The organism is Cytobacillus firmus (genome assembly GCF_023657595.1).
Classification (GTDB): Bacteria; Bacillota; Bacilli; order Bacillales; family Cytobacillaceae; genus Cytobacillus; species Cytobacillus firmus_B.
This window is the reverse complement of record NZ_CP098323.1, coordinates 1,491,617-1,549,287: the sequence shown is the minus strand read 5'-3', so window position 1 is coordinate 1,549,287 and position 57,671 is coordinate 1,491,617. Positions and strand designations below refer to the sequence as shown.

General features: G+C 39.0%; 60 protein-coding genes, 1 tRNA gene and 1 riboswitch (2 of these 62 running past the window's edge). Of the genes, 19 read left to right on the top strand and 42 right to left on the bottom strand.

Annotated elements, in window-relative coordinates; all coding sequences use genetic code 11:
* Window positions 1–138 carry the 5' portion of a hypothetical protein gene (locus NAF01_RS08065; protein WP_048008078.1) on the bottom strand. The gene continues 57 nt to the left of window position 1, outside the view, so the window shows 138 of its 195 coding nt (coding positions 1–138); the start codon lies at window positions 136–138; its stop codon lies off the left edge, out of view.
* A gap of 273 nt (window positions 139–411) precedes the next feature.
* Here NAF01_RS08065 and NAF01_RS08060 point away from each other — a divergent pair, with 273 nt between their 5' ends.
* Window positions 412–600, top strand: a complete 189-nt coding sequence (locus NAF01_RS08060) for a YkvS family protein (protein WP_009331029.1) — start codon at window positions 412–414, stop codon at window positions 598–600.
* Between the two features lie 158 nt (window positions 601–758).
* On the opposite strand, the gene NAF01_RS08055 is transcribed toward NAF01_RS08060, so the two are convergent.
* Window positions 759–869 carry a DUF6254 family protein gene (locus tag NAF01_RS08055; RefSeq protein WP_019381647.1) on the bottom strand — a complete coding sequence of 37 codons (111 nt, stop codon included), beginning with the start codon at window positions 867–869 and terminating at the stop codon, window positions 759–761.
* Between the two features lie 151 nt (window positions 870–1,020).
* Here NAF01_RS08055 and NAF01_RS08050 point away from each other — a divergent pair, with 151 nt between their 5' ends.
* The gene (locus tag NAF01_RS08050; protein WP_250802102.1) at window positions 1,021–1,632 is read left to right on the top strand and encodes a CPBP family intramembrane glutamic endopeptidase; all 612 of its coding nucleotides are present in this window, start codon (window positions 1,021–1,023) and stop codon (window positions 1,630–1,632) included.
* A 294-nt stretch (window positions 1,633–1,926) separates the two neighbouring features.
* The gene (locus NAF01_RS08045; protein WP_250802101.1) at window positions 1,927–2,610 is read left to right on the top strand and encodes a hypothetical protein; all 684 of its coding nucleotides are present in this window, start codon (window positions 1,927–1,929) and stop codon (window positions 2,608–2,610) included.
* 44 nt (window positions 2,611–2,654) lie between these two features.
* Here NAF01_RS08045 and NAF01_RS08040 read toward each other — a convergent pair whose 3' ends face one another.
* Complete coding sequence (locus NAF01_RS08040; RefSeq protein ID WP_250802100.1) at window positions 2,655–3,713, bottom strand: YkvI family membrane protein; 1,059 nt, start codon at window positions 3,711–3,713, stop codon at window positions 2,655–2,657.
* Window positions 3,714–3,911: 198 nt separating this feature from the next.
* On the opposite strand from NAF01_RS08040, the gene NAF01_RS08035 reads away from it, so the two are divergent.
* Complete coding sequence (locus NAF01_RS08035; protein ID WP_250802099.1) at window positions 3,912–6,065, top strand: ATP-dependent Clp protease ATP-binding subunit; 2,154 nt, start codon at window positions 3,912–3,914, stop codon at window positions 6,063–6,065.
* 46 nt (window positions 6,066–6,111) lie between these two features.
* Here NAF01_RS08035 and NAF01_RS08030 read toward each other — a convergent pair whose 3' ends face one another.
* From NAF01_RS08030 to NAF01_RS08020, 3 genes are all read right to left on the bottom strand, one after another.
* Window positions 6,112–7,806: a M3 family oligoendopeptidase gene (locus tag NAF01_RS08030; RefSeq protein ID WP_250802098.1), complete on the bottom strand. Its 1,695-nt coding sequence runs from the start codon at window positions 7,804–7,806 to the stop codon at window positions 6,112–6,114.
* A 137-nt stretch (window positions 7,807–7,943) separates the two neighbouring features.
* Window positions 7,944–8,399, bottom strand: a complete 456-nt coding sequence (locus tag NAF01_RS08025) for a MarR family winged helix-turn-helix transcriptional regulator (protein WP_048008072.1) — start codon at window positions 8,397–8,399, stop codon at window positions 7,944–7,946.
* Window positions 8,400–8,499: 100 nt separating this feature from the next.
* Complete coding sequence (locus NAF01_RS08020) at window positions 8,500–10,083, bottom strand: bifunctional metallophosphatase/5'-nucleotidase (protein WP_250802097.1); 1,584 nt, start codon at window positions 10,081–10,083, stop codon at window positions 8,500–8,502.
* 131 nt (window positions 10,084–10,214) lie between these two features.
* Here NAF01_RS08020 and NAF01_RS08015 point away from each other — a divergent pair, with 131 nt between their 5' ends.
* Window positions 10,215–11,714, top strand: coding sequence for a PAS domain-containing sensor histidine kinase (locus NAF01_RS08015; RefSeq protein ID WP_250802096.1), 1,500 nt, complete (start codon window positions 10,215–10,217; stop codon window positions 11,712–11,714).
* A gap of 35 nt (window positions 11,715–11,749) precedes the next feature.
* On the opposite strand, the gene NAF01_RS08010 is transcribed toward NAF01_RS08015, so the two are convergent.
* Window positions 11,750–12,742 (bottom strand): phosphotransferase enzyme family protein, encoded by a 993-nt coding sequence (locus NAF01_RS08010; protein WP_250802095.1) that lies wholly within the window; start codon window positions 12,740–12,742, stop codon window positions 11,750–11,752.
* Between the two features lie 146 nt (window positions 12,743–12,888).
* Here NAF01_RS08010 and NAF01_RS08005 point away from each other — a divergent pair, with 146 nt between their 5' ends.
* Window positions 12,889–14,124: an MFS transporter gene (locus NAF01_RS08005; protein ID WP_250802094.1), complete on the top strand. Its 1,236-nt coding sequence runs from the start codon at window positions 12,889–12,891 to the stop codon at window positions 14,122–14,124.
* Between the two features lie 431 nt (window positions 14,125–14,555).
* Here the strand turns inward: NAF01_RS08005 and NAF01_RS08000 are convergent, their stop codons facing one another.
* Window positions 14,556–15,077, bottom strand: a complete 522-nt coding sequence (locus NAF01_RS08000; RefSeq protein WP_250802093.1) for a hemerythrin domain-containing protein — start codon at window positions 15,075–15,077, stop codon at window positions 14,556–14,558.
* Between the two features lie 207 nt (window positions 15,078–15,284).
* On the opposite strand from NAF01_RS08000, the gene NAF01_RS07995 reads away from it, so the two are divergent.
* Window positions 15,285–15,605 (top strand): hypothetical protein, encoded by a 321-nt coding sequence (locus NAF01_RS07995; protein ID WP_048008067.1) that lies wholly within the window; start codon window positions 15,285–15,287, stop codon window positions 15,603–15,605.
* A gap of 427 nt (window positions 15,606–16,032) precedes the next feature.
* On the opposite strand, the gene NAF01_RS07990 is transcribed toward NAF01_RS07995, so the two are convergent.
* The 10 genes from NAF01_RS07990 to NAF01_RS07945 all read right to left on the bottom strand — a co-directional run bounded on the left by NAF01_RS07990 (window position 16,033) and on the right by NAF01_RS07945 (window position 24,778).
* On the bottom strand, window positions 16,033–16,317 hold the full coding sequence (locus NAF01_RS07990) for a ferredoxin family protein (protein ID WP_019381639.1): 285 nt from the start codon (window positions 16,315–16,317) through the stop codon (window positions 16,033–16,035).
* A complete protein-coding gene (locus NAF01_RS07985; protein WP_048008066.1) occupies window positions 16,317–17,612 on the bottom strand; it encodes an FAD-dependent oxidoreductase in 1,296 nt (431 codons plus the stop codon). Before NAF01_RS07985 ends, NAF01_RS07990 begins: the two co-directional genes overlap by 1 nt.
* Window positions 17,605–18,630, bottom strand: coding sequence for an electron transfer flavoprotein subunit alpha/FixB family protein (locus tag NAF01_RS07980; protein ID WP_250802092.1), 1,026 nt, complete (start codon window positions 18,628–18,630; stop codon window positions 17,605–17,607). The genes NAF01_RS07985 and NAF01_RS07980 overlap by 8 nt, the downstream gene beginning before the upstream one ends.
* A gap of 12 nt (window positions 18,631–18,642) precedes the next feature.
* The gene (locus NAF01_RS07975) at window positions 18,643–19,470 is read right to left on the bottom strand and encodes an electron transfer flavoprotein subunit beta/FixA family protein (RefSeq protein WP_197214735.1); all 828 of its coding nucleotides are present in this window, start codon (window positions 19,468–19,470) and stop codon (window positions 18,643–18,645) included.
* A gap of 230 nt (window positions 19,471–19,700) precedes the next feature.
* Window positions 19,701–19,934, bottom strand: coding sequence for an aspartyl-phosphate phosphatase Spo0E family protein (locus NAF01_RS07970; RefSeq protein WP_250802091.1), 234 nt, complete (start codon window positions 19,932–19,934; stop codon window positions 19,701–19,703).
* Between the two features lie 287 nt (window positions 19,935–20,221).
* Window positions 20,222–20,755, bottom strand: coding sequence for a 1,2-dihydroxy-3-keto-5-methylthiopentene dioxygenase (locus NAF01_RS07965; RefSeq protein ID WP_250802090.1), 534 nt, complete (start codon window positions 20,753–20,755; stop codon window positions 20,222–20,224).
* Between the two features lie 54 nt (window positions 20,756–20,809).
* Window positions 20,810–21,445 (bottom strand): methylthioribulose 1-phosphate dehydratase, encoded by a 636-nt coding sequence (locus NAF01_RS07960; protein WP_250802089.1) that lies wholly within the window; start codon window positions 21,443–21,445, stop codon window positions 20,810–20,812.
* Window positions 21,442–22,104 carry a 2-hydroxy-3-keto-5-methylthiopentenyl-1-phosphate phosphatase gene (locus tag NAF01_RS07955; RefSeq protein ID WP_250802088.1) on the bottom strand — a complete coding sequence of 221 codons (663 nt, stop codon included), beginning with the start codon at window positions 22,102–22,104 and terminating at the stop codon, window positions 21,442–21,444. The genes NAF01_RS07960 and NAF01_RS07955 overlap by 4 nt, the downstream gene beginning before the upstream one ends.
* A complete protein-coding gene (locus NAF01_RS07950) occupies window positions 22,097–23,329 on the bottom strand; it encodes a 2,3-diketo-5-methylthiopentyl-1-phosphate enolase (RefSeq protein WP_250802087.1) in 1,233 nt (410 codons plus the stop codon). The genes NAF01_RS07955 and NAF01_RS07950 overlap by 8 nt, the downstream gene beginning before the upstream one ends.
* Before the next feature lie 85 nt (window positions 23,330–23,414).
* Window positions 23,415–23,518, bottom strand: a riboswitch (SAM riboswitch).
* An 87-nt stretch (window positions 23,519–23,605) separates the two neighbouring features.
* Entirely contained in the window at window positions 23,606–24,778 is a 1,173-nt protein-coding gene (locus tag NAF01_RS07945) for a pyridoxal phosphate-dependent aminotransferase (RefSeq protein WP_284709500.1), read from the bottom strand.
* A gap of 144 nt (window positions 24,779–24,922) precedes the next feature.
* Here NAF01_RS07945 and NAF01_RS07940 point away from each other — a divergent pair, with 144 nt between their 5' ends.
* Window positions 24,923–25,711 (top strand): carbon-nitrogen family hydrolase, encoded by a 789-nt coding sequence (locus NAF01_RS07940; protein ID WP_250802086.1) that lies wholly within the window; start codon window positions 24,923–24,925, stop codon window positions 25,709–25,711.
* Window positions 25,712–25,741: 30 nt separating this feature from the next.
* On the opposite strand, the gene NAF01_RS07935 is transcribed toward NAF01_RS07940, so the two are convergent.
* The 4 genes from NAF01_RS07935 to NAF01_RS07920 all read right to left on the bottom strand — a co-directional run bounded on the left by NAF01_RS07935 (window position 25,742) and on the right by NAF01_RS07920 (window position 30,735).
* Window positions 25,742–26,323: a DUF2087 domain-containing protein gene (locus NAF01_RS07935; RefSeq protein ID WP_048008056.1), complete on the bottom strand. Its 582-nt coding sequence runs from the start codon at window positions 26,321–26,323 to the stop codon at window positions 25,742–25,744.
* A 111-nt stretch (window positions 26,324–26,434) separates the two neighbouring features.
* Entirely contained in the window at window positions 26,435–26,935 is a 501-nt protein-coding gene (locus NAF01_RS07930; protein WP_250802085.1) for a methylated-DNA--[protein]-cysteine S-methyltransferase, read from the bottom strand.
* Between the two features lie 16 nt (window positions 26,936–26,951).
* A complete protein-coding gene (locus tag NAF01_RS07925; protein WP_250802434.1) occupies window positions 26,952–28,766 on the bottom strand; it encodes a PAS domain-containing sensor histidine kinase in 1,815 nt (604 codons plus the stop codon).
* Window positions 28,767–28,932: 166 nt separating this feature from the next.
* Window positions 28,933–30,735 carry a methyl-accepting chemotaxis protein gene (locus NAF01_RS07920; protein ID WP_250802084.1) on the bottom strand — a complete coding sequence of 601 codons (1,803 nt, stop codon included), beginning with the start codon at window positions 30,733–30,735 and terminating at the stop codon, window positions 28,933–28,935.
* A 497-nt stretch (window positions 30,736–31,232) separates the two neighbouring features.
* Here NAF01_RS07920 and NAF01_RS07915 point away from each other — a divergent pair, with 497 nt between their 5' ends.
* Both NAF01_RS07915 and NAF01_RS07910 read left to right on the top strand, forming a co-directional pair.
* Window positions 31,233–32,273: an acyltransferase family protein gene (locus tag NAF01_RS07915; protein ID WP_250802083.1), complete on the top strand. Its 1,041-nt coding sequence runs from the start codon at window positions 31,233–31,235 to the stop codon at window positions 32,271–32,273.
* A gap of 264 nt (window positions 32,274–32,537) precedes the next feature.
* Window positions 32,538–32,611 (top strand) — tRNA-Arg (locus NAF01_RS07910).
* A 129-nt stretch (window positions 32,612–32,740) separates the two neighbouring features.
* On the opposite strand, the gene NAF01_RS07905 is transcribed toward NAF01_RS07910, so the two are convergent.
* The 11 genes from NAF01_RS07905 to NAF01_RS07855 all read right to left on the bottom strand — a co-directional run bounded on the left by NAF01_RS07905 (window position 32,741) and on the right by NAF01_RS07855 (window position 41,369).
* Window positions 32,741–33,871 carry a Ger(x)C family spore germination protein gene (locus NAF01_RS07905; protein ID WP_019381566.1) on the bottom strand — a complete coding sequence of 377 codons (1,131 nt, stop codon included), beginning with the start codon at window positions 33,869–33,871 and terminating at the stop codon, window positions 32,741–32,743.
* 14 nt (window positions 33,872–33,885) lie between these two features.
* Window positions 33,886–34,968: a GerAB/ArcD/ProY family transporter gene (locus NAF01_RS07900; RefSeq protein ID WP_048008052.1), complete on the bottom strand. Its 1,083-nt coding sequence runs from the start codon at window positions 34,966–34,968 to the stop codon at window positions 33,886–33,888.
* 37 nt (window positions 34,969–35,005) lie between these two features.
* The gene (locus NAF01_RS07895; RefSeq protein WP_248346786.1) at window positions 35,006–36,448 is read right to left on the bottom strand and encodes a spore germination protein; all 1,443 of its coding nucleotides are present in this window, start codon (window positions 36,446–36,448) and stop codon (window positions 35,006–35,008) included.
* 461 nt (window positions 36,449–36,909) lie between these two features.
* On the bottom strand, window positions 36,910–37,599 hold the full coding sequence (locus tag NAF01_RS07890; RefSeq protein WP_248346784.1) for an N-acetylmuramoyl-L-alanine amidase: 690 nt from the start codon (window positions 37,597–37,599) through the stop codon (window positions 36,910–36,912).
* A gap of 122 nt (window positions 37,600–37,721) precedes the next feature.
* Entirely contained in the window at window positions 37,722–37,973 is a 252-nt protein-coding gene (locus NAF01_RS07885; protein WP_248346782.1) for a phage holin, read from the bottom strand.
* A 2-nt stretch (window positions 37,974–37,975) separates the two neighbouring features.
* The gene (locus NAF01_RS07880) at window positions 37,976–38,242 is read right to left on the bottom strand and encodes a hemolysin XhlA family protein (RefSeq protein ID WP_248346781.1); all 267 of its coding nucleotides are present in this window, start codon (window positions 38,240–38,242) and stop codon (window positions 37,976–37,978) included.
* Between the two features lie 55 nt (window positions 38,243–38,297).
* Window positions 38,298–38,603: a hypothetical protein gene (locus NAF01_RS07875; protein ID WP_248346779.1), complete on the bottom strand. Its 306-nt coding sequence runs from the start codon at window positions 38,601–38,603 to the stop codon at window positions 38,298–38,300.
* 101 nt (window positions 38,604–38,704) lie between these two features.
* On the bottom strand, window positions 38,705–40,291 hold the full coding sequence (locus tag NAF01_RS07870) for a phage tail spike protein (RefSeq protein WP_250802082.1): 1,587 nt from the start codon (window positions 40,289–40,291) through the stop codon (window positions 38,705–38,707).
* A 139-nt stretch (window positions 40,292–40,430) separates the two neighbouring features.
* Window positions 40,431–40,691: a hypothetical protein gene (locus tag NAF01_RS07865; protein WP_248346775.1), complete on the bottom strand. Its 261-nt coding sequence runs from the start codon at window positions 40,689–40,691 to the stop codon at window positions 40,431–40,433.
* Between the two features lie 94 nt (window positions 40,692–40,785).
* Window positions 40,786–41,160: a hypothetical protein gene (locus NAF01_RS07860; RefSeq protein ID WP_250802081.1), complete on the bottom strand. Its 375-nt coding sequence runs from the start codon at window positions 41,158–41,160 to the stop codon at window positions 40,786–40,788.
* Window positions 41,157–41,369 carry an XtrA/YqaO family protein gene (locus NAF01_RS07855; RefSeq protein ID WP_248346773.1) on the bottom strand — a complete coding sequence of 71 codons (213 nt, stop codon included), beginning with the start codon at window positions 41,367–41,369 and terminating at the stop codon, window positions 41,157–41,159. Before NAF01_RS07855 ends, NAF01_RS07860 begins: the two co-directional genes overlap by 4 nt.
* Window positions 41,370–41,707: 338 nt before the next feature.
* Between NAF01_RS07855 and NAF01_RS24960 the strand changes: the two genes are divergently transcribed.
* A complete protein-coding gene (locus NAF01_RS24960; protein ID WP_083390605.1) occupies window positions 41,708–41,866 on the top strand; it encodes an aspartyl-phosphate phosphatase Spo0E family protein in 159 nt (52 codons plus the stop codon).
* A 124-nt stretch (window positions 41,867–41,990) separates the two neighbouring features.
* Here NAF01_RS24960 and NAF01_RS07850 read toward each other — a convergent pair whose 3' ends face one another.
* From NAF01_RS07850 to NAF01_RS07840, 3 genes are all read right to left on the bottom strand, one after another.
* Window positions 41,991–42,674: a DUF421 domain-containing protein gene (locus NAF01_RS07850; RefSeq protein ID WP_250802080.1), complete on the bottom strand. Its 684-nt coding sequence runs from the start codon at window positions 42,672–42,674 to the stop codon at window positions 41,991–41,993.
* Between the two features lie 121 nt (window positions 42,675–42,795).
* The gene (locus NAF01_RS07845) at window positions 42,796–44,283 is read right to left on the bottom strand and encodes a phospholipase D-like domain-containing protein (RefSeq protein ID WP_250802079.1); all 1,488 of its coding nucleotides are present in this window, start codon (window positions 44,281–44,283) and stop codon (window positions 42,796–42,798) included.
* Window positions 44,284–44,386: 103 nt separating this feature from the next.
* On the bottom strand, window positions 44,387–44,524 hold the full coding sequence (locus NAF01_RS07840) for a hypothetical protein (protein WP_248346767.1): 138 nt from the start codon (window positions 44,522–44,524) through the stop codon (window positions 44,387–44,389).
* Window positions 44,525–44,690: 166 nt separating this feature from the next.
* On the opposite strand from NAF01_RS07840, the gene NAF01_RS07835 reads away from it, so the two are divergent.
* From NAF01_RS07835 to NAF01_RS07825, 3 genes are all read left to right on the top strand, one after another.
* A complete protein-coding gene (locus tag NAF01_RS07835) occupies window positions 44,691–45,539 on the top strand; it encodes a tyrosine-type recombinase/integrase (protein ID WP_350457437.1) in 849 nt (282 codons plus the stop codon).
* A 466-nt stretch (window positions 45,540–46,005) separates the two neighbouring features.
* Window positions 46,006–46,764: a hypothetical protein gene (locus tag NAF01_RS07830; protein WP_095244011.1), complete on the top strand. Its 759-nt coding sequence runs from the start codon at window positions 46,006–46,008 to the stop codon at window positions 46,762–46,764.
* A 19-nt stretch (window positions 46,765–46,783) separates the two neighbouring features.
* Window positions 46,784–46,972 carry a hypothetical protein gene (locus NAF01_RS07825; protein WP_095244010.1) on the top strand — a complete coding sequence of 63 codons (189 nt, stop codon included), beginning with the start codon at window positions 46,784–46,786 and terminating at the stop codon, window positions 46,970–46,972.
* Between the two features lie 599 nt (window positions 46,973–47,571).
* Here the strand turns inward: NAF01_RS07825 and NAF01_RS07820 are convergent.
* Genes NAF01_RS07820 through NAF01_RS07810 form a run of 3 tightly spaced genes read right to left on the bottom strand, consistent with a single transcriptional unit; the run spans window position 47,572 to window position 50,473 of the window.
* Window positions 47,572–48,291 carry a LutC/YkgG family protein gene (locus tag NAF01_RS07820; RefSeq protein ID WP_250802077.1) on the bottom strand — a complete coding sequence of 240 codons (720 nt, stop codon included), beginning with the start codon at window positions 48,289–48,291 and terminating at the stop codon, window positions 47,572–47,574.
* The gene (locus NAF01_RS07815; protein WP_250802076.1) at window positions 48,288–49,718 is read right to left on the bottom strand and encodes a LutB/LldF family L-lactate oxidation iron-sulfur protein; all 1,431 of its coding nucleotides are present in this window, start codon (window positions 49,716–49,718) and stop codon (window positions 48,288–48,290) included. Before NAF01_RS07815 ends, NAF01_RS07820 begins: the two co-directional genes overlap by 4 nt.
* A gap of 38 nt (window positions 49,719–49,756) precedes the next feature.
* Complete coding sequence (locus tag NAF01_RS07810; protein WP_250802075.1) at window positions 49,757–50,473, bottom strand: (Fe-S)-binding protein; 717 nt, start codon at window positions 50,471–50,473, stop codon at window positions 49,757–49,759.
* A 206-nt stretch (window positions 50,474–50,679) separates the two neighbouring features.
* On the opposite strand from NAF01_RS07810, the gene NAF01_RS07805 reads away from it, so the two are divergent.
* Window positions 50,680–52,425: a B12-binding domain-containing radical SAM protein gene (locus NAF01_RS07805; protein WP_250802074.1), complete on the top strand. Its 1,746-nt coding sequence runs from the start codon at window positions 50,680–50,682 to the stop codon at window positions 52,423–52,425.
* Window positions 52,426–52,459: 34 nt separating this feature from the next.
* Here NAF01_RS07805 and NAF01_RS07800 read toward each other — a convergent pair whose 3' ends face one another.
* Together NAF01_RS07800 and NAF01_RS07795 are read right to left on the bottom strand one after the other, a co-directional pair.
* Window positions 52,460–52,615, bottom strand: coding sequence for a hypothetical protein (locus NAF01_RS07800; RefSeq protein WP_197087781.1), 156 nt, complete (start codon window positions 52,613–52,615; stop codon window positions 52,460–52,462).
* Window positions 52,615–52,776, bottom strand: a complete 162-nt coding sequence (locus tag NAF01_RS07795) for a hypothetical protein (RefSeq protein WP_166672519.1) — start codon at window positions 52,774–52,776, stop codon at window positions 52,615–52,617. The genes NAF01_RS07800 and NAF01_RS07795 overlap by 1 nt, the downstream gene beginning before the upstream one ends.
* 168 nt (window positions 52,777–52,944) lie before the next feature.
* Between NAF01_RS07795 and NAF01_RS07790 the strand changes: the two genes are divergently transcribed.
* Window positions 52,945–53,292, top strand: a complete 348-nt coding sequence (locus NAF01_RS07790; RefSeq protein ID WP_048011663.1) for a DUF3905 domain-containing protein — start codon at window positions 52,945–52,947, stop codon at window positions 53,290–53,292.
* A gap of 99 nt (window positions 53,293–53,391) precedes the next feature.
* Here the strand turns inward: NAF01_RS07790 and NAF01_RS07785 are convergent, their stop codons facing one another.
* On the bottom strand, window positions 53,392–54,756 hold the full coding sequence (locus NAF01_RS07785; RefSeq protein ID WP_250802073.1) for a TrkH family potassium uptake protein: 1,365 nt from the start codon (window positions 54,754–54,756) through the stop codon (window positions 53,392–53,394).
* Window positions 54,757–54,893: 137 nt separating this feature from the next.
* Here NAF01_RS07785 and NAF01_RS07780 point away from each other — a divergent pair, with 137 nt between their 5' ends.
* The 3 genes from NAF01_RS07780 to NAF01_RS07770 all read left to right on the top strand — a co-directional run.
* Window positions 54,894–56,012, top strand: coding sequence for a CdaR family transcriptional regulator (locus NAF01_RS07780; protein ID WP_197245568.1), 1,119 nt, complete (start codon window positions 54,894–54,896; stop codon window positions 56,010–56,012).
* Window positions 56,013–56,117: 105 nt separating this feature from the next.
* Window positions 56,118–57,530, top strand: coding sequence for a glycolate oxidase subunit GlcD (gene glcD / locus NAF01_RS07775; protein WP_197214710.1), 1,413 nt, complete (start codon window positions 56,118–56,120; stop codon window positions 57,528–57,530).
* A protein-coding gene (locus NAF01_RS07770) for a (Fe-S)-binding protein (RefSeq protein WP_250802072.1) crosses the window boundary here: on the top strand, window positions 57,527–57,671 show its beginning. The gene runs 1,181 nt beyond the window's last position; 145 of the gene's 1,326 nt are visible here — the first part of the coding sequence; the start codon lies at window positions 57,527–57,529; its stop codon lies off the right edge, out of view. The genes glcD and NAF01_RS07770 overlap by 4 nt, the downstream gene beginning before the upstream one ends.

The following is a 57,671-nucleotide window of genomic DNA, read 5'->3' as shown; positions in this document are numbered from 1 at the left end:
TCCGCGAAAATGCTTAAAGTCCTCCCTTTTTACGATGACACTGCGAAAAGGAAGAAAATCTTCTTTAGACACATGAAATTCAGAGATGATTCCATTTTTTAATTGTTCGAGCACTTCCTGAATTTGTTCATGATTCATTATCCAGAACTCCTTTTATTTCATTCTTTCTTAATCATAAATAAAGTGCTGCTAATTTTGAAGTATCAAATAGTATATTTGCATATTGATGTTTTTTCTGAATATTAAATATTTTAATGTAAAAAAAGAATTTTATCTGGTATAATATTACCAACCTAAAGAATGTAACATTTTACCTTCGCCACAGCGAATTGCAAAATTCTTTACGCATTTCAAAATATAGTGCAAACTGTTACTACCAGCGAAAGAAATGGACAAAAGGAGAGATGCTTTTTGAAGAAAGCAGAGGTTGGAAATATAATTGAATTCCGTGATGGGCTACAGGGAATTGTAGAAAAAGTAAATGAGAATTCTGTTATTGTAGATTTAACGTACATGGATAACTACCGGGATCTTGAATTAGATCAGAGAACAGTTGTTAATCATAAAAATTATAAGGTTGTCAGAGAATCAGCAGTATAAAAAAGAAAAATGAAAGCGTATTCTTACGTCACTTTTAAAAGCAGCTTTTTTAGCTGCTTTTTGTTTTTGCCTTTTGTCTGATCCGAACCATCGGCCACTTACGGCTCCACTCTATTTATCTCCATAGTTATGGCCTCCTGTTTAGGAGGCCGTAATTTTTATTCTTTCTCCCCAGACAGCTCTTTTAAGGACTTCACTTTTCCATGTGGATGCTGATCCTGCTTTCTAACTGTCCAGGCACGCTCTTTTTCTCTTTTTGATTTCGTCATTATACATACCTCCCTTCATATGGGCTTATGATTAGCATTTCTGCATTATTTTATCTTAACGTTACCAAAGAAATCTTTTCCTTACTTTTTATGTTTGTTTTTTGTTAAAATAGTGTTTGGTTATTTTTTTGCTTGAAAGGAGTTAAATCAATTGAAAAATATTGCTGCAGATGTCCGTTTTATTGGCGGGCTGGTACTCGCACATCTGCTTATGTATTTTACATTTCAGGATAAATCAATTTTTTGGTATATCTTTTCTGCCTCTTTACTGCTCCTAATCAGTTACTCCATCATAATGGAGGAAGTGGAAGACAAGGCTTCTTTTGGAACATACATTACCTATGGAACTCTTTCAGGTTTTCTTTTATACGGACTATTTTGGACGGGATACAGTTTATTTGATTTGCTCAACCTCCCTTTAGTGAATCAGGTTGAACAATTATACGGCCGATTTTCACCTTCGTTTATTTGGCACTATATTGTGCTTATATTAATCATAGTTCCAGGAGAAGAGGTGTTTTGGAGAGGGTTCGTTCAAAAAAGATTAATGAAACATACAACTGTTAAAGTAAGCATCATTATATCTTCTCTCCTATATACTTCTGTCCATTTTTATTCAGGATACTGGATGCTCGCTTTTGCAGCATTAATCGCAGGTATCTTCTGGGGATGGCTATATGCCTGGAAAAGAAGCATCCCCTTAGTAATCGTCTCCCATCTTATTTTTGACTTGTTATTATTCGTTCTGCTCCCATTTAATTAGAATTCCACGGAAGCAGAAATGATCAGACAATTCTTCATGAATTGTCTTTTTTTATGCTCTTTTCTTATAGATTGATGTTATTGACCTATAATGTTGTCCGTTGATTTCCCCTCTAATCAACTAAGCAAATAATACACAAAAAGCAAACAGTCTTTTTTCAATTCTTGTTGAGTGTTGTCGATGTTTTACATAAATGGTAATGTACAAGTAAATAGGAATTTATATGTAACTCTTTTATTTTAAGTACGTCTAATAATGCAAAGACGCTGACAGACAACGGGAGGATGGAACAAGATGAAAATTTTGGCGAAATTTATGCTAATGCTGGGAGTTGCAGCTGCTATCCTGGCAGGTTGCGGAACAGCTCAGGATGATTCTGGCAATGGAGCAGGATCTGGGCAAAATGAAGAAGAAACAGGTTCGGAAGGACAGGATGGACAAGAACAAAGTGAAGAAGAAGAATCTTCAGAAGATGGCACAGATGGAGAAGGAAATAGTGTAATAAGGATCCTTGAGCAGAATATGACTTATACAGTTAAGGGTGAAACGAAGGAAGACACAGCCTTCCTGAAACATAGTGATAATCAGAATTATTCGATTTATGTTCTCCCGGAATATGAGTTAACTGCCGAGGAACCAAATAAGGATGTATTGTACCTCTCGGAAAATGATCAGATATTCATGCGGATTGAACTCCTTCCGAGTGATGCAGATTGGGATATGATTGAAGAAAACACAAAAGCACAGCTTGAAGCTGTCAGCGAAAACGTACAAACATCCAAAGCTCCTTCAGATGATTTTTACAAAAATGCTTCTGTAATGAAGGCAGAAGGAAACGGTGAGAAGGTTTCTGCCTATCTTATGAAAAATGATAACCTTTCACTTAAGCTCACCATATTCAATAAAGAAGACGCTGACCATGAAGATGCTTTCCTTCAGATGGCGAAAACCATTATGAAAGAGAAGCCGCAAGAATAATATAAATCGAAAGAGATCCATTGAAAAGGATCTCTTTTCTTTTTTCAGGCTTTTTTCCCCTTGCTGTCATCATCAAACGGCTTCATCCAAAGAAGAATAATAAAGGTCAGACTTACATATCCAAATAGCGGATATAAGTAGGATAGCAATGTCCCGTAATTGATTAAACTGATAAAGTAACAAACGACAAAGATAAAGCCCACAATAATAATACTTGGTACGGAAAAGTGTTTTTTCACCTGTCTCTCAATGCCAAACACATTCCCAATAACAGATGTGAAAATCTCCCCATAGATGACAAACACAAAAATCCAATAGAACGATGATGCCAATGTCTTTACAATAGCGGCCATCGGGATATCATATGCTTCCAGATTCGGCAGCATCATCAGTGTTAAATGGCTGGAAAGCAGGATGAGTGTCAGCGCAGCTCCCCCAAGATACCCTCCCCATTTAATTGTCCGGTCATCATTTATTTCAGAAGCCACAGGCACCAGGACTGCCTGCGCCAATGTTAAATTCAGGGCAGTATAAGAAAACGGAGCCACAACCGCCTTCCATCCATCTTCGGCATAGGGTATATACAGAACCTGTTCTGCAAAATCAGGAAGCTTCATGCTTATAAACAATAAAATAAAGCTAAATGCAATCATCATCGGAACAACAAATGTATTAACAGCAAATAATCCGCGGATACCCACTATCATTGTAATGATTGTTAACCCTATCGTTACGAACAATCCTGCAGTCTTGCTGATGCCAATCTGTTCCTCAAACACGGCTCCTGCACCTGACAGCATAACTGCGCATACGCCAAGGAGCATAAACAGCATCAATATATTAATGGCAGACCCGAAAAATCTTCCAAATAAATATTCATTTAATTCCTGATAGGATGCTGCCTTTATACGTGCAGAGATTCTCATTAATTTGGAGCCGAGAAAAATAAAGATATAACCGCTCATCAGTATCCCAATTAAACCGATAAAACCAAATCGGGAAAAAAACTCTACAATCTCCCTGCCAGTGGCAAAGCCCGCTCCCACCACGGTTCCCACATAAACGGCAGCGATCTGGAAAGCTGCCCCCCAATTCGTCTTCACTTAATCTCCTCCTTCCTTTCCAATATATGTAGGGTGGTACAAACAAAGACGAGCTTTTTTTGCATTAAAGATAAACTGCATATTGGATATAAATCCCAAAACAAACCACTTGAAAGTCAAAGAAGGTCAAATTATAATGTTGTTATAAGGTCAAATATAGTCAAAGTCAGACCAAATTTATTAATGGAGGTATGCAGAATGCTTTGTCAAAAATGTCAATTAAAAGAAGCAAACGTACAATTAAGATTGAAAGTGAATGGAAATGAACGAAACCTTAACCTTTGCCAAAGCTGTTATCAAACTGAAAAGCAAAAAAGCCTTACTTCCTTTGGGCCTGCTTTGAGCGGCTTTTCAGGTTTTGGCCAAACGCCTTTAGAGGATTTCTTTAAAAAGATGGCATCCTCTCAAGGAAATGAAAACTACCAGCCTCTAAAAGAAGCGCCGGGACACAATCAGGGCAACGGCGGATTTATTGATCAATTCGGACGAAATCTTACACAGTTTGCAAAAGCTGGTTTAATTGACCCGGTCATCGGACGGGACAAAGAAATAAATCGTGTGACAGAAATATTAAATAGAAGAAGCAAAAATAATCCTGTCTTAATAGGTGAGCCAGGAGTGGGTAAAACAGCTATTGCCGAAGGGCTGGCGATTAATATTGCCGAGGGGCGTGCCCCAAAGAAACTTCAAAATAAAGAAGTCTATTTGCTTGATGTGGCATCCCTGGTTGCAAATACAGGCATTCGCGGCCAATTTGAGGAACGCATGAAGCAGTTGATCTCAGAGCTTCAAACCCGGAAGAACATTATTCTCTTTATAGATGAAATTCATTTGCTTGTCGGTGCAGGATCAGCTGAAGGGTCGATGGATGCCGGCAATATACTAAAGCCTGCACTTGCACGGGGTGAGCTGCAAGTAGTCGGAGCCACCACATTGAAAGAATACCGCCAGATTGAAAAGGATCCGGCGCTTGAGCGCAGATTCCAGCCTGTACAAGTAAATGAGCCGGCTGCTGATGAGGCAGTTGACATCTTAATGGGGCTGAAACAAAAATATGAAGACTATCACGAAGTTTCTTTTACAGAAGATGCTATAAGAGCGTGTGTGCAGCTGTCAAGCCGCTATATTCAGGACAGGTTCCTTCCTGACAAAGCTATTGATCTAATGGATGAAGCAGGTTCAAAAATGAATCTTCAGTCAGGATATATACCGGCAGAAGATATTGAAAAACAGCTGAAAGAGATCAGCAGGCAGAAAGAAATTGTCTTAAAAGAAGAAAAATATGAAGAGGCTGCAAAACTCCGTGAAGAGGAAATAAAACTCCAGCAGGCATTAAATGGAGAAAACAAGAGTAAAAGGCCAGTTATCGAAACAAGCCTTATTCAGGAGATTATTGAGAAAAAAACAGGGATTCCCGTCGGCAAATTAGCTGAAAATGAACAGGAGAAGATGCAAAACCTAGAGGAAAATCTTGCACAAAAAGTAATTGGACAGCGAGAAGCCGTACAAAAAGTTGCAAAAGCCATCCGCAGAAGCCGTGCGGGACTTAAATCCAAGCACCGCCCAATTGGATCTTTCCTATTTGTCGGGCCAACAGGTGTCGGGAAGACTGAATTAACCAAAACACTTGCGGAGGAGCTGTTCGGCTCAAAAGACAGCATGATCAGGCTTGATATGAGTGAATATATGGAAAAGCACAGCGTGTCTAAAATTATCGGCTCTCCTCCGGGATATGTAGGTCATGAAGAAGCAGGACAGCTTACTGAAAAGGTGCGCAGAAATCCTTACAGCATTATTCTGCTTGATGAGATTGAAAAAGCACATCCAGATGTACAGCACATGTTCCTTCAAATACTGGAAGATGGACGCCTGACAGATAGCCAGGGCCGCACTGTCAGTTTTAAGGATACAGTCATTATCATGACAAGCAACGCAGGAGTTGGACAAAAAGAAGTCCATGTTGGATTTGGTGCAGCAGATGCCGTCAAAGAATCCAATATTCTGGACTCGCTCGGCAGCTTTTTTAAGCCGGAATTTCTGAACCGATTTGATAGCATTATTGAATTTAAAGCTCTGGAAAAAGAGCATTTACTAAAAATTGTTGACTTAATGCTCAATGAGTTGCAGGAAACATTAAATGATCAGGAGCTTGAATTGACTATTAGCCAGGAAGTTAAGGAAAAATTAGCAGAAGACGGATACCACCCTGCTTTTGGCGCAAGGCCATTAAGAAGAATCATCCAGGATGAGCTGGAAGACAAAATTGCAGATTTCATCATCAACAATGGAGGGAATAGCCATTTACAGGCTGAGCTGGAAAACGGCTTAATTGTCATTAAACCACTGCGCTAATAGGATGGAAAAGAGCCGGAGTTCATAACCGGCTCTCTTTTTTATTTTATAAACCTTTATCATTCACTGAATTCAGCCAATTCTCAATTTCCCCGATAACTGACTCGACACAACCCTCTTCAAAAGGAGAAATCAATCCAGCTTCTTTAACAAGTCCAGTGAAAGGCTTGCTGCCGCCAAGCTGGCATAGTTTTAAATAATCCTTCCAAGCCTCTTCCTGATTCTCCCTGGATCTTTTCCAGAATTGGAATGCACAGATTTGGGCCAATGTATAATCAATATAATAGAAGGGTGAATTGTAAATATGACCTTGGCGCTGCCAGAATCCTCCATTCTCTAAATACTCGTTGCCATCATAATCTTTATGAGGCAAGTATTTCTTCTCAATCTCTCTCCAAGCCTTTTTTCTTTCCTGAGGTGCTGCTTCCGGATTTTCATACACCCAATGCTGGAATTCATCAACTGATACGCCATAAGGCAGGAAAAGAAGTCCCCCGCTCAAGTGTGAAAACTTGTATTTTTCCGTATCCTCTTTAAAGAAGCCTTCCATCCAGGGCCAAGTGAAAAATTCCATGCTCATGGAATGAATTTCAGCTGCTTCATAGGTTGGCCAGTTATATTCAGGTATTTCAAAGTGACTGCTTGAATAGACCTGGAATGCATGTCCTGCTTCATGGGTAAGAACATCAATATCTCCTGAAGTCCCATTAAAATTAGAGAAAATGAATGGGGATTTATAGTTTTCAATGTAAGTGCAATAGCCGCCCCCTGCTTTTCCCTTTTTGGCCACCAGATCCATAAGATTATTTTCTCTCATGTACGAGAAAAATTCACTTGTTTCACCGGATAACTCATCATACATTTTTTGGCCATTTTCAATAATCCAGTCAGGATCTCCTTTTGGTACGGCATTACCCGTTTTAAATTCAAATCCTTCATCGTAAAATTTGAGCTTATCAACGCCAATGCGCTCTCTTTGCCTTTCCTTAAGCCTTGTGGCGATTGGAACGATGAAATCCTTCACCTGCTTACGGAAATTTGCAACCATTTCCGCGTTATAATCTGTCCGGTACATGCGGAAGTACGCCAGTTCAACGAAATTCTTGTATCCTAGTTTATGGGCGATCTCTGTTCTAACACTGACAAGCTCATCATATATACGGTCAAGTTCATCTTCATTTTCAGCTAGAAAACCAAAGCGGGCCTCACTTGCTTTTTTACGCATTTCACGATCTGTAGATTGTGTGAATGGCTCCAATTGGGCAAGTGTGCGTTCTTCACCTTCAAAATCAATCTTGGCTGAAGCAATCAATTTCGTATATTCAGAAGAAAGCTTATTTTCTTTTTGCAAAAGCGGAACAATCTCTGGCGAGAACACCTTCAATTGGGCTTCTGCAAGTGCAAACAGCTGATTCCCCCAGCGCTCTTCAAGCTCTGCCCTGAACCTGGAATCAACCAAAGCCTGATAATACTTTGTAACAAACCCTTCTACTTCAGGCTGAATCTCATCCATATAATCCTGTTCTGCCTTGTAAAATTCATCATTTGTATCTACTGAATGCCGGATATAGCATAGGTTGAACATGGTACCGACATCATTGCGAATATCATTAATTTCTTTCATAGCCTGATTTTGATGTTCTGCAGAAGCTGCATCTTCGAACTTTTCAAGCGCTGCTTCAAATTGCCCCTTTATTTTCTCAAGATTCGGACGAACATATGTATAGTCTTCAAATCTCACATTACTGCCCCCTCGTGTATATGTATATCGATTTATAAACAAACCACTAAACTATTTCGACAATATTTGGATAATTCCTTCCCTAAATATATCTTATCTTTCACAAAATAAAAAACAGCCAATCAAGGCTGTTTTGATTAATTCCCCCCATTTTTGTCATGGGAAATTGATAGTCCAAGCTTCTTTAATAGACCAATGGCTGCAGCTTTTTCTTCTGAAGTCAGCTCGTTCATAAGTGAATGTATATGTTTTTCATGGTCAGGAAAAATATTTTCAATAAATGCTTTTCCCTCATCTGTAATTTGCGCAAAGGTAACTCTTCTGTCCGTCGGGCATGCGACCCTTTTTAACAGACCTTTCTGCTCAAGCTTGTCCACTACATATGTGATGCTTCCGCTGGCCAATAGTATTTTCCCGCCTATCTGCTGCAGAGGCTGGTCACCTTTATGATACAGAAGCTCCAAAACTGCAAATTCAGTTGGGTTTACTCCGTAAGTTTGTATTCGTTTATTTACATTTTCATTTATAGCCCGGTATGCCCTGGACAGGACGATAAATAATTTCAACGATTGGTCAATTTGTTCAGAACCCATTTTATCCAATCCCTTTACCATTTATTGAGTAGCGTTTACATCAATCAATTCTCAATCATTATAGAAAACAGTAAGAAAGCTGTCAATTTAACAAATCAGATCATTTGCCGGCTGAAACCTCCCAATTGCAGTTCAGTGTCGGGATTACCTTTCCCTTTTCAGAAAAATAGCCGGCAATCAATTCAGTCATATCGGTTAATATTTCTTTTTCTACGGGTTTGTCCTTAAACATATAATATCCCCCGCCTCCTGCAGCCCGGTAATTGTTCATTACTGCATGGTACTCGCCATCCTCCCTGATAGGATGTCCCTTATAAAGAAGCTCGGTGATCCGGCTGCCCTTTGGGCGTGAAACATCTAATTTATATTCAATTCCTTCCCACATGTCGTAATTATAATGCTGTGGCTTCGGATATGAAAATTCAGGATTCACTATAATTTCCCCATCACTGTTCAATTCAAAATAAGATGCTGACCGCTCTAAAGCATCCTTAATGTCCTTTCCGGAAATTCTTAGGACGCATAGCGAATTGGGATATATATAATTAGAAACAATTTCTCTCATCGTTACTTTAGATTTGAAACCTGGTGCTCCCTCATGAAACAGCGCCGTACAGGAAATTTCAGCACCAGAAGCTTCCATTTGCACTTTATTAATGAATTCAATCAGCGGATGCTCCTTAAGGAGCGCTTCGAAAATATCGTCAATCACCATGTCTCCTTCAATTTCACCTATAACTGTATCAAGCCAATTTTGGGTTTTGGATTCATAATACCCGGCAAGCTGAAGGATTTCATGATCAGGCATGATTCCATTGGGATAAATTAAGGAAGATTTTTTTTCATCAATCAGCCAATCATTGTGTTTTTTTCTGAATTTTACTGTAACCTTTGCAAGTGCCTGGCCATTAAATCCCGGCTGGACAATAGATACACCATTCACTTGCTCCCCTTCAATAAAACGGTGCTGATGCCCGGTAATCAGAACATCAATACCCGGGACATCTGTACAGATTCTGTATGCTTCGTTTTCTCCTGTTTGTTCTTCCGTCAGTTCTCCTGTTTTTATATCCTTCTCAAAGCCCCCATGGTATGAGACGATAATCAAGTCCGGCTTTTCTTCCTCCTGGATATAGGAAACCCACCTTTTTAAACTGACCACCGCAGATTCAAATGAAAGCTGCTCAATATGCTGCCTTTTCTCCCAATTTGGAATATTCTGGGTCGTGACACCTATTACCGCAGTTTTCAAACCATTTGCAAAGGTTTTTATTTTATAAGGAAGCCCGAAATAAGTTTCTTTTGTTGAATTGAATAAGATATTAGCTGAAAGCCAAGGAAAATTTGATTCACTGACCGCTCTTGCAAGTGTGCTCTTTCCATAGTTAAATTCGTGATTTCCGATAACAGCTGCATCATATTCAAGTTTATTTAAAATCTGGATCATAGGATTTTTTTGATTTTTCAGGTTTCTGGAATAATAATAAGTAAGAGGAGTTCCCTGGATCAAATCACCATTATCAATAAGAATGGATATCTCAGATTGTTCCTTTTCTCTCTTTATTAACGCTGCAAGTTTGCCCAGACCATGCTCAGCGTTTTCATCCGTTCCATAAAAATATGGATAAACATGTCCGTGGACATCACTTGTAGCTAAAATGGTGAGTAACACTTCCGATTTCATCAAAACCCCTCCTTACATATAAAATAACATTCCTATGAAAGAATTAAACCTCTTTTAACACATAATGGTATAATATTGTTAATGTCAGTTAGCTAAGGACAAATTAACCAAATTAATCTGGAGTTAACCTCATGAATAATCGAAACAGAAACTTCCTGCTTTATTTATTCGCAGTAATTATTCCCACTTTAGCCGGCAGCATCTTTTTGTTTATGGATTCTGTTAAACAAAATGATATGGAAAGACTTGAAGAAGCAAAATGGATAGGCTCGATACACCAAAGAAGCTGGGACCAGTTTATTTCCGAGACCGTGACCACACTTGAGATGCTTTCGCTGACTGCTGGAAGTGCTGACACACCTTCCGAAAAGCTTGAGCCTCTGCTCCAAAAAGCCAATCAAATGGATCCCCGTTATGGAGGAATTTACCTTCTTGATCCCAGCGGAATGGTTCTTACAGGATCAAATCAATTCTTAGCAAACTCTGATTTATCTGAGAAGAAATTTCTTAAAGAGATATTGGCAACAAAAGATATTGTTATTTCCAATACTCCTGAAACACTGACAAATGGACAAACAGTTGTTGGGATAGGAAAGCCGGTACTGAATGACGATGGAGATGTAATCTCTATTATTGTGGCTCATATGAGAGTGGATTACGTACAAAATATTATGAGGCTTCTCACTCCTGATGCCCGGCTTTCCGTTCTTAATTCTAAAAGAAAAACGATTATGGACATCAATATGAATGGAGATTCCTCATTTTCCAGTCAAAATAGCATTACAATCCCAATTGACAGGCTGCCCTGGAGTGTAAAAGTTGAATTTCCGCCAAGAGACATGCTGAAAATTATTAAGGATGCTTTTCGGGCAATCCTGGTTTTAACGATTATAATCCATATTTTATTTCTCTTCATAAAATATTTAAGGCTAAAAAAACAGGCTGAAAAGGAAAAAAAGGAAAATGAACTGCAAAAACTCGAACTGGTAGGTACCCTGGCTGCCAGCACAGCCCATGAAATCAGGAACCCTTTAACAGGAATAAAAGGACTTATACAGCTATTGAGTGAAAAATATACGAATACACATGACCAGTATTATTTTTCGGTCATAAATGATGAGATAAGCAGAATTAATGAGATTGTCAGTGAATTTTTAATTCTGGGTAAACCTACTGCTCAAAAAATGGAAGCTATGGATTTGAGAAGTGTTATAAAGGAATTAGAACCTTTAATACTCTCTGAAGCTAATTTACACAATGTCACTTTTGAATCTGTTTTTTCAGATGAACCCGTCATAGTCGATTGCACGAAAGATCAGATGAAACAGGTAATCCTGAATTTAACGAAAAACGCTTTTGAATCCATGCAGGGCGGCGGAAAGCTAACAATAAAGCTAAATAAACTGCAATCCAGGTGTCAGCTTAAAATCGCGGATACAGGCTCCGGCATTCCAGAAGACAAAATAGAACAAATATTTCATCCATTTTATACTTCAAAGGAAATGGGTACAGGGCTTGGGCTTGTGGTCTGCAGGCGCATTGTGCATTCTTTTGGCGGTGAAATATTTATTACAAGCGAAGAAACAAAAGGTACTCATGTAGATATTTTTCTGCCGATCAAAAACCCATAAAAAGGGAAGGTGCGTGATTCCAGGCACCTTCCCTTTTAGCCTAAGTATATTGGAGAGTTTCTCTCAATTCGATCCTTTATCGACTTCATCATTTCTAATAGCTGAGGATTCCTGTCCACAGGTGCGATTTTTTTATGGAGAACGGAATACAATGTGATATCCCTTAGCCTCAGGAATAAAGGCAGCTGTTTTTCCAGGTCACCGGGAATTTCATTCTCCAGCTGATAGCCATCCAAAAAGGAGTTCAGGAATATCCTGCCAAAAAAATTTAGTTCTGCCGGGTCCGCCTCTTTAAACTTATATAAAATTGAATAATACAGGGGAATGGCGATATCAGACGCGAACCAATGATAACAGCAGTCATCAAAATCAAACACTTGTATATCTTTTCCGTCATAAAAAAAGTTTCCGGAGTGTATATCCGTATGAACAAGACCATAGTTGTCTATATTCTTTGGCAATGTATGAAGCAGATTCAATAAATCCTTCGTATTCTTAACGATTAATTGATCTTCTTTGGGTATATATTTTTCAACAGTCAGCAGCTCTTCTTCCTCCCATTGCATGCGCTTTACAATGCCAGGAGAAGGAACATATGATTTTGTGGCTGCATGCATTTTCCCCACTGCTCTTCCCCATGCATGAAATAACTCCTGATTGAATTCCGGTGTACGAACACTGATTGGTTTTCCCTCCGCTTTTGAAAACAGACTTGCATAAAAGACAGAGCCATCACCGGCTTCCAAGGCTTCAACCTCATTCTCATTTTGTGAAGGGATTACCTTTGGAACCTTCACACCTTCTGATCTTAAATAACTCATCCAGTCAACTTCAGATAAAAGCTCCTCCAGCTTGCGATGTGTCGAATGGGTAATTCTCAAAATTAGCTCTTCCCCATCTTTCGAAGCTTGAAAGACATAGTTTTCAAAGTCACCCAGCTTTTTATAATTCACGGTATTCAAAGAATAGATACTTAAGAAATGATGGAGGACATTGTCCGTCATTAAAGCATCAACTGCTTTTTCCATTAGCTCCCCTGCTCTCGTCTTTATTCTGAGTAATGTAAATTATATAATATTTAACAGATTTTCAAAATAGCTATTTTGATAGACTCGTGAATAAGGTACACTATATTTAGTTTCACGAAATGTTCAGAAAGAAGGAGACTTACATTATGAGTGCTACCGCTGCTACAATCAAGCAAAATTCTGATCCGCAGCAGAAAACAGCCTATCGGATATTATTCATCATTGGCCTTTGCCACCTATTGAATGATTCCATCCAATCCGTTATCCCAGCTATGTTTCCGATTTTGGAAAAGTCTATGGGGCTTACCTACTCTCAGCTGGGAATGATTGCTTTTTCGTTAAATATGGTTTCTTCCATCATGCAGCCTGTCATTGGGATGGCCACTGATAAAAAACCGTTCCCTTTTGCCTTGCCAATCGGCCTCACCTCAACTTTATTTGGTGTATTAGGCCTGGCTTTTGCTCCAGATTATAAATGGATCATTCTTTCAGTTCTATTCATTGGTTTGGGTTCGGCTGTATTCCATCCTGAAGGTTCAAGGGTAGCCTATATGGCAGCAGGCCAGCGCAGGGGTCTTGCTCAATCGATTTATCAAGTTGGCGGTAACACCGGACAGGCACTTGCTCCCATCATTACAGCCCTCATACTTGTTCCGCTGGGCCAAATAGGGGCTGCCTGGTTTACCGCAGTTGCGGCAATTGCAGTTGGACTGCTGATTTATATTGCATTCTGGTATACAGGACGTCTTCAGCAGGAACTGACCGCCACTAAACCGCGGAAAGATTCAGGTGCTCGCCAAAACAAAAGAATTCCCAGAAAGGTGTGGGGAGCCCTCCTCCTGGTTCTTTTTTTGATTTTTGCCCGTTCATGGTATATCTCAGGGATGACAAATTTCTATGCTTTTTATGCAATTGAGAAATATTCTTTCTCTATAAGTCAGGCACAGATCTTCTTATTTGCATTTTTAGTATCAGGTGCGCTGGGTACGTTTTTTGGCGGGCCGCTCGCAGATCAGTTTGGAAAGAAACAGATTATTTTTCTTTCAATGATCCTTACTGTTCCCCTTTCCCTCCTGATTCCTTTTGTGCCTTCCGCTATTGCATTTATCATGCTGGTGGCGGGTGGATTTATACTTATGTCAAGCTTTTCTGTGACTGTTGTATATGCACAGGAACTCGTTCCCGGGAAAATCGGCACAATGGCTGGACTTACAGTAGGGCTGGCATTTGGCATGGGGGCGATAGGCTCCGTTGCTTTGGGCTATCTGGCCGACACTCTTGGACTGGCCAATATGATAATATTTACAGGGTTTCTTCCCGTTTTGGGATTGCTGACTTTATTGCTTCCGGCTGATGAAAGGGTTTCTGAGTGGAATAAATAAGAAAAGCGTAAGCGCCTTGCCCACCTAAGAAGCGCAGACTAAGAACGCCACATCGCACGACCAAAAGCTGTCCTTTTGGTCGTGCGATGTTTATGCTGACGAAGCCTTCCTTGTCCTGTTGGCCTCAAGCACAAGATGAGCCCTGCAAGAAGGCGTTCTTTCCTTCTGGAAGGATTGTCTAGTCTTTTGTCCCTAGGATCCGCAACTAGACAAACCGAAATGTGGAGGCGACTGCTCAGGGACGACTAGCATAAGACGAGCCCTTCAAGAAGGTGTTCTTTCCTTCTGGAAGGGATTGTCTAGTCTTTCGTCCCTAGGGATCCGAAACAAGACAAGCTTGTGACCTCGAGGGGGCTGGCGCTTAAGCTAGACAGTCTCTAAGTTTATATGATTCTTTCTTATATTAAAAAAAGAGGAGGTGCTCCCTCCTCTTAAATTTGCTGAATTTTAATATATAGCTCTTCTTTCTCGTCTTCAGTAAGAAGATTTTCTGCCATAGGAAATAGGACGTTTTCTTCTTTAGAAAAGTGCTGTGTCAGAGTATAGTATGCCTTTTTAATCAGCCCTGAGTGTTCGGCCATTTCTTCTTCAGTCAACTGCTCTTTTCCTTCCGCTGCTCGTAAAAAAGCTTTAATACAGCTTTTAGCCTGGTCATGCTCATACTCCATAACCGCAATAGGGCCTGTTCCTTTTCCAAGGTATTGTTCCATCATTCGGAAAAGCACGCCTTCCTCACTTTCTGAGTGCGGATCCAGTTTACTGCAGAAATATCGTACATGTTCAGTTAACTTTTGAAAAAGAGCTCTGTCTGGAGATTCCTCCATTTTAATTGTGATCTGAAGCAGCTCTTCAAGCATTGCCAAAAGAGGAGGATGCTCCTCTTTCAGCTGTTTCAGCCCTTTGCTAAGCTTTATTGGTCCATTTCCCATCATGGAACTCATACAGCCTTCCATCCCTAAACCACTCCTATCTATTATAGGTTCAGTATAAAAAATGGCAGTCAGGATTGTTGTGATGCCCATCACTTTTTGCATTTCCGAAAAAATTTTCTAAAAATTTAAATAATTTTGTGCAATCTTCTCGTTTTTTGCCATATAATAAAGGTAAGTTATCTTTATATCGGCGCAGCTAAACCCTGTAAATTGTTAGGAGGGATTAAAATGCATCTGCCAACTTTCTATGATTTTTATCAAAAGTGCCTCATTCCGGCCAATTCAGAGGACTCATACCTTTCCACGGGGCACACCCATTGGCTTATCGCTCTGGAAGGACAGCTTAAAGAACAGGAAAAAGAGTTTTATTGCTGGAAAGTAACCATTTATCCATCAGATTCGGAAGGGTGCTTTTCATGGAATGAAGTATTATATTCTTCATCTCTTCATGAATGCATCCACAAAGCATTTGAACATGCCAGAGAAATTGAAGCCAATGTCAAAGATTCACAGTTCAGTTTTTTAAATAGACAAGAAAAAATCAGCTAGCCTCAAAAAAAATTTCTCCTTCTTCGCTCCATCTTTTTTTACCCTCGCATGTGAAATAACATACATATAGGTAAATTCTACTTCTAAACTAAATCCAATAATAAAGCATTCTTTATGCAATAAAAAAAAGAGCCTAGACAAACTAAGCTCTCAAGATTATAGGGGGTCAACTATAATAGTTCGACCACATTTAGTTTAACAAATTCTGCCTGAAAAATTAAGTTACTAAAGCACTATTACTCAAATGCATTAACGCGTCAGATTAGAAAACTCTTTTAGAATTCATAGTTTATATATACCTTGTTAACAGTTTCTTAATATATTAAATTTATAATGTACATGTACCGAAAGATAAAGCCCTTTTCATACCCCCCTTTCAAAACCGGCCAATTCGATGGCCGGTTTTTGTATAATCCTGAGGGCTGATTTATGCAAGCCTGAATACTATTCCATGGCCGCCTTTCGGATATTCCCATTTAATATTCTGATACGGGCATCCTATCCTGCAGCTGCCGCATTCGTGACATCCTTCATAACCGACCTGCATTCTTAACCCTTCCCACTTATAGACCTCAGCCGGGCAGAAAATGGTGCATATTTTATCGGGGCATTTTGTCATACAGATATCATGATCCAATACGGTAAGATGCGATTTTGTATCTGCCTTAAAACGAACTAAATATTGCTTTTCTTCGATCGTTTTCGTTGACATTATTTCACCGCCTTCCATGCCCTGTACATGTCTTGAAGCACACGAATTGTCCCGCGTTCACTGGTGAAGCTCTTCATAATTTCTTTTTGCTTTTCTTTCTTCGGAGTTCCATCAACGGTAAAGAATTTGTTCGCTGCCCTGTTCAGCATTGGTACATATTCCTTAAAATACTGCGGGTAGTGTTCAAACGTGTGAGCTGCATCTTTATATTTTTCCAGGTCCTTAATTATAAAGCTTTGATACAGTTTTTCCCTGTACTGATTCAAGCTGGTTTCGCTAAAATCACCCCGTTCCTTAGCTGCAATGATGGTCTCTGCAGCCATCGTTCCGGAAGCCATAGCCATATTGGAGCCCTCTCGGTGAATGGCATTAACAAGTTGTGCCGCATCACCTGCAAGGAGAACACCATTACCGGCCACTTTCGGCACCGAATGGTACCCGCCTTCAGGAATTAAATGAGCCAGATATTCAGCGGACTCTCCCCCTTCTATTAAAGGTCTTACCATAGGGTGTGTTTTTAAATAATCCAGCAGGTCATATGGTTTAAGCTTTGCCTTGATCATGCTTGAGAGCGTTGTTCCTACACCAATATTGATACTATCTTTATTGGTGTAAATGAAAGCTGTACCTAGGTTTCCTTTCGTGGAGTCCCCGAAAATTTCAATCGTACATCCCTGGTTGTCTTCCAGGTTGAAGCGGTCATTAATTTTGTCTTTAGAAAGATTAATGACTTCCATTACTGTCAGCGCCACTTCATCAGGACGGAATTCTTTATGGTAGCCAAGCTGCTTTGCCAGCAGTGAATTCACACCATCTGCCAAAACCACTACATCTGCATATATATCTCCATCCGGACGGTCTGTTCTTACCCCAACCACTTTTCCATTCTCAGTCAGACACTCAAGCACGACCGTCTCATTTATTAATAGAACGCCCTGCTCAACCCCTTTCTTTGCAAACCATTGGTCAAAAGGGGCGCGGAGCACTGTGAAATTATTATATGGCTCCTTCCCCCACTCAAGACCTTTATAGCCAAAACTTACTGCGGATTCTTTATCCATCATCCAGAATCGCTGTTCTATGACTGGCCGTTCGAGTGGTGCCTCTTTCCAAAACTCCGGAATAATTTCCTCCATTTGTTTGCGGTATAACACACCGCCCATTACATTTTTGCTGCCCGGATATTCTCCTCTTTCAATTTGCAGGACTTTTAGGCCGTTTTTAGCACAGGTGTAAGCACAGGAAGTTCCTGCAGGCCCTGCACCGACCACAATGACATCAAACTTTTCAGACATAGCTCATCTCACCCCCTCTTTCTCTTGCTTCCTTGAACTCTTTAATCAGCTTCGGAACAATTTCAAGTGCATCACCTACGATACCGTAGGTTGCTACATCGAATATAGGGGCTTGCGGATCCTTGTTAATCGCAATGATAAACTCTGAATTTTTCATGCCTACAACATGCTGAATTGCCCCTGAAATCCCAATAGCAAAATAGATCTTTGGTGTAATGGTTTCTCCTGTCTGTCCAACCTGCTGTTCATGCGGAAGCCACCCTGCCTCCACTACATCCCTTGTACCCCCTACGGTCGCTCCAATAGTGTCAGCCAGCTCATGGATCAGCTGGAAGTTTTGAAGATCACCCATCCCTTTTCCGCCTGCAACGACAACATGGGCTTCAGCTAAGTTCACTTTTTTTGTGACATCTTTCACAATTTTAATCACCTTTGTGCGCATGTCATCTTCTCTAAGGGTAATCGGTTCCTCTATAACCTCACCATGCCTATCAGGATTCGCCTCCATTGCCTTCATAACTTTAGGGCGGACAGTAGCCATCTGCGGCCGGTGTTTTTTGCATAGGATGGTTGCCATTATATTTCCGCCAAAAGCCGGGCGGCTTGCTTCAAGCAGCCTTTTTTCCACTTCAACATCCAGCATGGTTGTATCCGCTGTCAATCCAGTACTGAGATCTGTGGCAACCGCGCTGGCTAAGTCTTTACCATTGGAGGTAGCCCCATAGAGGAAAATTTCAGGTTTATATTTTTCGGCAAGATGGATAACTGCCTTCATATAAGATTCTGTCCGGTAATCCTTCATTACTTCGTGGTCAATTACAAAAACCTGATCAGCACCATAGGCGATGACCTCCCGGCTTAAAGACTTAATTTCATACCCAAGCAGCACACCGGAAAGGGGAACATCAAGTTTATCTGCCAGCTTTCTGCCGGCCCCGAGCAATTCAAGGGAAACCCCCTCAATTTTCCCATCATTTTGTTCTATGAATACCCATACTCCCCGGTACTCATCCATCATGTAAATCCCCCCCTATTTATTACTGTTTGGCTGCAAAAGCTCACTTTTATCATTAAGAAGCTCCATCAGCTGCTGAATCTGTTCGTCTGCATTCCCTTCCAGCCTTTTTCCGCCTTCCGGCTTTGGAGGGGTAAACATTTTACCCACTATCGTAGGAGATCCCTTCAACCCCAGCTGTGTCCGATCTACACCTTCAAGGTCATTAACAGACCAGATAACCGGCTCATATCTGGCAGCTTTTATCATATTAGGCATAGGGGAATATTCTATGCTATTAATCTCTTTTTCAACGGTCAGCAGGCAAGGGATTTGAGCTTGAATTAATTCATATCCGTTCGTGATTTTCCTTTTGATCAGAATCGTTTTTTCACTTTCATTAACTTCAGCTACTTCGATCACATTGGTGACAGGCGGAATATCGAGCCGCCTTGCTATACCTGGTCCAACCTGGCCGGTATCTCCATCAATGGCATGCTTTCCGCATAGAATTAAATCCACAGGCATATCTTTTGAAATACGTTCTAAAGCTTTAGACAGAGCATAGCTTGTTGCCAGTGTGTCGGCACCGGCAAATGCACGGTCAGAAATTAAAAATCCGCGGTCCGCCCCAATTTCGATACTTTTCTTAATAACTGCCACGGCCTGAGGAGGTCCCATGGATAAGACTGATATGGTGCCTTTTCCCAGGGCCTTTATAATTTTCACAGCCTCCTGCACTGCATGAGCATCATAAGGGTTCAAAATGGCAGGAGCACTGCGCCGGTCAAGGGTATTGGTTTTGGGATTGATTTTAATGATTTTTGTATCAGGCACTTGCTTGACACACACAACTATGTGCATTTTTTACTTTCCCTCCTCTTAACTTAAAGCTTGTATGAGTATTGAGCATTTAAGAAATTAAAAAAGCTTTGTATTACGATATATGATTCTCTAAAGAGGCATAGTACTTCTTTAATGAATTAATATGTTTATTACTAGAATTGCAGCAGACTGAAAAAAAAAGAACCCTTCACGGATCCTTTTTGACTTCCTTTTTATATATGCTCAATAAATATACTCAGTTATTTTAATTATACAACTGCTTTCTTCCATGATAGAATCATTTCCCTAAATGAAACTCTCATACTTTTCTTTTGTTCCTTCTCCCGTTTAATAAAGCATTGATATTCAAAAATCAATTGATCGAGTTCCTGGCTGCAGCGAACCGTTTCCTGGCTAGCCATTCCGTTTTTTCTAGCCGTTTCTATCATTTTTTCCCTTTTTTGCTGGATTTCAGTCAGCAGCTGTATTCTTTTATTGCGCAACTTTCTTCCTCCTAATCCTATCCCTTTTATCCGATATAAATGTGTCTACTTGAAGCATTATTACAAGAATTTCTATAAATGTAAATAGATTCGCAATATTAGACAATCTTTTTCCCAATTAATTTTAATCGACAATAATCTCATATCAGCCCTATTGGCTTTCGACACCTTCTGCTAATTAAAACTACTTAAACCAACAGTATTTGATAAAAAACCTGATGTAAAAAAAATCCATTTATTATAGCGGAAAAATAAAAAACCCAATGCCGGAGCAATGGGTCAACAGATTATTGATGAACTTCCTTTTCTTCATAAATTGGCACCCATCCTTCTGCAGATACAAAGATTCGGATGGCTACTACCTTTCTGTCATCCTGCAGAGTAAAATAATGACGAATGTTTTCAGGAACGGATATTAAATCGCCGGGATTCAGGAAAACCTCAAAAAATTCCCCATCTTTTCCTTGTATAATAAAAACCCCGTTGCCGCTGACTATAAATCTCACCTCATCGTCTGTATGATGGTGTTCCCGCTGGAAATTTTGAAGAAGCTGTTCCAAATTCGGCGTATTGTCTGAAAGGGAAATGACATCCTGTGCCCTGTATCCTCTTCTTTCTGAAATATCCTTAATTTCTGCAGCAAACGTATCCAGGATTTCTTGTTTTTCATCATTGGAAAGCAAATATCTCTCCCGGAGGCTTTCAGGCAATTTATCTATTGACCATTGCTCATAAATAACCTCCTGTTTTTCCAGAAAAGAAGCAACTTCTTCCTGATTCCTGATTTCTTTTTTTGAATTTTGAAATACGATATATGCCAAACTGATCAACCCTCTCTATTAAAATTTTTTTCTGCATTATTTTGAACTATTGAATTACACTACTTTTGATAATTGTTTGGCTCTATGTTCCAGAAGCTTTAGCTGATATCGGAACAGAAATTCTGAAGCCTCCAGGATCTTTTTAGCCTCAAAAGAGGTTTTGCCCCATACTGTAATTCCGTGGTTTCTAATTAAAATTGCACCTGAATCTTCATGTACATGGGAAGAAAAACACTTTGCCAGCGCAGGAATATGCGCATAATTAGGAATAATCGGAATCCTAAGGACAGCATCCTCTTCCCATTTATCAAATGCTTTAATGAGCTCTTGTCCTTTAAAGGTTACTGCCTCCTGGTCGCCATAAATTTCTGAGATGACGTTATTATCAATTGTATGTACATGGAGACTGCATTCAGCTTCTGTTCTTCTGTATATTTCCGTATGCAGAAGTGTTTCAGCGGATGGCTTTAAATCGGTTTCGCCCACCGGCCGGCCAAATTCATCCACCAGCAGAAAGTCTTCTGCAGTCCGTTTCCGCTTATCCTTTCCGCTTGCAGTTACAAGGAATTGAAGCGGGCTTGCACTTACTTTAATAGCCAGATTTCCGCTTGTTCCCATAAACCAGTCCCTTTCCGCGAGCTCGGCTTTAATATCTGCAAGCTCATTCCATTTTTCCTCAAGTCTGCTCATACTGTCACCTCATTTAAATTTTTTAAGACTTCAATGCAATCATAGAACGTATCAAAAGAATTATGTTTAAGGTTCATTTCTTTGCTTTTCTCCAGCAGCAGGTCTCTTGCTATGACAAAGTCCGCCTGTTTTGCAGCCTCAAGGTCAGTTACAGAATCTCCTATTACCACTTTAAATGTGTCCTCATCCTCTAATTTCCTCATAATGGAAGGCTTGCAGCAGCCGCAACTATTTTCGCATTTTTCATCACAGCTATGGGGCCATAAAATTTTTATTGTGTCCCCGCTAAAATCTGAACCATTGCAGAACACTGCTTCAAAGGGTCCATACTTATCCAAAACGGGAGCTACAAAAAAGTCTATTCCCCCGCTCACTATATAAAGCGGTATATCTTTTTCTGCCAGATAATCGACAAACGGCTGGAATCCCTCTCTTATCTTTGCATTTTTTAAGATGAAATCAGTAAGATCACTTTTCAGATTGCTTGGGAGAAGGGAAAACATCTTTCCTACTCCCTCTTTAATAGAAATTTCCTGCTGCAGGACTTGATTTTTTATCCCCTCCCATGGAGAAGGAGCAAAATGCTCCATAATATTAATGATGTTATCTTTTTCTGTAATAGTTCCATCAAAGTCGCAAAATACCGCTATTTTAGCCATTCTGTACAGCCGCCTTTTTGTACCCCCACAAATCAATCGCTCTTTTTAATTCAGGGAAGTCTGATGGAGCATCGGCTAAAGAAGCTCCCTTTAAAGTTAAATCAATCGCCTGGCGGAATGCCAAACCGCCTCCTCTTGCCCCATCCGGGTGCCCGTGTACGCCGCCTCCGGCATTGATGACACTGTCTGTTCCGAAGTCTTCGAATAGCAATGGAACTAAACCCGGATGGATGCCGGCTGAGGGTACCGGAAAAGTTCTTTTGCAAAAATCCATCCCAGTCAGGCTATCCGCAATTGATAATGCCTGTGTTTTTTCAAGGGCTACTGACCCATAAGGTGATGGGAAAAGAGACAAGTCTGCCCCTGCATACCTGAGCAGTTTGCCCAAAAGCAAAGGATAGGAGATCCCATAAACACTTGAAGCTGAAAGGGCTCCGCTGACTGCAGGATGTGCCATGATAGGCAGTTCAATCTCATCATCTTCCCTCAAAGCCTGCAATACATCGAGCCCATAAGAGAATACATTGAAAAGAAGAAGATCAGCCCCAAGACTGGATGCCTTTCTTGCCTTATCTCTTAATTCAAACGACCTGCCTGTTAAATTTACAGCATATAAGGTCCGATGGCCCGTTTCTTCATAAACCTGTCTCAAAACCTTTTTTCCTTCCTTTATCCGCGCTTCTGACGGTGTAAGGCTGTTTTCAAATAAAATTTCATCGTCTTTTACAAGGTCTATGCCGCCCAAGGCCTGTTCCCGCAGCTGTGAAGTCAAAAAATCCATATCTTTGCCGAGCACTCCTTTGAAGATGCTCATCAGAAGAGGCCTGTCATATACATTCAATTTTCCCCTTAACCCTTCAATCCCAAATCGAGGTCCGGGGAAAAAATTTTTTAATTCATTGGAAAACTGTAAATCCAAAAGTTTAATCTTTCCGTCCAGTGACAGTTTCCCAAAGACTGTTGTTAATATTGCCGGTAAATCCGGACTAAAATTTACAGCAGGATAGGCGATCTTAATAATTGCTGCTGTTTCCTTACTTTCTGCATCTTTTGTAAAGGTTTCAACAGAAACGACCCTGCCTTTATGCTTCTCCAGCTGCTGCTTTTCAAGCTCCGGCAGATGGGTCCATGATCCCACCGTTAAACCTAAAGCAATTTCCTCCGCTTTTTTCTCCGGATTATGTTTTTCATCATGTATTAGGTACACTGCAATAATTTCGCTCATGAATCTTCTTCCTTTCAATATCAAAGAATGAGAAAAATAAAAAACCTCTTCAAATAAGAAGAGGTTAGCATAGCAATCTAACATCTTCTTATCTTTCAGCTATAAGCTGCAAGATTTAGCACCGTGCTTAAGTTTAAGTCGGTTGCCGGGCTTCATAGGGCTAGTCCCTCCGCCTGCTCTTGATAAGAAAACGAAATCTATTATTCAGTTAATTTAGAAATTTAATTAGAATTATGACAGTGCTTAATACATTTGTCAATTTAATTTTTGAAAAAATTAAAATAGATCTAATTTTTGTATTCGCCTTACCGCTTCTTTAAGTCTTTCTTCAGATGTCAGCAAACCGGCTCTCACAAATCCTTCTCCAAATTGGCCGAACCCATTGCCTGGTGCAACTGCAATATGCGCTTTTTCCAGGAGATACTCAGAAAACTCTTCAGATGTAAATGATTCCGGGACCTTAAGCCATGCAAAAAAGGAGCCTTGAGGAGCTTGTACATCCCACCCGATTTCCCTGAGACCGGAAATGAATGTATTTCGTCTGGATTCGTAGATCGAATTCAACTCTTTTACACAATCCTGTGAGCCTGACAGAGCAGCTGCCGCAGCTTCCTGAACAGCTCCAAACAAGCTGACGTAAAGATGATCCTGCATCAGGTTCAGTGCTGCAATAACGCTTGCATTTCCAGCGGCAAACCCTACTCTCCAGCCAGCCATATTAAAGGTCTTTGAAAGAGTATAAATTTCAATTCCGACCTCTTTTGCCCCTTCTGCCTGAAGAAAACTTACAGGTATTTTTCCATCAAATCCAATTCCGCCATATGCAAAGTCATGAACGGTGCAGATACCATGCTTTCGGCTCAATTCGACTGTTTCTTGAAAAAAATCAATGTTTGCCACTGCTCCAGTAGGGTTATTTGGATAATTAAGAAACATTAATTTGGCTGAATTAAGCTTCTCAGCTGGCAATTCACTGTAAACAGGCAAGAAGTTATTTTCCTCTCTCAGAGGCATTGTTAGCATTTTTGCTTTAGCAAGCGCAACTCCTGACCAGTAATCAGGATATCCCGGGTCCGGAACCAATACGCTGTCCCCGGGATTTAAAAGGCATTGAGGAATTTCAACAAGCCCTGCTTTGCCTCCAAAAAGGATGGCTATTTCAGTATCGGGGTCCAAATCCACATTATATTCCCTTTTATAAAAGTCAGCTGCTGCCTTTTTAAAATACGGGTAACCCTGAAAAGGAGAATACTTATGATTTTGAGGGTTTTCAGCTGCACTTTGAAGACGCTTGACAATATGCTCCGGGGTAGGCAGATCAGGATTTCCCTGTCCCAGGTTGATGACATCATGACCCTGTTCAAGCTTTTTCCCCACCTTAGCTGTCAATGAGGCAAAAAACTGTTTTGGCAGACCTTTTAATAGTTCTGATTGCGGATAATTAATCAAATTGATCACCTGCTTAAAAAAAATGATTGAAAATATAGTCACAAATGATATAACGTAAATGATAAGTTGTAAAGTAAAATTTAGAAAATTTCTATCTATCGGACTAATCATAACATAAGGAAAAGATGATTGCGGGGGAGTTAAATGAAATTAAAGGTTGCCTGTTTACAAATGGATATTACCTTTGGAAAACCTGAGAAGAATTTTATAGCGGCTGAAGCCATGATTCATAAAGCGCTCAAGTCTAATCCGGAAGTTTTGGTACTTCCGGAGCTTTGGACGACAGGCTATGATTTGACCAGATTGGATGAAATTGCGGACCAGGATGCAGCCTTCGCACTGGCTTTTTTGAAAGAGATCGCTCAAAAAAATAAGGTTCATCTGATTGGCGGTTCTGTTGCAAAGAAAACAGCTGAGGGCATTTACAATACGCTGCTGATTGTAGATAACAATGGAGACCTTATACATGAATACAGCAAGCTGCACTTATTTAAGCTTATGAATGAGCATCTCTATTTGAAAGGAGGGTCAGCCAGAGGAGAATTTTCTCTGGACAATAGAAAATTTGCAGGAATGATCTGTTATGATATCCGTTTTCCTGAGTGGATACGGACCCATACAGCGGAAGGGGCAGAAGCTTTATTCGTAGTAGCACAATGGCCATTGGCCCGGCTTTCCCATTGGCGTACACTTTTGATTGCGCGCGCCATTGAAAACCAATGCTATGTCATTGCATGCAACCGTTCCGGCTCTGATCCTGCTAATGTCTTTGCAGGCCATTCGATGATTATAGATCCTTGGGGTGATGTGCTTGCTGAAGGCTCTGAAACCGAAGAAATCCTGCATGCTGAAATTGACCTGGATAAAGTGAAGGAAGTCCGCAGCTTAATTCCGATTTTTGATGACCGCAAACCGGATTTTTACCGTGGATGACATTGCAGAGGACCCTGTCAGGGCCCCTGCTTACCCTTCTATTTTTGCCCACATTTCAGGAGGGTTTAACTCGTAAATTCCATTTTCACGGTACATATAATGGTTGATTATAAATTCTCTGCGTATAGTAGCATAGTCTTCATGAAACTGTTTGATATATTCGTTAAGCTCTTTTTCTTGATATTTTTTGCCCATTTTCAACCCTTTAATTAAGTGCTCAAAAACCATAAGTTTCTTCTTTCTCTGGGCTGGAATGTTCTTCAGCTTTCCATCCCGTGTAAAGAAATTTTCAATAACCTTCTGGTTTTCTGAATTTAGTTCCTCCATTTTTTTAACCTCCTCTTTGTCTGCCAATTTTTCAAGAACACCTGACTGTTGTTTCAGTACAGATTCATTCAGGTAAAAATAAACAGTATTTTTATCTCTCCTTTGATAAACAAGGTTTATTTCCCGCAGTTTATTTAGGTGATGCGTAATAGTAGGAGGTGTTAAGCCAAGCTTTCCGGCTATCGCCTGGCCATGCAGCGGCCCTTTGGCAAGGAGAAAAACAATCCGGATTCTGGTGGGGTCTCCCATAGTTTTATAAAAAGCTACTAAACGATTTAATTGCATAATACCGTTCCTCATTTCGATTGTCATCTAATTAGATATTAATCGAATATATTCCTCTCGTCAACAAAATTTAAAAAACAAAAAAATCACCGTAAGGGGTGATTTTGACAACTATTTTGCATAATTAGCCCCTTCAAGGGATAATAATATTTCTTTAATTTCTGTCCTGCTTCCTGCATACCCGGTTAGAGATTTATTTTTGCCGATAACACGATGGCAAGGAATAATGATTGGAAGGCGATTGGCCTTATTTGCCTGTCCAATGGCCCGCACAGCTTTGTCTTTCCCTATTTTAACAGCAATGTCCTGATAGCTTCTTGTCTCGCCAAATGGGATGAGGCAAAGCTCTTTCCATACTGTTTTTTGAAATTCAGTGCCATGAGGCTCTATAGGGATATCAAACTCTTTCCTATATCCGTCAAAGTATTCCTCAAGCTGGAGAGCACACTTTTTTAACAAAGTGTCAGAGGGATTAAATTGCAATGATGAGACCTCTTCCCCTTCCAGAAAATCAGCTTCCCCCATGTATAAAGCCAAAAGGATTCCATTTTCTGCTACGATGTAAATGTCTCCAGCCGGTGTCAATTTTTTAGAATACACTCTGCCTGCCATTTCATTCCCGCCTTTATTATATGGGCAAATAAATGTGAAAAACAGTTCCTTGACCCAATTTGCTTTCCACTTCAATTGTTCCCTTGTGTTCTTCTATAATTTTATATGTAACCATTAAGCCAAGTCCAGTACCTCTTTCCTTTGTAGTATAGAAAGGCTCACCCAGCTTTTTTATTTTATGTGCAGGAATTCCAGTTCCTTCATCCCCTATGGATATGTGAACTCTTTGGTCCGATTCTTTTTGAATGGATACTGTAATATATCCACCCTTAGGCATGACTTCAATTGCATTTTTTATTATATTGATAAAAACCTTTTTCATTTGATTGGTTTCACAGAAAACCCTGGGCAAATTCTGTTCATAATAAGTTCTGAATTGAACATTGTGCAGCACGGCTTGGGCACTAAGGAGATCGACTGTTTCTTTCATTATTTGTGAAATGTCTTTTTCTACAAATTTGACAGCTTGAGGCTTTGCAAGAATAAGAAATTCATTAATAATTGAATCTATCCTGCTGAGCTCTGTGGTTATCACATTGAAATACATCGTATAATCTTCTTTTACACTGCCCTCCAAAAGCTGTATGAAGCCTTTAAGGGCCGTCATCGGATTTCTGATCTCATGTGCAATCCCCGCTGCCAATTCTCCAATGACATTTAAGGTATCTGATTTCCGAAGCTGTTCTTCCATTTCCAGCTTCTCAGTTATATCTTTAAATGTCGTCATACTGATATTAGAAAAAATATTCAGCTTGTTGGAAAACTCGAAGAATTTCTTTCTGCCTGATTTTAGAGTAATGGAAAGGTTCCCGTCTGATTGCCCATCTGAGTGTATGCTTCTTATCTGCTCTTTTAACTCATCATCAGTTATATTGCAGTCATTCAAAATACTATGAAGTGATATCCCTACAAGATCTTCTTTTGACATCTGCAGCATTCTCTGGCCTGATTGATTAATATCGACTATTTGAAATTGATCGTTCCAGAGAAGAATACCTTCAAGAGCCCCTTCAAATATCATCCGAAACTTTTGCTCGCTTTCCCTTAAGCTTTTTTCCATGGCGTGACGCTCACTGACATTTCTGAAGATTGTCATATGGTAGCCTTCAACAGAGTTCAATTTCACTGTAAATTCCAAAGATTTAAACTGTCCGTTTGGCATTAGAAAAACAAGCTCATCCCTTATTGATCCTTTAATGAACATCTCTTTAACAATATTTCTGTATCTTTCCGATTTTTCATAAACAAAATCTTTTACCTGTCTTTTGATCAGCTCATCATGTGTACATTCAAAAATTCGGCAAGCAGCCTCATTAGCATCGATGATTTCACCATTACTACACCAAAAAATGATGCCATCCAGAGCTTCTATAAATAGGTCCGCATACAGCTCTTCATTCTTTTTCACTTTCCGTTCAAGGCGCCGCTTACTCGTGACATCTCTTAATATACACATATAAAGACCGCTCTCATTAAGAGTGCTGGTAGCAAAATCAAACTCTATAATACTACTGTCGCTATATACTGGAAGGATGCCCCTGACACTATTATTCTTTTTCAATAGCTCCTTTTGCTTTTCAAGCTTGAAATGCTTATTTTCCGGCACGATTTCACACAGGCTCCTGCCTATCAGCTGCTGTTTATCCATCTTTATACTCTCAGCAAATGATGGATTGACATCAACTATTGTCTCCTCGCTGTCAAAAATTAAAATTCCATCATTTGAGTGAGAGAATAGATCCAATCCAGATGAATTGCCATTAGCCAATATATTATTTTCCTTTTCCAAAGTCTCAATCCTGGCATAGAGTTTCCTGATTTCCTGATTCATAATGACCACTCTATTTCCTCCTACTGGGATTTGCAATTAATTAAATATTTCTACAAAATTAGACTAAAACCTTTAAATCTCAGGGAAAACTATCTTAAATTATTTTTTATATAAGTGCTCTGGATAGAAAGGAAGAGGCATACCCTATCAAGAGTATGCCTGGATTTTACAGTTTGAATTTTGTAATCATTTCATTTAGCTGTTCTGCCAATTCCGACAGAGACAGTGCATTATCTGAAATTTCCTCCATTGAATGGTTAGTCTGAGCCATTGATGCACTCGTTTGTTCGATGCCTGCAGCAGATTCCTCAGATACTGCAGCAATATTGCCAATAGACTGGTTCATATGTGAAGAGTTAATTGATACCTGCTCTAGGCTGCGGGAAATATCGCTGACATTGGCAGACATCGAGTTAATTGCCTCATAAATTTTCTGGAATGTTTGTCCTGTCAGTTGGATTTGCTCCGTTCCCTTTTCAACCTGAACATAGCCTGCTTGAAGTGACACGGCTACACTGTTAGACTCTGCTTGAATACCTCCGACAATCTTGGTGATATCCGATACTGAATAGGATACTTGCTCAGCCAGCTTCCTCACCTCATCTGCCACAACTGCAAAACCTCTTCCGTGCTCACCGGCTCTGGCAGCTTCAATTGCTGCGTTTAATGCGAGCAGGTTGGTCTGGTCAGCAATTTCCTTTATAACTTTAACCAGCCTCGAGATTTGTTTGGTCTGATCATCCAGCCCGTTAACCTTGTCCACAGACGACTTCATAATCCCATTAATTAATCCCATTTGTTCCTGGGATTTTTTCATAAGCTTGTTTCCATCCTCAGTAAGCGATAACACCTCTGTAGAAGCACTCATAATTTCATTCCCGCTGTATGCCGCTTCTTTCACTCTTTCCAGGTACTCGTCCATCAATAAGGACAAACGTGTTGCAGATCCAGCCTGATCTTCAGCCCCTCCTGAAAGCTCCTGCATGGTTGAAGCAACCTGCTGGCTGGCTGCTTTTACTTCATTTGCCGCAATATTGAGTTCTCCGCTTCTTTCTGTAACATATCCAGAAACTGCATTTATTTCCTGAATCATAGTCTGCAGTTTTTCTTTCATGGAATTCATGGCTCTGCTAAGCTGTGCCACTTCATCATTACCCTCATATACTACTGAATCTGCATTGAGGTTTCCTTTTGCAATTTCATTTGAGAACTGTACGATTGAAGTTAACTTTTTTGAAATAATACGTCCTATAAAAACAATACTTGCGATTCCAAGAATAGCGGAAACGATGATTGAAATGCCAAGTGCTATCAAAGTTAGGATCAGACTGGATTTAGCAGAAGATACAGCTTTATGCTGATCCTCTTTCATCATGCTGCTAAGGGTATTCAATTTCTCAACCGTTTCAGAAATAATATTATCTGCCTGCAATTTCCCAAGCCTATATTCTCTTTCATGCTGAAGTTTTACTTTTGGCTCAATGACATCATGAAATAAACTGGTGATTTTTAGATCATTTTCATCAATTTGTTTAAATAGGTCTTTGGATTTTGTATTGCTCAGATCCGGAGAAATTTCCTTCTTTAATTTATCAAATTCCTCTGTCAGCTGGTCAAATGTCTTTAAATGTTTTGGATTGGAGTCAATGATAAAGTTTCCAATCGTGCTCCCTTTATGGTGGAATGTGGCCGCTGATTCAGTAATTTTAATGGCTTTTTCTCCTGAATCCCTAACAGTCTCCATTTTTGAATTGGCAATTGTAAGCAGAAAAAAAGTAAGGACGGTTGAAACTGTGAATAGACCAATGGTCACAAAAAGCGCGACCCCATATTTCTGGCCAAGCTTCAGGTTCTTCCACCAGCTTGTGCTGGCCACTTTATTAAAAAACTTGTCTATATCAGGCTTTTTAGACTTTGATGAAGCTTTTCGTTCCTTCTTTCCTGATTTGAATTTCCTTACCCCTTTCAATATTCTTCCCCCTTTATGATTTAACCGGATGCGAACAATTGAACTAGATTATTCCCTAATTCTTTTTTACTATTCTTTCAATTCATTATAATAGAACAAAATAGACATTTGAAGATTATTTTTCCAATTTATTTTAAACTGGCAATTCTCCGGGCTGTTCCCATTAGGATTTCTTTCCTGGGGAGTGCATCTATTTATGGCTTGGCAGACTATACGTACTGCTACCATTTATCTGAAACAAAAGTGACAATCAGCTCAAAAATTTTGAAACAGGAATACCAAAGTTTTTTTCAACCTTATAATATATGAGTTGGTTGGCCGATTTTTTTATACAACAGAGTTTTAATTAGTATGTTACAGCCATTTAAAAACTTTTTTAATTTACTTTTTCTGTAAATAAAACCTCCTATTTACACGAGAAATGAAGTTTGCTTCATGTTAAAGTGGGTAAAGACAGATAGAGTATTTTTTTGGGGGTCTTTAATAGAGGAGGACATATGAAACAACGTGACTATTACTTCGACAATGCTAAGTTTATCCTGATCTTCTTTGTCGTTTTCGGGCATTTGCTCCGCTCTTTTATTGAAGATAATGAGACAATTTATACAGTATATAAAGTGATTTATACGTTCCATATGCCGGCATTTATATTGGTATCCGGTTTTTTCGCAAAAGGCTTTTATAAAAAAGGCTATATAAAGAAAATTGCCAAAAAACTTATACTGCCATATATCATTTTCCAGGTTATTTATTCCGTTTTTTATTACTTTTTATATAATAAAGGCACCTTTGAGCTGGATCCTTTTAACCCGCATTGGTCATTATGGTTCCTGATCAGCATGTTCTGCTGGAATATCATGCTTTTATTCTTCGCAAAGTATAAAGCGGTTTACTCCCTGGCAGCTACTTTTATCATAGGGCTTGCTGTCGGATATGCTGATTGGATTTCAAACTATTTAAGTTTATCAAGGACGTTTGTGTTCTTCCCTTTATTTTTATTGGGATATTATTTAAAGAAAGAGCATTTATATGCTCTATTCCAGCCGAAGTTCAGGATTAGTGCATTTGCTATTTTTGCTGTCGTCTTTATCGGCTTTTACCTTTACCCTGAAGTGGATTACAAATGGCTGCTTGGATCGAAGCCATATACAGAAATGGGGGCAGCATCCATTGGAGCAGTCTTTACGAGATTGGGCTTTTATATCCTAAGCTTGATCATGGTATTTAGCTTCTTTGCTTTTGTGCCGCGCAAACAATATTTCTTTACTAATTTAGGAAAGAATACACTTTATGTATATCTGCTTCACGGGTTCTTTGTACGGGTATTCAGAGAAAGTGAAGTACAGGGTTTCTTCACTAAACCGGAAAACTTTCTGCTGCTTGCCGGTATATCGCTGCTGCTGACCTTGCTTCTCTCAAGCAAACTGATTACATCATTTGCACAGCCTATCATTGAACTGAAGACATCACAGCTTAAGAAGCTGAAAGATAGATCAAGGGCATATGCGAGATTTTATCGTAAAAAACTTACAAGTTAGATCAGAAACCGGTCATGTATTAATGGCCGGTTTTATCTTTAAGCATAACCATTGACCATTTTTGATTATGGGATTATAATAAGTAACTGTGTTACCAATTTAATTATGCCATCATGTCTCAGTAGCTCAGCTAAGCGTAAACTTCCCTGAAATACATCCCTGCAGCTTTGTTTCGACGCATTTGCTCCTTGTATAGGCATGCAGAGAAAGAAACAGGATATGCCAATCATATTTGTATTGCAAACAATTTAATTATTCCAACATGTCTCAGTAGCTCAGCTGGATAGAGCGACAGCCTCCTAAGCTGTAGGTCGTGAGTTCGAATCTCGCCTGGGACGCTACAAAAGAAAAGCGCAAAACCCTTTTATATCAAGGGTTTTGCTTTTTTTATTTTATTCAATTTGAGTAGTCATAAACCTTTGAATTCCAAGTTTGGGGTCGATTTGGGGTCGGAACGAAATTTTTTCCTAATTAACTGCTCCAGGCCGCTTAATTTCTACAGTTATATTTGGCTTTATCTTTAGTGCAGAATACTTCTCACTTAATTCTCCATTGCTTAAATGAGAATATTTCCTTAAACTTTTTATTTTTCTTCCAATTCCTATGGGATCTGTTTCTAAGATTTTTAATTCCTCAAGAATTTTCTCGAATTCATTTTTAAGTTCTTCACCAATCAAGCGCTCTAATTTTCTTGTTGATTCTTTATCAATTATGGAAGCGGATGGCTGAGTTTCTAATATTGAAACTGAAATAGACGCGTTTAAGTTTACTATTTCATTATTAACTACCTCAATTTTCCCGTGATAATTGATAGGGTGTAAGGTAATTTTATACTTTTCATTTTCTGCATTCTCAGAGATAAGTACTCCAGTTTTCTCTAATTTATCAGAAGGTATCGTTAAGGTTAAATCCCCTAAGAAAGCATTTTTGTTAGTGAATAATTTTATGTAGAAGGTTTTGATTAAAGAAATAGAACCAACCATTTTATCATCCCTGAATAATGCTACTGCTTCTATAAAAGGTGCTTCACCTTTAATATTTTTTATAATAGGCAGCGTAGGATCAATGCCACTCTCATATAATGCGGAAACAAAGTCATGCAAGTTAGAGTTTATTAACATTTCTTTTTTCTCATGTTTGTCCAGTAACTGATACATATAGGAACCCATTTCAGGAAACTCTTCATATTCTTTACTATTTATCGTTTCCTCCGATTTGTCTGTGATCGCTAAGAATATGAGGGGATTTATGCTGGTGTCTCTTAGCATCGTATCAAGAAATGAAAATATCCCTTCCTCAGCCATTTTTTTATCAAATAAGATGGTTCTTAATTGTCCAGAGGAAATGTCATGGCTTGTTTGCTGCTCCAGCCTTTGTCGAATTTCTTTACTGGTAGAACCCTCAGCAGAAATGGTAGTACTTGTCTTTCCCTGTGAACCGTCAAATTGCAAAAGACTTATTGTGCCTTTGTAAGTCTCATCATCCAGTAAGTCAAAACCAAGAATAGTTGAAATACCCTGCATCTCGATTATTTTGCTTGGAGGGACACATGAAGTACAGATAAGGGTACAAACCAAAATAAAGAATCTTAATTTCATTATTTCAACTCCCCTTATGAACGACCAACGATTTTTGATTTAATGGTAATGATGCCATATAAAACTACAGGGTATACAAACCATAAATAAAATCCAATTTGAGCAACTTTATCTATAAAATAATCATTATCAACTCTTTTGGTGATAAAAAAACTGCAGATAAAAATGATAATTGAAATTATCCATATTCCATATTTCTGCTTTATGCGAAAAATCTGTTTAACACCATTGGAAGATAAAAATAACGATATACACAAGTTAGGAAAAATTACGATTATCCATATTGAAACTACTATAAATTCAAAGCGCTCAATAAACGGAAAACGCATAGTACTGATAATGCTGACAAATGGCCAGATATTTAACTCTAATTCTTTTGAGCTAAAAAACAATATAGAGAAAATGGTAATGATTAAAACAAGAAATGTTGTAAACCATATTGCCAGTTGACTGTATAAGTGGACTTTTTTTTTCTCCTTGAAAAATGGAAAAAGAAAAAGTAACGCCTCGAAGCCCAACATTGTATAGCTACTTTTGTAGACTCCATTCATAATTTCAGTCGGACTAGTCGATAAAATGGGTAATATTCTATCGAGATTTAAACTTTGAAGAGGTTGATACAATACGAATAACATCCATATGACAATAATAAAAGATAAAAAACAAATACCAGCAACAACTCTGAATCCGCCAGACACACCATAAATTGTTATCAAAACTAATGACAGGACACCGACCCATTCATAGAGACCTTCATAACCCCACGTAAGTGATAGTTCAACATAACTTATGGTGATTGAATAATGAACTGCCATAAAGTAAACGACAATTACGACATTAATGATGCTGCCAAACATACGTCCAAATAAATTTTCATGTATTTCAAATAGCGTACGATTTTCATTCTGTTTAAGTATGGATATCATTATCCAAGTTATAAAGCTAATTGCTATACCAGACAGTAAAACCGAAATCCAGGCATCTTTCTTAGATTCTAAGTACACGATTCTTGGAGCTCCAAGGATACCCATACCAAATTGAGATGTGTGTATAATAAAAAAGGCCATAAAGGCATTGACAATGGCATTTGACTTCATTTTCCACCTCAAATTTCATGTGAATTTGAACTTTTTATTACCTCTCCCTTATTCGAATTGTATCTTTTGGGCGATTGACTACAGGGCGTTTGGTATAAAAATGGTGGGGGAGCCGAAATAGAAAGTATTTTAAATCCTCCTTTCTGAACGGATATAATGGCGCAAGATAGGGCTTATTTAAAGACGTTAGCTTTAACAAATGAACCATTAGTATACAAACACTAATCATAATCCCATTCAAACCCCATAAACCAGCCAAAATAATACATGGAAATCTTGCTATCCGAATCGCAGTACCCATTTCATAAATAGGAGCCAGAAAAGCCCCTAGTGCACTGAAGGCAACTATAATAATTAAAATATTACTTGTTAATCCTGCCTCAACTGTAGCTTGGCCTACAACAATTCCTCCAACAATCCCCATTGTTTGACCTACTTTAGAAGGGAGTCGTGCACCAGCTTCTCTAAGTAATTCAATTAATAATTCAAGTAAAAGAGCTTCTAATAAAGGTGGAAAAGGAACTTGTGAGCGCGATTGTCCTATTATTATCAACAATTTAGAAGGTATCAGTTCAAAATGATAGGTCATTGTAGCCACATAGAATGCAGTTAAAAATAAAGATACTATCATAGCAAAAATTCGAGTAAATCGTATAAATGTACTTAGCGACCACCTTAAATAGATATCTTCTGTTGATTCAAAGAACGAAAAAAAGTTAGCTGGCCCAATAATAGCTACTGGACTGCCATCCATAAATACACCAATTCGCCCGTTCAAAATCGAGTAAATAAATCGATCGGGTAATTCTGTTAAAAGAAGCTGCGGAAAAAATGAGTAGTGATCGTCTTCTAGGCATTGCGCTAAAACTGAACTATCATTAATATTATCTGGCTTTATTTTTTCTAATCTTTCTTTAAGGTTATTTAGTGTTTCATCATTTGCTATATCTTTTATATATACGATTCTTACTTCCTTCTTAACACGTTCCCCAATCGTTAAGCTATCAGTACACAAATTATAATCATTAAGGTTTTGCCTGATAATCTTGATATTTGATGACAATGACTCTGTAAAGGATATCTTAGGTCCATATACTAATGATTCTGTTTCTGCCTTCTCAATGGATCTTTCAAGAGTATTATTGCAATTTACTATAAAACCTTTTTTCTCATTCAAGAAATAAATATAAGAAAATCCTTTTAAAAGAGATAAGATGAACTCATTCTTTTCGATTTCAGTTTTTATTTCCTCAATTGGTATGTTATTAACCAAATAAGTGTAATTTAAGTGTTTTTCTGGAATTGATTGCATGTATTTAATAACATATTCATTTAGGACTTCCTGATTAATTAAATTCTTCATAAAAACGATTTGAATAGTTTGCCTTCCCAATTCCATTTTTCTACACATCAAATCTGGCGAGTCATTAAGCACGGTTCTTATTTCCTGATAATCTAGGAAGACATTTTTGCTTTTCATTTGTGACCTACCCTTTAATCATTTCTTTTAGTTTTTGTTTCAGGGAAGAATTTATACGCAACAATAGAAAACTTGGGTTAAAATATTGATATTATTAGAAATTTTTCACAAATTAGACACAAGGGCTTTTCTCCTATACAGCTAATGTACAGAATGAAGGGGAGTGTTTAATATGAGAATATACGATAATAATGGTTACATGATTCCACATTGTAATCTATGTATGGAAGAACTAAAGTTAGGTGAAAAAGTTATTATGGATTCGTTATTATGGATTCAATGTACTACCTTACTCATCTTCCTTGTGAGCATTTAAATCACTTTCCAAAGTTAGATCAAGGGGAATTTTCTGAGGTTGTAAGGTAGAAACTTTCGCTATTTCCCTAATTTCGTTAAACAATTTAATGAAACAGGAGTTTATAAGAGAAAGACCCCTCTCGAATGAGAAAGGTTATTTCAATCTATTTCACTCGAAGTACTTGTCCTACATAAATAGTGTAATTATCATCAAGGTTATTCCAATCTTTAATTTGCTGTACAGTGCTACCGTAAGTCCTACTTAAGGAATAAACAGTATCACCAGAAACAACAGTGTGATAAACTGCTGCACTTTTCTTCGGAAGGTTAAAACTCTTCACAATTCCATTTACATGGCCACGGGCAAGATTTTCAATGAAAGTACTTGATTTTAATTTAGTAGCATCATTAGTATTGTCAATAAAACCATTTTCCGTTAAAAGTGCTGGCATGCTTGTTTCCCGTAGTACATGGAAATTTGCTTGCTTTTTGCCTCTATCATAGAAGTCAACCAACTTAATTACTTCAGCATGGATATTATTTTGATATGTGGTTGTTGGCGCCCATACACCTGGGTAAACATAGTCTTCATAGCCAGTTCCTCCACCTGCATTAATGTGGACTGACAGGAAGAAATCAGCCCCCCATGCATTGGCAGCATTTGTACGTTCAGATAAGGAAACAGTTTGATCTCCTTTACGGCTCATATGAATTGAAACATTATCATATTCAAGGGTTAAAATATTTTTAATGCGAGTTGCAATCTGTAATGTTAAATTCTTTTCTTGAAGTCCATTACCTACTGCGCCTGGATCTGATCCACCATGACCTGGATCGATAAATATTTTTACCATGTTCAATCACCTCTAATTTTTTTTTTACTTAAACGAAATTAGCTGCATTTTCTACCTCCCTTTTCCCTTACATAACAATCATTCAATTTCAATACATAAGAAAAAGCCACCCACTGGGCAGCTTATTTCTTAATCAAGCCTTGTGCTTGCAGCGCCTTTTTCTGTTGTTTTGCTTTTTTGCTGGCATATGTGTTTTTCCATACTGTCCAGGCATTTACCGCAATGAAAATAGTCAATAAAATGAAGTTAGCAATTTCACTGGCAAAGGGAGTTATGTCTACACTGAAAACAGCCTTTAATCCTAGGGCAAATAAAGAAAGCCACCCGCTTAAAAGGATGGCCCAATCTTTCCACGTTTTCGGTTGTTCGTACATTTTTAGCTTCCTCCCATCTTAATTGCTGCATAAAAAATAGCCACAGCTCCACCGACTAATGCCACAATGAGCGCATTTGTAATCGATCGCCGTAACCATTTTGTGTCATCTTTAATTTCCCTGAGTGTGTCTTTTATATCTTTAATGTCTCTTTCATGAAAGTCTGTGATTCTTCTTAATTCATTAATTTCACTTTGTTGCTTTTCGTCGTTCTCCTTCAATTCAGCTAAATCATTTTGGATTTTCTGTTTCCCAGATATCCACTGCATCGGCCTCCTGTGACACTCATCATCCCCCCTTAAAGGAAAGTAAAAAAGCCATGCCTTACGTAAGACCTACAAAATCTTCTCGAATCTCTCGTATTAATAACCTTAAATAATATCGCTGGATTTCTTCTTCAACAGGCAATTCTCCTGTTTCAAAAGTTTCATCAGTATCATTGACTGGAATGTTCATATTGAAAACTTCAATACTTTTACATTCTGGGTTTGGACATACCACAGCAAGATTTTCATACTCTTCAAATTCAGCAATGTATTGCTTATTTACTCCAGTAACATCTATGTTGTTTTCAAATCCACATGTTTTACATTGGATAGTCAAATTTTTGTCTATCAATTTTTTTATCAAATTTTTCACTCCTTATGCTTGATAGGTTCCGCGCCAATAATAGTAGCCTCCATCAACACCATTCCCATTAACATACAGCCAAAATCCGTCTGGCGTTATATTTATCGTTGTAGGCGATGCATTGCTTGATGTTGCTGAAAGTGTGATTGATGAAGGTGTATAGGTTTTTTTACTTTAAAATTAACTCCTGTTCCAGCGACAGCAGTCGTTATTCCGGCAGAATCCATTCCCCCGACACCGCAAAAACCTTGTTCTGGCACGCTTTGCTTTGGTTGTTTAGAATTGATAAAAAGTTGTGTATCTCCTTGGAGTCTTAACGTGCTAGCATATACATCAAAAATACTTGTATATAAAGAAATAAGATTGTTGCATATTATATCTAACTTCAGGTATGTTCCGACAATCCTTGTATCAAAACCGCCACCTAGTGCAGGATCATAAAAAATAACTCCCTTTTCATTGACTCGATCCTCAAAGGCATGTTGCAGATAAACGTTTTGACCTACTTTTACATCTGTTGAAACGTCAATACTACTCCCACCGACTAGATCACCTGCAATTTGCAGCTTTCCTAATGTATCTACAAAGAAAACATCTTGCCATGCGGATAGTACATCATCCCGGCGTTGTATTTTAATTCCGTCTGTTGCACTTTCCACAACCCGAACCAAGTTGTCTGACCGGGTAATTGTCACCCCGTTTGCATCGTCAAAATTCCAACCGTTAGTATAAGCAACTCCCTTTTGAATTGCATTGTTTGCATTCTGCTCTATTGTAGCAGCAGGTGTAGAACCTACATTTTCGGTATTTTTTGCAGTATTATCCCCAGTAACATCAGCACCAGCTTGTGCAGGCTTCAGGCTTTCTACTGTATTTCCATCTGTATAGGTTATTTCATTTGCACCCGGAACCCTCTCCCATTCCTTTTCTTTTTTTAAAAGAACAGATTGCAGCATTTTTATATTTTCATCAGCATTTGAAACAGCAGGAAGGAATTGTCCCAGGACAACTTTGTCATTTTCAGGATTAGTAAAGGATCTTGTCATTTCAAGAACTCGAGCTTTAAGCATTAATGCAGGCTTAAAAGAAAGATCCTGAACAAGAACCGTGTCACCAATCCGAATTTTTTCATGCTCATACCCTTCAACGTTTTCAAGAAGGGCAACAAGCACTTCATAGTTCATTACCCCATTCTTGATTTCCTGAAGTTTTTCCCAAGTTCTATCTAGAAGGACCCCAGGCTGATCAGTATCATATTCAAAAGTTCCGAATAAATGTTTTAGATTTCCGTTTTTATCCCTATGCCCCCATCTTTGCAGGGATTCAGGATCACCAACCCAATCTTGACCAGCTGGCTTGTCAAAAGCATCACCGGAAGCCTTTGATCTTACTTCATTTGAAAAGTTTAATGTCAGCCCGGTTTCATTCCCTTTTCCAACACCGATCAGGGCCGTAAATACAGTCGATCTATCGGCAATTCTTCTAACACCAACAAGGTCTTTTTCATAGGTGAAGGTTTTCCCGGCATCTTCACCTCGTTTTATAAGAAGATCTGCAAACCTTCCTGAAATCTTCCCATTATGCATCTCTACCCTGAAACGAAGTTCACCGCCAAAGGCATCTTTTATTTCATGAAGGAAAGCAAGAGAAGTGATATGACTATCAAAAAATCTTTTGTGCCAAACCATTCCACAATTCCTACTTCCCAACGTGTGTCGAGTAAGGCATCATTCATGGCACCTTCTGCTGTTCTTCCAAAGAATGAAGAAGGCCTAATGATCGTTTTATTCAGTTCCTCCCAACCATATTCAGCATAAATATATTTCTTCAAACCTTGGTCATCACGGTATCTTCTATCCTTGAAATTTGAAATAAAAGAAGATGATCATCTAAGCCTTTTCGGATTAGATAACCATCTTCAACAAGGTATTCAGAATCAGGGTGATCAGCAGGAACTTCAAATTCGTATGCAAGGTATCCATCATTCAAGCGTTCAGTCATAATATCATTGAAAAATAGGCAAGCATCTGGAACATCATTGTTTAAAGATGCTACCACATTTTCTGCATTGTCTAAAATAAAGATCATGGTTTAAATCCACCTTTCCACAAATTCCGCTTGAATCGCTGTATTGGCTTCATCTGTTGTCCTGCTTGTTACTTGAGTAGTTCCAGGAAATAGCTTAAAGAACTTTTAACATATTGAAGAATGTATTCTCAAATTGTTGCTTTTTCATCGTTTGATTTGTTACTTCGTATTCTTCTCTTGTTTTTCTAACTTCTTCTCTTTGTAAGGCTAGCTCTTCTTTTTGCATTACAATTGCTGCTATAACAAAGATAATACTCGCTAGAGATAGTAGACCTACTGTCGTTCCACCGAAAAAGTCACCTACTACTCCCAACTTATCAAATTGATCGTAGCTAATATTCCACCCTGTTTTAACTAGTATTGTAAAAGGTGTGGCTATTGCTGTTATAGCAAAAACAGCACCAATAATTATGACTATATTTTCTTTTCTGCTAAGCCATAATCTAATTTTTTTTAGTAGTCCAATCAAAAATCTTCCCCCTCATCAAACTTGACCCTCTTTACTTTGCCCTGATGTGTAATAATCTCCGTTTCACCATGCGCAGGCAACTCCGTTAATCGAGCTTTTCCCTCACACACCACCACAGCAAAGCTTCCTTTTTGTTCCATTATATCTATTTCCAGTCTGTTTGTCCTAGGGTTTATTTCGATTGTTTTTAGCCTGGCAGCTTCTTTCATTCAGATTCCCTCCCATGATATAATTTAAGCGGCTGGGCTGGGAGAAATCCTGGCTTTTTTGCATCTCTTCTCTACTTCTTTTATCAAAAAAATTCACTGAAAGTTCACTTTTTTACATCGAGAGGTATTTTATAATTAAGTAGATGTTATACTCCATCTCGCTGGACCCATGAGTTAACCGCCGGACCCAACTCATGGGTTTTACTATTTTTACTGAATCTTTCTTTGTCCCCGCAATACTTTTGCCGTTTATTGTGAGGTTTTGTCGAAATCATTAAATATTTATCCTTTATCTGCAATAATAGTTTCTGACTTTTATCATTTAAAGGAGCAAAATAATGTGTCGTTTCTGCCGAGAGCTTAGAAAAAAGATTAAATTTTATAGAAAAGTGCTTATTGAAACCGGATTAAGAAAAGGGTTAGATGACCCTGAAACTATAAGAAACAGTCAATCTCTTGATAAATTAATTTTCAAGTATCAATCAAAATGCAGATAACATTTTAAATTTCAAATAAGAGTCGAGATACATATTCTCTGTTTCATTTTTTATAAAAACACTAAATGAATATTTAAAATCCAAATGCCCATTCACAAACATATGATAATACCATAATAAAATTTTAAAATGGACTAATATGAATTCCTTCATTCTCTCGCCAATCTGCGTAGAGTATACGTTTAACATTATCATAGCCATTGGTAGTTAATTGATTATCTAACCACTGTTGATCAAATCCGAGTTCATGTAAATTATCCCTTAATACTTCCCCATCTATAATTAACGCTGTTGGGAGGTATACTGAACTTTCTAGAAGACTGAGATCTTGCTTGTCTGGTTTTTGATACTTCGATTGTAATAATATACTTATTTGCCCATTAGCTTCCAATATACCGTATTTGACTTCGCGAACAGAAAAAACCTGATTTTGTCGAAGTATACTTAATACTTGATTTACATCCAATTTGTTCTTTTTAAGTAACTTTCTATCCATTACACCATCCCGAATAATGATGTTAGGATCGCCCAATAAGAGAGAACGTGTCGATTTATTTTTTAGAGTCAAGAACTCTATCCCCAACATGAGAAGCGTCCACAATCCGATGGCATATAAAAAGTGAAAAATCCCTACCTTATTTTCATAAATGGTATTTCCTAAAAAATCTCCAAGCACTAATACAAAAACTAAATGAAACGGGGTTAACTGAGAGATAGATGTTCTACCTGTTATGATAATGATAAAAAATAAGGTGACAAAACCTACTATGACTTTGATTGTCAGTAAACCCAAAAAAACTTCACTCAAAGTTTATTCCTCCATTTTATATTTCACTCGATTTCAAAAAACCTCATGTTTTAAAATATTTATATTACAACATGCAAGCTAAATTAAAATCAGAAAGATAAAAAATACCGGTTTTTTCAACTTATAATAATGGAGAAAACAGGCGGGCACTCTGTTCAACAATCCGCTCGGTCAGGGGTCGTTCCAGCAAGTCTTCAATATTTAATGGAATAGAGTCAATTAGATCACGTTCGAACTGATCTGTGAGTTCCCTCGCCACATCTGCACTGTACAAGACTTGACATACCTCATAATTCAGGCGAAAACTTCTCATATCATAGTTTGCTGAGCCTACGGCAGCAATCTCCTCATCTATAGTCAACACCTTGGTATGAATCATTCCTTTGTCGTACTGGTAGATTTGTACACCGGCTTCTAAAAGTTCCCCATAATAAGTACGACTTGCAAATCCCACGATTTTTTGATTATTGTGGCGAGGAACCAGCAATCTTACGCTCACACCTCGAGCTACCGCTGTCTTTAATGCCATGATAATATCTGTTTCCGGTACAAAATAGGGTGTTGTTATATCAATAGTCTTAGTCGCCTGTGTTATACATATAAAGTAAGTCTGACGAATAAATGGGGTAGGAATTCCAGGGTTTCCTTCCAACGTATGGATATACGCTTTTTGCAATGTCCTTGTTTTTGGCGATATGTCTATCTCATTATAATCTAGGGTGCTCAACTCTGATCCCAATTCGGCTGACCATCTGACATGATCTTCTCTGCCGATTGGATTGATTACATCAGACTTTGTTTTCGGGTTAGTTTTTGATTTTATTTTTTCCGGCACTGCCATAGTCCAATGAACATCAAAGACAGTCTGTAAATCGACCAATGCATCTCCTATGATTTGCAAGTGGGTATCCCGCCAGAAGCCAACGTCAGGCTTCAATCCTGTATATTCATATCCTACGTTCATGCATCCAGTAAAAGCTACTTTTTCGTCAATTGTGACAATTCTACAATGATCCCGATAATTCCAATAAGAAAAGATCCAAGGAAATCGTAAAGGAAATATTGTACGGCATTCTACCCCTGCTTCGACCATCTGTCGGATTTTTTCACGCGGAAATTTATAACTCCCCAAACCATCTCTCATAAAACGAACCCGCACTCCGTTTACTGCTTTTTCGATTAGCAGTTCCGTGATGCTACTACCAATTTGGTCATTCCTAAATATGAAATATTCCAGATCAATCGTTTTTTGGGCTTTTTGGAGAGATTCAATGAGTTGTTCATATTTTGCTATTCCATTGTCAAATACTTGGACTTGGCCCGTTCGTAGCCCATTCACAGTGAAGTGCCGTAAAGCATCGGCGATTACCGATGCTGAATCACCAAATGTATCAGGTAATTTATTAGATTCACTTTTAGAAGAGGTCAATCTTTTCCGATGAATAAACTTAGGATTTGATATGCTAAGGTAAGGCAAGAAACCAATGATAGGAAAAAGAAGGACGATTATTATCCAATTCAAAACCTTGGCAGGCCTACGCACATCCCGAATTGCTATGATTAAGATAAAAAACGTATTTATCAGGTATAGATAAAAAATCCATTCCAACTAAAAATCCTCCCTTGTTTTTCTCTTAACATTTACAAAAAATGTAGGGAGTATACTTTTAGAATTCGAAAGAATACCTAGTTTACTCTTTTGCTTCCTTGTCTTACTCTTCCAGCCACCTATTTATCTTGGCAACAAACAAATCTAATCCTTCCCTTTCATCAAGATGAAATGCTACACCATAGAAATCAGGTCCCTGATAATGACAAACGCCCTTGTATTTCTCATGCTTTCGGATCATCGTCAAACCAATCTGGCAGCATTTCCGTGCGAATTGGTTTGGATCGCATAACCTTTATAACCCAGCTGAAACTGGGCAGCCTTATATCCCTTCTTTGAATCATAAAATGCAACTACGCTAGATAGGCGCTAGCTGTCTTACATTCCAAAACAGCTGATTCTCCAACATAGGAGATATCAAAACTATTCATGTTGTAAATTTTATCAATGACCTTAAAAAGAATGGCCAGCGTCTTGACGGTAAGACCGGGAAACTTTCAGCATCTTCTGTACTGAACTGCTATAAGGCATTTAACACTGTCCTCTCATGCGCATATAAATGGAAGCTAATTAAAGAAAACCCTCCTATTGGCGCAAAGCCACCTAATGGAAAAGCAAAAAAATCAGAGGTTTATTCAAAGGAAGAATTAAGCCAGTTAATGCAGCTGCTTGATGATAAGCCCCTATTTTGGAAAACACTTATCCTCCTAGCTGTTTCGACTGGAGCCAGAGAAGGTGAAATTGCTGGACTTGAATGGAAACATGTTGACTTTGAAAAAGGAACTATTCGAATCGAGCAAGCTATTACAGAGATTAAAGGCAAAGGCGTACAAATAAAAGGAACCAAAACAGGAAAAGACCGAACAGTTAGTGTCCCAGAGAAATTACTTGAAGTGTTAAAGAAACTAGAGCTAACTAGCCGACAGGATAAATGGAAAGTACGTGACCTCTCGGAATGGCCCGATCACTTTTTCATCTTTGGAAATGAATTCGGAAAGCCTATCCGTCCAGACAGTATCGGTCAGTGGTGGCGGAGATTTACTAAAAAACATAACTTTAAGCATATACGCTTTCACGACCTCAGGCACACCTCTGCTACTCTCCTAATTAATGAAGGAGTTCATGCAAAGGTAATTAGTGAACGATTGGGGCATGCTGATATTTCGACCACCATGAACATTTATGGCCACGTATTGGAAGAGGCAGATAAAACAGCAGCAAGTCACTTTGACGAATTTTTCGAAAAGAAAGCATAGGAAATAAATAGAAGTATTACAAATGTATGTAAATAAATAAGGCATTAATCCTATTTGGCATTAATCAAAGATGGATTAATGCTTTATTATCAAACTAATGCGGCGGTTTAGTTTAATAATAAATTGCCAAATTTAGTTTACATTTTGCGTAAGCTGTCCCCTAAAGTAAATGTTTCCATCCGAAAGATATGCTTCCCACAACTTAAATGATAATTTTTCATGTAAAAAAACAACAGAAACGTAGCCTATAGCAACTGTAGGATTACACCTATATAACTTTTATTTAAATTACAAAAAAAGGAATAAATTGAAAATTTAGGTGATACCTTTAGAAATTTCATTCGTCTAATTGGTAGAAAAGGAAAAGGAGGTTAAATTAGGAAATTTTAACTTTATTAGTATCTAATTCTTTTGATTGATTGTAGAGTGTTATTTTTTGGAATATAATTCAAGGAGGATTTAAATTTTGAAAAAAACAAAAGCTTTTTTATGTGCCCTTTCTTTATCTTTGGCGTTTTCCCCCATTGGAGCAAACTTTGCATCTGCAGAAAATCCTCATGCACAATCGAAAGGTGTTACTTTAAATCATGATAATGGGCCACACGACTTTTCATTTAAACATGAGGGAATAGATTATAAGGTAAAGAGTGTTCATGATGATAAATTTATTACCACGACTATTCAAGACGACAAGGGATATCAAGAGTTCGAAACCAACAAGTCCAACGGATACGTAAGCGTTTCCAGCGATTACCTTAGTGAAGAAGAAATTAAGGATTTAGAGAAATCTACCAATAGTATGGTTGTTGAGGTGGATGGTAAGGAAATCAATGGTTTTGTCACAAAAGGGCATGCCCCAACCCCAACTAATAATAACCAAGTCCAAACAGAAACAATTGGGATACAAGCAATTAAAGGATCCTGGGTTTGGTCTAAGTGGAGTAACCTTACTGTTACAGTAGAAGGTAAAATGACAGTCGCTGCAATAACAGCTTATCTATTAAATCTTATTCCCTATGTCGGAAGTTTAGCAGCTCTTTTTGCAGGATTAATGGTTACTTGGAATATGAAAGTTGGATATTTTAAAAGAAGAGGTGCTACAGCTGCTGATACTGATCCAAATTATCTATGGAGTAAAATACAATTAAATTTATATACAAATAGCTCCCGAACAACATTAGTAAAATCTGAAACAGGTGAACCTTATAGAGTGCGGGTATATTAAAAGCTAGGAGGGATTAGATATGTCATATTATAGATGGCATTACATTGGTTGGTTAATTTTTGGTTTAACTCTTATTTTTTCTTATTTCATAGTTCCACGTGAACATGGTTTTAATGCTATTATCATTTTAACTGCTTTATTCGCAATCTATGACTTCTTGGTAATGTTTATGGCAAAAAGACGGGGAAACAATAATAGTAAACCATAATGCCACGAGAAAAATAGGTTAGCTGCTATATCCCTCTTCACTTTCCTATTGAGAATAAAACTTCTCAATATTAGCGTTTATACTAGACTCTGAAATTGTGGGAAAAGGTATACTGCGCTTATAGTTAGTATAGTGTTTTGAATTAAATAATATAAGCCCTTCTCCAACTTGAGAGGGGCTTTAAATATTTTTCTGAGTCTATCTCAATACTAAACAGATGTAGGGATCTTTGATTAAAACCTTAATTTAATACTAATTAATAGCTAAGATTATTAATATATACTCAAACAAATGATGTTTTAATTTAGTGCAGAGTGTTTTATAACCCTTAGGTACAAATTTAATTTGGAGTCGTTGGGGTCGATATGGGGTCGAAACTCATCATTAAGCTCCAAATTCTAACCAACTCAATCCTGTTCACAGTTCAAAAATGTTAATTTATCAAGAGTTTGTCCAAGTCCTTCAATGTTGTTCCTTATAAGTAAGCCCGCCTCCTAAGCTGTAGGTCGTGAGTTCGAATCTCGCCTGGGACGCTACAAAAAAACGCCAACAAAAGTTTGGCGTTTTTTCTCGTTCTTATGATGCCAGGTGCTCACGCATTATAAATCATCTATAACAATATAAGCAGCCTTAACAGGCCCATGGACTCCCACAACGAGGTTCATCTCAATATCTGCTGAATTGCTTGGTCCGGTTATGAAATTAATGCATGAAGGAGCCAGCTCCCCTCTGCTCACTCTTTCCCTGATGATCCTTGCAGCCTGTGTCATGCGCGGAACCAGGGTGCTTTTCGGAATAAGGATAATGGAAGCAGCAGGCAGAAAACTGACTGACCGTCCATGGTCTCTGCTGCTGAACAGGACGGCTGTTCCGGATTCAGCCAGAGTAATTTCACTGATGGTGATGCCGATATTGGCCTTTTCTGTGTAATCAACATTAATTTTTCCAGCAGAATAATCCCATTCATATACTTCCACATTCGCTTTTGGCCAAATTTCCTCAAATAGCTGCGTAAGCCCAAACTGTCTATAACGGTCATCCTTCCAGGTCACAACTGGACCGCCTCCGTACAGGGCTGCAATCTCTTTAAGAGTATCCGGCAAATTGGCGGCTTTTGTTACAATAAGGTCAGTGTGAATTTTCGTGCACTGTGTTTTTAAAGCTTCAAGAAGCTCATCTGCATCTGCTTCTTTAAAGATGGAACCTTGAGGATTATAGCTCCACTTTGGCCTTTCAGCTCCGGAAATTCTCTTTTCCCTTCCCAGTCTGCCTGCAATTTTATTTAAAAAAGCGTCCCGATTCTGAATAGTTCCGTTCACTGCTGTCCTCCTCCTTTTGGCCGGTTATTGAACCAATCACGAAATCTTTCTTTATTAGGAGCTGGAAAATCCCTGATTTCTGTCCATGCCTTTAAAGGGCCGGGCCCCTTTGTAATTTTGTCGCCTGCTGTAAATGGATTCATGGCTGCCGGTGCCAGTTTAGATCCCAATTTATAAAGGGAAGGTGAAGCTGCCCCCAGTCCAAAGGCCTTCATCGTCATCTTTTCCGATATTGGAGCCCTTCCTTCTTTTTCGACAATTACCTGCCGGTGTTTGTGAAGCAGCTCATGCAGAGGGATTTTGACTGGACATGCTTCTGTACAGGCCCCGCAAAGGGTTGATGCATAAGGCAATTCTTTATAATCATCATAGCCGCCTAAAAGCGGTGACAGAACCGCTCCGATCGGGCCTGAATAAATCGATCCGTAGGAATGGCCTCCTACATGCCTGTATACGGGACAAACATTCACACAAGCGGCGCAGCGGATACATTGCAGAATGGATTGAAACTCCCCTCCTAATATCGATGAGCGGCCATTGTCTACAATGACAAGGTGGAATTCCTCGGGTCCATCAACATCAAGTTCTTCTTTTGGACCAGTCAAAACAGTTATATAACTCGTTAGCTTTTGTCCAACCGCGCTTCTGGTCAGCATGCTGACTAACACTTCCATTTCCTCGTAAGTCGGGACCAGCCTTTCCATGCCCATTACCGTAATTTGTGTCTTAGGCAAGGCAGTGACAAGATCTGCATTGCCTTCATTAGTCACTAATGTAATTGAACCTGTTTCAGCCACAGCGAAGTTGCAGCCCGTAATGCCAACATCAGCGGTTAAGTATTCGTGGCGAAGCATTTCTCTCGCATGCCAAGCAAGCTCTTCCGGCTTTTCTGTGTTCTGATAGCTAAGTTTTTCTGCAAAAACATCCCGAATCTGCTCTTTATTCTTATGAAGGGCAGGCGCCACAATATGTGACGGGGGATCATGGTCGTCCACCTGAAGAATGTATTCCCCCAAATCTGTTTCAATGACCTGGCACCCCGCCTCTTCCAATGTGGCATTTAAGTGGATCTCTTCGGTTACCATTGATTTTGATTTAACCACTTTTCTTGCATTCTTCTTTTCAATTACTTCCCGTATATATGCAGAGGCTTCTCCAGCAGTTTCAGCAAAGTAAACGTGCCCTCCCCTTTTAGCCACACTTTCGCTGAGCTGGTATAAGTAAAAATCAAGATTTTCAAGTACATGCTGGCGAATTTCTTCTGATAGCGAACGCCATTCTTCCCAATTTCCAAGTTCTGCGGCAGCATCAAGTCTTCTAGTCTGAAGCCTTTCCTGTGCACCTGACACTGCCCCTCTCATAAAGGAATTGTTTATTCCGGAATCTACACGATCCTTAAAGTCGTTTGTTCCTATTTTCATAGCCATAACTATTCCTCCTGTAACATAGCATGTCCATTAATTTCTCAGCGGCAATTCAACACTTCAGCAATATGCATAACTCTTATGGGTTTTCCCTGCCTTCCAATCCTGCCTCCAATATTCATCAGGCACCCTGCATCAGCTCCAATAAGAATTTCCGCTTCAGTCTCCTCTATATGCCCAACCTTCTCATCTACCATTTGTTCCGATATTTGAGCCATTTTCACGGAGAAAGTACCTCCAAAACCGCAGCATTGCTCTTTGCCTGGAAGCTCTTCAAATTCAAGGCCCTTCACATTTTTCAATAGTCTCATGGGAGCTTCTTTAACTCCAAGGAGCCGGGTCATATGGCAGGATGTATGATAGGTGGCCTTCCCATTTAAACTCGCCCCGACGTCGTCCACATTTAGAACTTCAACGATAAATTGAGTAAGTTCGTATGTTTTCTCTGCCAGCTTTTTTGCCTTGGGTTCCCATACAGAGTCTCCTTTAAAAACCTGCGGATACTCATGAAACATATAGGCGCAGGATCCGGAAGGGGAAACAACATATTCTGCATGTTCAAATGCCGTGATCATCCTTTTCATGGCTTCCTTCGATTCCTTCACATAGCCGCTGTTGTAGGCAGGCTGGCCGCAGCAGACCTGTGCTTCCGGGAAATCTATTTCACACCCCAGCCGCTCGAGCAGTTCAACTGCTGCCTTGCCTGCATTTCCCTGAAACATATCTACCAGACATGTTGCAAAAAGACTTACCTTCATCTCTATTCCCTCTCCCAGCTAATTGTTTTATTTTCTATTATCTTACTATAGTTATAATGCGAATTGTTGTATTTTTATAAATATTATAATAATTAGTATAGTTTATCGTCCCTAGCATATGTCAATGTTTTACTTCCTTTTTTTCAGTCAAAAATATGATACAATTATATGATGTTTAAGTTGCTAACAAGGGAGTTCAGAAATAAATGAAAGTTATCGCCAGTACGCTTAATGCCAAATATATTCATACAAATATAGCGATCCGATATCTCAAGGCATACGCTCAGCCGGATTTCGATGTGGAACTAGCCGAATATACAATTAAAGATCCAGTAATGAATATCGTTACAGATCTGATCCGCAAAAAGCCTGATGTGATCGGATTCAGCTGTTATATATGGAATATCGAGGAAACCATTAAGGTCATTAAGATGATAAAAAAGATTGATCCCTCCATTCATATTGTAGTCGGAGGACCAGAAGTAACTTATGATGTTGCAGATTGGATGAACAATATACAAGAATTTGATTACATTGTGATCGGAGAAGGTGAGGAAACCTTCAAACAGCTGCTGACGGAGCTGAACAGCACCATGAATATGGAAAATGTGCATGGTCTTGCTTTCAGGGAAAACGGCCAGGTTCGCATTAATCCACAGCGGAATAAGCTGGACTTGCGCGATCTGCCTTCACCATTCCGCTTTGAAGAAGATATTCCCCACCTTTCTAAACGTGTCACTTATATAGAAACCAGCCGGGGATGTCCATTCAGCTGCCAGTTTTGCCTTTCCTCTATTGAAGTAGGTGTGCGGTACTTTGACAGGGAAAAAATCAAGGACGATATCCGATATTTAATGAAGAATGGTGCAAAAACCCTAAAATTTGTGGACCGCACATTCAACATTAGCCGCAGTTATGCCTTGGAAATGTTCCAATTTTTGATTGATGAGCATCTGCCGGGAACTGTCTTTCAATTTGAGATCACCGCAGATATTATGAGACCTGAAGTAATTGAATTTCTGAATAAGGAAGCTCCTGCAGGTTTGTTCCGATTCGAAATTGGCGTACAGTCTACAAATGACTATACAAATGAATTGGTCATGAGGAAGCAGAATTTTGACAAGCTTTGCCGAACAGTCACAATGGTAAAGGATGGAGGAAAAATCGATCAGCATCTCGACTTAATTGCCGGACTGCCTGAGGAAGATTATGATTCATTCAAAAAAACATTTAACGATGTATTTGCCATGCGGCCGGAAGAGCTCCAGCTCGGCTTCTTAAAAATGCTGAGAGGCACGGGGCTTCGCTTAAGAGCAGAAGATCATCAATATATTTATATGGACCATTCACCATATGAAATATTAGGAAATAATGTTTTGTCCTTCGATGACATCATTCGCATTAAACAGGTCGAAGATGTGTTAGAGAAATATTGGAATGACCATAGAATGGATGCAACTGTTGAATATTTGGTTACAAAAGTATTTCCGACTCCCTTCGATTTTTTCCAGGAGTTCGGCAGCTATTGGGAGCAAAAAGGCTGGTCCCGAATTGGGCATCAGCTTGAGGATTTATTCAAACGGCTTTTTGAATTTCTTCAAACAAAAGAAATTGCTGATTTGGATATAGCCGAAGGACTAATGAAGTTTGACTATATTTCGAAACAAAAATATAAGCCCAGAAAACCATGGTGGCAGCCAACCTTTGAAAAATCCGAAAGATCAAAGCTTTACCAGTCACTGCTCGAAAACCCAAACCAGCTGGGAGAAAGCTTCTTAAATCTTCAGCTGAATGAAAAGGAAATATACAAACATACCTTAAGTGAAAGATTATCCTTTGATATCGAAAGGTATATTAACGAGGGATTAATTGAAAAGAAAGACTCTGTTCTGCTTGCCTATTTCGATTCAAGCTTTGAAAAAGTCTCTATCTTTTCGGGTCCTTTACAATAATGAAAAAAACCGGCAGAAAAAAACTGCCGGTTTTTTAGCATTTATCCCGATCTTTCTTTTTATCTTTATCACGGTTCATAAAGGGCAGCTCGTAAAATTTTCCGGCATTTATATCACCAAACTCCATGCCGAATTCTACGTTGGCAGAGTCATTCTGCCGGCTTGTTTTTCGTGGTTTATTTTGATCCACTAAGCTCTTCCCTCTCTCCCATGTTTGGAGTTGCGGTTAGCCATTTTCATGGGATTCTCTCCCTGGCTGAATTCTGCTGAAAACTCCGATTCCTGAAGGTTCTTCTTAGGAGTCTTACTGTATTTTTCAACAGCATTATACTCAGCTTTTCGTTTTGCCATCCCAATCTCCTCCTGACAAAATTTTTCCGTGTTAAATTAATTTTCCGTTTTAACACAGGTTTATTTTTAGTAAAATAAACGGTTTCATTCCTCACTGTGCCTTCCTTATTTTGCATTCATAAATTTTTCTTCAGTACAAAAAATAGAGTAAAAAGGAATGAGCCGCTTATGACAAATGAAAAGAAGTTAAATAAAAGCATTGGCATTGACGAGACACTCCCACATCAAATTGAAGCTCCGAGCTTTAAGGACACAGGCATGAAGCTTCAGCCTCCTTTCAAGAATTCTTTTGGCGTAACGATCGGGGACAGTCATTATTCCTCAAACAGTTCACCGCTGGAAAACTGGAGTGATGAAACAGATCCTGCAGTTATGGCTGGAGACGAATGGATTCATCCTACAAATGATATTGGCTGGAATACAACAGAAAACAAAGAACTCCTTGAAAGCAAAAAGACGCCCCAAGCCTACCCTTTCATGCATCCGACTAAGGATGTCAGCCGCGGAACAGATTGAAAATAGGAATCGCCTTTGGCTCAAAAGATCGCGTACTTATCTAACTGCAGGAAATTCTAAAAAAAAGCAGGCCGGAAAAAAATATTCCGGGCTGCTTTTTTAGCCAATGATAACTCGCTCTTTTGGATAATGGTAATTTGGCTGTTTTTCTTTTCCGCCTATAATAAATAAGAAAGAGGTTAATCCAATTCTTCCAATAAACATTAAGGCCATTATGATACATTTTCCAATCATTGATAAATCAGGTGTGATTCCTAACGAAAGGCCCGTAGTACCAAAAGCTGAACAGACCTCGAAAATAATTTCAATAAGCTCCATCTGCTTTTCTGTAATGCTTAGAATGACTACAGAGAAAAAACACATTCCAATAGCAAGCAGTGTGATGGCAAGAGACTTTAGAATATCATCTTCATGAATTTCTCTTTTAAATATTTTTATATCCCTGTTTCCTTTTGCAAAGTGAAAGATAAAAAGGATATTTACAGCAAAGGTAGTCGTCCTGATGCCCCCGCCGACAGAACTGGGTGACGCCCCGATGAACATTAAAATGCTCATTATGACGAGTGTAGGCATTGTAAACTCGTTAACATCCATAGTTGAAAGTCCGCCGCTCCGGGTGGTAGCGGATTGGAAGAATGCATAAAAGAAGCTCTCATGCCAGTTCATGCCTTTAAAATATTGATTAAATTCCATGATGAGCAGAATAACCGTTCCAAACACAAGAAGAGCTGCATACGTAACAGTCGTCAATTTTGAAAATAAGGAGAATCGAAAAGAAGGCTCCTGATCCCATTTATTCCGAAATAAAAATTGCTTTAATTCGATAAGGACAGGAAAACCTATAGCTCCTAACGTAATCAGAATAATATTGATCAGCTGCACAAAATAATCGCCGGCATAAGGTTTAAGAGAGGCTCCCGTTATATCCATGCCACCGTTAGTTGTTGCACTGACAGATGCGAACAGCGCGTGCAGGAATGCATCATCCCATGCCGGATAATATTTAAGAAAATGAAAACCCAATATGAGGGCACCCAGCGTTTCAATCACCAATATTATTTTAATGATTTCTTTGACTAAATTTACTAGTCCTGACAAGGCATATTGATTATGATCGACCATAATGAGGCGGCGCCCTCTTAATCCAATCCTGCGGCCCAGCAGGAGCCAAAAAAAGGTGCCCAGCGCCATGATCCCTATTCCGCCAAACTGAAGGATGAACATTATGACAAAATAACCAAAAACACTGTATGTCTCTGATATATCCACCACTGTCAGACCGGTAACACTGACTGCACTTACAGCAGTGAAAACCGTATCAATAAATGCAACTTCCACTCCCGGCTTATGTACAGCCGGTATTCTTAATAAAAGTACCGATACAGATACTGCCAATAAATAATATCCGGATATTACTTGGGCAGGTGTTAGTTTATCAAGCCAGCTTCTTACGTCCTTCCACATATCATACCTGTCCCCTTCAAAATTTTTCTAACCCTTATCATAATGAATATACCCGGTTTTTAAAAGGGATATTAGAAAATTCGCAGGAAGTTTTTTATTTATATATAATAAAATCAAAAACCAAAGGGAGATTTGATATGCTGCTGCCTGATCTGGCTGAAAAAATCATAGCTGAAGTGCGTCAGTTTCTACAGGAAGATATCATAGTTGCCAATACCTGCGGAGTAATCATTGCAAGCACAGACGCCGGCAGAATAGGCAATTTTCATGAAGGAGCATTGCTTACTATAAAACATAAAGAAAAGCTGATTATTACCAGGAAGGATCAATCACGCCTTCAGGGTGTAAAAGCGGGTATTAACCTGCCGATATTTTTCAAAGGGGAAACTGTTGGTGTAATTGGCATTACCGGTAATCCCGATGAAATATCCCCATTCGCAGAAATCATCCGCAAACTGACAGAGTTGTTTATCAGCGAAAGTTACTTTGCAGAGCAGCTCGATTGGCAGGCCCGCGCAATGGAGAGTTTTATGTTTGACTGGCTGCAGACTAAGGAGTGGGATCCCGCATTCAAAGAACGTGCTCATCTGCTGAAAATAAACCTCTCAGTGGATAGACAGGCATCTATCGCAGAATTCAGGCAAAATAGCCAATTGCTTCATCGTGATCTTTGGAATAGAATTTTATCCTGGAAGGAAGCAGGGCCCAATGATATTCTGATTCGCTGGGGCAATGATCGAATTGTCCTTTTAGCAGGGGTTTCTTCAGCAGAAAAAGATCTCAGCATAAGGGAAAAGATCACACGTTTCCATCGTTTTCTGGAAAACCTGCTCGCTGCCAAAGTAAGTATCGGCACCGGAAAACCATTGCCTCCCTTCAGTCTGTCCGAATCATTTATGCAGGCAGAACGAGCTTTAAAAATCGCAAAAGACCGGGGCACCATCATATTTGATCAGGATTTGACCATTGAAATGATATTTGATGACCTTTCTCCGGAAACTAAGAAGGACTTTATAGAAAGAACCATCGGCACTTTTATGTATGAAGAGGATCTTATGGTTACTCTTAAGGAGCTATTCAGGCAAAATCACTCTTTGAAAAATACTGCTGAGGCCCTGCATATACATATAAACACCCTTCATTACAGGCTAAAGAAAATATCAGAGCTTTCAGGACTGTATCCTTCAAATTTGAATGATTTAATGAAATTATTCATAGCTGTAAAGCTTTTGGATGAAGGCACAAAAAATAATTAAATCATACCTTAATATTTGTATAATTATCTATAGCAGGGTGCTCCCTGCTTTTTTTATACTTAAAGAATAGATATTGACAGCCTGCTAGTAAAGGAGAGGATCTATTTGGTTGACGTTCAAATAAAAGAAAAATTTGTCGCCATTGTTGGCGCAGAAAATTATGATGACTCAAAAGCCGGGCGCCTCGTTTATTCTTATGATGCAACTCCCAATTTCCAATCGATGCCCGATGCGGTGATCAGTCCGCGAAACGCTCAGGAAATTTCACAAATCCTCAAAATTTGCAGCAGCAGAGGAATTCCAATCGTACCAAGAGGATCAGGCACCAATTTATGTGCAGGCACCTGTCCTACAGAAGGCGGAATTGTTCTCCTGTTTAAGCATATGAATAAAATTATTGAAATCGATGAAGAAAACCTGACAGCTACAGTACAGCCAGGTGTTATCACGCTTGATATGATTAATCAGGTTGAAGCAAGAGGGCTATTTTATCCCCCTGATCCAAGTTCAATGAAGATAAGCACAATCGGCGGAAACATCAATGAAAATTCGGGCGGACTGCGCGGATTAAAATATGGTGTTACAAGGGACTATGTGATGGGGCTGGAAGCTGTACTTGCGAACGGAGACATTATCAGAACGGGAGGCAAGCTTGCAAAGGACGTGGCAGGATATGATTTTACCAGGCTGCTGGTTGGATCTGAAGGAACTTTAGGAATTATTACGGAAGCCACCTTAAAGTTAATCCCGCTTCCTGAAGCAAAACAGACAATGCTTGCTCTCTTTCAGGATCTGGAACAAGCTGCGAAATCCGTCTCAAAGATCATCGCTGACAAAATCATTCCGGCCACGCTTGAATTTTTAGATCAGCCAACACTAAAAGCAGTAGAAGATTTCGCACAAATCGGTTTGCCGACTGATGTTAAAGCTGTACTTCTTATCGAACAGGATGGGCCGGTTGACGTTGTGGAAAAGGATATGCAAAAAATGGCTGAAATCTGTCAAAAGCAAGGAGCAGTATCGGTACAGCTTGCAAAATCTGAACAAGAAGCCGAAGCCTTAAGGACAGCAAGACGTGCCGCCTTATCGGCTCTTGCACGCTTAAAGCCGACAACCATTCTTGAAGATGCTACAGTGCCAAGATCTGAAATTGCCAATATGGTAAAAGCCATAAATGAAATTTCCCAAAAATACGGGCTCTCCATCTGTACCTTTGGCCATGCCGGTGATGGAAACCTTCATCCGACATGCCCTGCAGATGCCCGGGATAAAAACGAAATGGAACGGGTTGAAAAAGCCTTTGAAGAGATTTTTATCAAGGCGATAGAATTAGGAGGAACTATAACAGGAGAACATGGAGTAGGAGTCATGAAAGCTCCTTATCTGGAACTGAAACTGGGCCAGGCAGGGATCGATGCCATGAAGGCTGTAAAGACTGGCTTAGACCCCAATAATATTCTTAATCCCGGCAAAATTTTTGCCAAGGACAATAGAAAACGTGTGGTGGTTACACAATGACAACATTAAAAGAACAGACAGTCATTCAGGAAGAATTTGAGAAGCGAATGGATGAAGATGAGCTCCTGAATTGCATGCGCTGTGGGTTTTGTCTCCCCTCATGCCCTACTTATGTCGAGTCAGGCTTTAAAGAAGCGCACT

Bases quoted from the DNA above. Each gene is read 5' to 3' on its own strand.
- NAF01_RS07975 (WP_197214735.1), bottom strand. From the start codon at position 19,470: ATGCACATAGTTGTGTGTGTCAAGCAAGTGCCTGATACAAAAATCATT.
- NAF01_RS07980 (WP_250802092.1), bottom strand. From the start codon at position 18,630: ATGATGGATGAGTACCGGGGAGTATGGGTATTCATAGAACAAAATGAT.
- NAF01_RS07785 (WP_250802073.1), bottom strand. From the start codon at position 54,756: ATGTGGAAGGACGTAAGAAGCTGGCTTGATAAACTAACACCTGCCCAA.
- NAF01_RS08015 (WP_250802096.1), top strand. From the start codon at position 10,215: ATGAATAATCGAAACAGAAACTTCCTGCTTTATTTATTCGCAGTAATT.
- NAF01_RS07935 (WP_048008056.1), bottom strand. From the start codon at position 26,323: ATGCAATTAAATCGTTTAGTAGCTTTTTATAAAACTATGGGAGACCCC.
- NAF01_RS08035 (WP_250802099.1), top strand. From the start codon at position 3,912: ATGCTTTGTCAAAAATGTCAATTAAAAGAAGCAAACGTACAATTAAGA.
- NAF01_RS08025 (WP_048008072.1), bottom strand. From the start codon at position 8,399: ATGGGTTCTGAACAAATTGACCAATCGTTGAAATTATTTATCGTCCTG.
- NAF01_RS07805 (WP_250802074.1), top strand. From the start codon at position 50,680: ATGAAAGTTATCGCCAGTACGCTTAATGCCAAATATATTCATACAAAT.
- NAF01_RS07940 (WP_250802086.1), top strand. From the start codon at position 24,923: ATGAAATTAAAGGTTGCCTGTTTACAAATGGATATTACCTTTGGAAAA.
- NAF01_RS07960 (WP_250802089.1), bottom strand. From the start codon at position 21,445: ATGAGCAGACTTGAGGAAAAATGGAATGAGCTTGCAGATATTAAAGCC.
- NAF01_RS07880 (WP_248346781.1), bottom strand. From the start codon at position 38,242: ATGCAGTGGATATCTGGGAAACAGAAAATCCAAAATGATTTAGCTGAA.
- NAF01_RS07890 (WP_248346784.1), bottom strand. From the start codon at position 37,599: ATGGTAAAAATATTTATCGATCCAGGTCATGGTGGATCAGATCCAGGC.
- NAF01_RS07815 (WP_250802076.1), bottom strand. From the start codon at position 49,718: ATGGCTATGAAAATAGGAACAAACGACTTTAAGGATCGTGTAGATTCC.
- NAF01_RS07840 (WP_248346767.1), bottom strand. From the start codon at position 44,524: ATGATCCGAAAGCATGAGAAATACAAGGGCGTTTGTCATTATCAGGGA.
- NAF01_RS07930 (WP_250802085.1), bottom strand. From the start codon at position 26,935: ATGGCAGGCAGAGTGTATTCTAAAAAATTGACACCGGCTGGAGACATT.
- NAF01_RS07950 (WP_250802087.1), bottom strand. From the start codon at position 23,329: ATGAGCGAAATTATTGCAGTGTACCTAATACATGATGAAAAACATAAT.
- NAF01_RS07825 (WP_095244010.1), top strand. From the start codon at position 46,784: ATGTCATATTATAGATGGCATTACATTGGTTGGTTAATTTTTGGTTTA.
- NAF01_RS07900 (WP_048008052.1), bottom strand. From the start codon at position 34,968: ATGAAGTCAAATGCCATTGTCAATGCCTTTATGGCCTTTTTTATTATA.
- NAF01_RS08020 (WP_250802097.1), bottom strand. From the start codon at position 10,083: ATGAAATCGGAAGTGTTACTCACCATTTTAGCTACAAGTGATGTCCAC.
- NAF01_RS07885 (WP_248346782.1), bottom strand. From the start codon at position 37,973: ATGTACGAACAACCGAAAACGTGGAAAGATTGGGCCATCCTTTTAAGC.
- NAF01_RS08055 (WP_019381647.1), bottom strand. From the start codon at position 869: ATGACGAAATCAAAAAGAGAAAAAGAGCGTGCCTGGACAGTTAGAAAG.
- NAF01_RS07810 (WP_250802075.1), bottom strand. From the start codon at position 50,473: ATGAAGGTAAGTCTTTTTGCAACATGTCTGGTAGATATGTTTCAGGGA.
- NAF01_RS07985 (WP_048008066.1), bottom strand. From the start codon at position 17,612: ATGTCTGAAAAGTTTGATGTCATTGTGGTCGGTGCAGGGCCTGCAGGA.
- NAF01_RS08005 (WP_250802094.1), top strand. From the start codon at position 12,889: ATGAGTGCTACCGCTGCTACAATCAAGCAAAATTCTGATCCGCAGCAG.
- NAF01_RS07905 (WP_019381566.1), bottom strand. From the start codon at position 33,871: ATGAAATTAAGATTCTTTATTTTGGTTTGTACCCTTATCTGTACTTCA.
- NAF01_RS07995 (WP_048008067.1), top strand. From the start codon at position 15,285: ATGCATCTGCCAACTTTCTATGATTTTTATCAAAAGTGCCTCATTCCG.
- NAF01_RS07955 (WP_250802088.1), bottom strand. From the start codon at position 22,104: ATGGCTAAAATAGCGGTATTTTGCGACTTTGATGGAACTATTACAGAA.
- NAF01_RS07925 (WP_250802434.1), bottom strand. From the start codon at position 28,766: ATGAATCAGGAAATCAGGAAACTCTATGCCAGGATTGAGACTTTGGAA.
- NAF01_RS08010 (WP_250802095.1), bottom strand. From the start codon at position 12,742: ATGGAAAAAGCAGTTGATGCTTTAATGACGGACAATGTCCTCCATCAT.
- NAF01_RS07790 (WP_048011663.1), top strand. From the start codon at position 52,945: ATGACAAATGAAAAGAAGTTAAATAAAAGCATTGGCATTGACGAGACA.
- NAF01_RS07795 (WP_166672519.1), bottom strand. From the start codon at position 52,776: ATGGCAAAACGAAAAGCTGAGTATAATGCTGTTGAAAAATACAGTAAG.
- NAF01_RS08000 (WP_250802093.1), bottom strand. From the start codon at position 15,077: ATGGAAGGCTGTATGAGTTCCATGATGGGAAATGGACCAATAAAGCTT.
- NAF01_RS07915 (WP_250802083.1), top strand. From the start codon at position 31,233: ATGAAACAACGTGACTATTACTTCGACAATGCTAAGTTTATCCTGATC.
- NAF01_RS07870 (WP_250802082.1), bottom strand. From the start codon at position 40,291: ATGGTTTGGCACAAAAGATTTTTTGATAGTCATATCACTTCTCTTGCT.
- NAF01_RS07895 (WP_248346786.1), bottom strand. From the start codon at position 36,448: ATGAAAAGCAAAAATGTCTTCCTAGATTATCAGGAAATAAGAACCGTG.
- NAF01_RS07855 (WP_248346773.1), bottom strand. From the start codon at position 41,369: ATGAAAGAAGCTGCCAGGCTAAAAACAATCGAAATAAACCCTAGGACA.
- NAF01_RS08045 (WP_250802101.1), top strand. From the start codon at position 1,927: ATGAAAATTTTGGCGAAATTTATGCTAATGCTGGGAGTTGCAGCTGCT.
- NAF01_RS07780 (WP_197245568.1), top strand. From the start codon at position 54,894: ATGCTGCTGCCTGATCTGGCTGAAAAAATCATAGCTGAAGTGCGTCAG.
- NAF01_RS24960 (WP_083390605.1), top strand. From the start codon at position 41,708: ATGTGTCGTTTCTGCCGAGAGCTTAGAAAAAAGATTAAATTTTATAGA.
- NAF01_RS07990 (WP_019381639.1), bottom strand. From the start codon at position 16,317: ATGTCAACGAAAACGATCGAAGAAAAGCAATATTTAGTTCGTTTTAAG.
- NAF01_RS07865 (WP_248346775.1), bottom strand. From the start codon at position 40,691: ATGATCTTTATTTTAGACAATGCAGAAAATGTGGTAGCATCTTTAAAC.